The sequence below is a fragment of the Catellatospora sp. KI3 genome (assembly GCF_029948125.1).
Taxonomy (GTDB): Bacteria; Actinomycetota; Actinomycetes; order Mycobacteriales; family Micromonosporaceae; genus Catellatospora.
In genome coordinates, this window is sequence record NZ_JASAMB010000011.1 from 56,329 (window position 1) to 112,585 (window position 56,257).

At 72.4% G+C, this 56,257-nt stretch carries 53 protein-coding genes (2 of these 53 running past the window's edge); 22 read left to right on the forward strand and 31 right to left on the reverse strand.

Features of this window, described 5'->3' with window-relative positions; genetic code table 11:
• The 11 genes from QEZ54_RS18945 to QEZ54_RS18995 form a co-directional block, all read right to left on the reverse strand.
• A protein-coding gene (locus QEZ54_RS18945) for an alpha/beta fold hydrolase (protein ID WP_281305978.1) crosses the window boundary here: on the reverse strand, positions 1-486 show its 5' portion. Its footprint begins 189 nt before the window's first position; only the first 486 of its 675 coding nucleotides appear in the window; its start codon is at positions 484-486; its stop codon lies off the left edge, out of view.
• A 316-nt stretch (positions 487-802) separates the two neighbouring features.
• Complete coding sequence (locus tag QEZ54_RS18950) at positions 803-1,456, reverse strand: hypothetical protein (protein ID WP_281305979.1); 654 nt, start codon at positions 1,454-1,456, stop codon at positions 803-805.
• Positions 1,457-1,604: 148 nt separating this feature from the next.
• Positions 1,605-2,348 carry an arylmalonate decarboxylase gene (locus QEZ54_RS18955; RefSeq protein ID WP_281305980.1) on the reverse strand — a complete coding sequence of 248 codons (744 nt, stop codon included), beginning with the start codon at positions 2,346-2,348 and terminating at the stop codon, positions 1,605-1,607.
• Complete coding sequence (locus tag QEZ54_RS18960) at positions 2,345-3,004, reverse strand: hypothetical protein (RefSeq protein ID WP_281305981.1); 660 nt, start codon at positions 3,002-3,004, stop codon at positions 2,345-2,347. The genes QEZ54_RS18955 and QEZ54_RS18960 overlap by 4 nt, the downstream gene beginning before the upstream one ends.
• Entirely contained in the window at positions 3,001-3,774 is a 774-nt protein-coding gene (locus tag QEZ54_RS18965) for an SDR family oxidoreductase (RefSeq protein WP_281305982.1), read from the reverse strand. Before QEZ54_RS18965 ends, QEZ54_RS18960 begins: the two co-directional genes overlap by 4 nt.
• On the reverse strand, positions 3,771-4,715 hold the full coding sequence (locus QEZ54_RS18970) for a hypothetical protein (protein ID WP_281305983.1): 945 nt from the start codon (positions 4,713-4,715) through the stop codon (positions 3,771-3,773). Before QEZ54_RS18970 ends, QEZ54_RS18965 begins: the two co-directional genes overlap by 4 nt.
• On the reverse strand, positions 4,708-5,430 hold the full coding sequence (locus QEZ54_RS18975; protein WP_281305984.1) for a hypothetical protein: 723 nt from the start codon (positions 5,428-5,430) through the stop codon (positions 4,708-4,710). Before QEZ54_RS18975 ends, QEZ54_RS18970 begins: the two co-directional genes overlap by 8 nt.
• Positions 5,427-6,629, reverse strand: coding sequence for an aromatic ring-hydroxylating dioxygenase subunit alpha (locus QEZ54_RS18980; protein WP_281305985.1), 1,203 nt, complete (start codon positions 6,627-6,629; stop codon positions 5,427-5,429). The genes QEZ54_RS18975 and QEZ54_RS18980 overlap by 4 nt, the downstream gene beginning before the upstream one ends.
• Positions 6,630-6,631: 2 nt before the next feature.
• Positions 6,632-7,594 (reverse strand): dienelactone hydrolase family protein, encoded by a 963-nt coding sequence (locus tag QEZ54_RS18985; RefSeq protein WP_281305986.1) that lies wholly within the window; start codon positions 7,592-7,594, stop codon positions 6,632-6,634.
• On the reverse strand, positions 7,591-8,394 hold the full coding sequence (locus tag QEZ54_RS18990) for an oxidoreductase (RefSeq protein WP_281305987.1): 804 nt from the start codon (positions 8,392-8,394) through the stop codon (positions 7,591-7,593). Before QEZ54_RS18990 ends, QEZ54_RS18985 begins: the two co-directional genes overlap by 4 nt.
• A 4-nt stretch (positions 8,395-8,398) precedes the next feature.
• Positions 8,399-9,979, reverse strand: a complete 1,581-nt coding sequence (locus QEZ54_RS18995) for a carbon-nitrogen hydrolase family protein (protein WP_281305988.1) — start codon at positions 9,977-9,979, stop codon at positions 8,399-8,401.
• A gap of 90 nt (positions 9,980-10,069) precedes the next feature.
• Between QEZ54_RS18995 and QEZ54_RS19000 the strand changes: the two genes are divergently transcribed.
• On the forward strand, positions 10,070-10,351 hold the full coding sequence (locus QEZ54_RS19000; RefSeq protein ID WP_281305989.1) for a Dabb family protein: 282 nt from the start codon (positions 10,070-10,072) through the stop codon (positions 10,349-10,351).
• A 56-nt stretch (positions 10,352-10,407) separates the two neighbouring features.
• On the opposite strand, the gene QEZ54_RS19005 is transcribed toward QEZ54_RS19000, so the two are convergent.
• The 7 genes from QEZ54_RS19005 to QEZ54_RS19035 all read right to left on the reverse strand — a co-directional run bounded on the left by QEZ54_RS19005 (position 10,408) and on the right by QEZ54_RS19035 (position 19,173).
• Positions 10,408-11,697: a choice-of-anchor A family protein gene (locus QEZ54_RS19005; protein WP_281305990.1), complete on the reverse strand. Its 1,290-nt coding sequence runs from the start codon at positions 11,695-11,697 to the stop codon at positions 10,408-10,410.
• 130 nt (positions 11,698-11,827) lie between these two features.
• The gene (locus QEZ54_RS19010; protein ID WP_281305991.1) at positions 11,828-13,270 is read right to left on the reverse strand and encodes an aldehyde dehydrogenase family protein; all 1,443 of its coding nucleotides are present in this window, start codon (positions 13,268-13,270) and stop codon (positions 11,828-11,830) included.
• A gap of 145 nt (positions 13,271-13,415) precedes the next feature.
• Positions 13,416-14,570, reverse strand: coding sequence for an NAD(P)/FAD-dependent oxidoreductase (locus QEZ54_RS19015; protein WP_281305992.1), 1,155 nt, complete (start codon positions 14,568-14,570; stop codon positions 13,416-13,418).
• A complete protein-coding gene (locus QEZ54_RS19020; protein WP_281305993.1) occupies positions 14,567-15,424 on the reverse strand; it encodes an isocitrate lyase/PEP mutase family protein in 858 nt (285 codons plus the stop codon). The genes QEZ54_RS19015 and QEZ54_RS19020 overlap by 4 nt, the downstream gene beginning before the upstream one ends.
• On the reverse strand, positions 15,421-16,899 hold the full coding sequence (locus QEZ54_RS19025) for an aldehyde dehydrogenase family protein (RefSeq protein ID WP_281305994.1): 1,479 nt from the start codon (positions 16,897-16,899) through the stop codon (positions 15,421-15,423). The genes QEZ54_RS19020 and QEZ54_RS19025 overlap by 4 nt, the downstream gene beginning before the upstream one ends.
• Positions 16,896-18,182 carry an acyl-CoA dehydrogenase family protein gene (locus QEZ54_RS19030; protein WP_281305995.1) on the reverse strand — a complete coding sequence of 429 codons (1,287 nt, stop codon included), beginning with the start codon at positions 18,180-18,182 and terminating at the stop codon, positions 16,896-16,898. Before QEZ54_RS19030 ends, QEZ54_RS19025 begins: the two co-directional genes overlap by 4 nt.
• Before the next feature lie 22 nt (positions 18,183-18,204).
• Positions 18,205-19,173 carry a flavin reductase gene (locus QEZ54_RS19035; protein ID WP_281305996.1) on the reverse strand — a complete coding sequence of 323 codons (969 nt, stop codon included), beginning with the start codon at positions 19,171-19,173 and terminating at the stop codon, positions 18,205-18,207.
• Between the two features lie 150 nt (positions 19,174-19,323).
• Here QEZ54_RS19035 and QEZ54_RS19040 point away from each other — a divergent pair, with 150 nt between their 5' ends.
• Positions 19,324-20,136 (forward strand): IclR family transcriptional regulator, encoded by an 813-nt coding sequence (locus tag QEZ54_RS19040; RefSeq protein WP_281305997.1) that lies wholly within the window; start codon positions 19,324-19,326, stop codon positions 20,134-20,136.
• Positions 20,137-20,143: 7 nt separating this feature from the next.
• On the opposite strand, the gene QEZ54_RS19045 is transcribed toward QEZ54_RS19040, so the two are convergent.
• From QEZ54_RS19045 to QEZ54_RS19055, 3 genes are all read right to left on the reverse strand, one after another.
• A complete protein-coding gene (locus tag QEZ54_RS19045) occupies positions 20,144-20,857 on the reverse strand; it encodes a hypothetical protein (protein WP_281305998.1) in 714 nt (237 codons plus the stop codon).
• A gap of 152 nt (positions 20,858-21,009) precedes the next feature.
• The gene (locus QEZ54_RS19050; RefSeq protein ID WP_281305999.1) at positions 21,010-21,945 is read right to left on the reverse strand and encodes a hypothetical protein; all 936 of its coding nucleotides are present in this window, start codon (positions 21,943-21,945) and stop codon (positions 21,010-21,012) included.
• Between the two features lie 82 nt (positions 21,946-22,027).
• Positions 22,028-22,735, reverse strand: a complete 708-nt coding sequence (locus tag QEZ54_RS19055; protein ID WP_281306000.1) for a hypothetical protein — start codon at positions 22,733-22,735, stop codon at positions 22,028-22,030.
• Between the two features lie 117 nt (positions 22,736-22,852).
• Here QEZ54_RS19055 and QEZ54_RS19060 point away from each other — a divergent pair, with 117 nt between their 5' ends.
• From QEZ54_RS19060 to QEZ54_RS19075, 4 genes are all read left to right on the forward strand, one after another.
• Positions 22,853-23,959 carry a thiolase gene (locus tag QEZ54_RS19060; protein ID WP_281306001.1) on the forward strand — a complete coding sequence of 369 codons (1,107 nt, stop codon included), beginning with the start codon at positions 22,853-22,855 and terminating at the stop codon, positions 23,957-23,959.
• Positions 23,956-24,348, forward strand: a complete 393-nt coding sequence (locus tag QEZ54_RS19065; RefSeq protein WP_281306002.1) for an OB-fold domain-containing protein — start codon at positions 23,956-23,958, stop codon at positions 24,346-24,348. The genes QEZ54_RS19060 and QEZ54_RS19065 overlap by 4 nt, the downstream gene beginning before the upstream one ends.
• 4 nt (positions 24,349-24,352) lie before the next feature.
• Positions 24,353-25,195 carry a CoA ester lyase gene (locus tag QEZ54_RS19070; protein WP_281306003.1) on the forward strand — a complete coding sequence of 281 codons (843 nt, stop codon included), beginning with the start codon at positions 24,353-24,355 and terminating at the stop codon, positions 25,193-25,195.
• A gap of 106 nt (positions 25,196-25,301) precedes the next feature.
• Entirely contained in the window at positions 25,302-26,768 is a 1,467-nt protein-coding gene (locus tag QEZ54_RS19075; RefSeq protein ID WP_281306004.1) for an RICIN domain-containing protein, read from the forward strand.
• Positions 26,769-26,843: 75 nt separating this feature from the next.
• Here QEZ54_RS19075 and QEZ54_RS19080 read toward each other — a convergent pair whose 3' ends face one another.
• Positions 26,844-27,014 carry a hypothetical protein gene (locus QEZ54_RS19080; protein ID WP_281306005.1) on the reverse strand — a complete coding sequence of 57 codons (171 nt, stop codon included), beginning with the start codon at positions 27,012-27,014 and terminating at the stop codon, positions 26,844-26,846.
• 386 nt (positions 27,015-27,400) lie between these two features.
• On the opposite strand from QEZ54_RS19080, the gene QEZ54_RS19085 reads away from it, so the two are divergent.
• Positions 27,401-27,694 (forward strand): hypothetical protein, encoded by a 294-nt coding sequence (locus tag QEZ54_RS19085; protein ID WP_281306006.1) that lies wholly within the window; start codon positions 27,401-27,403, stop codon positions 27,692-27,694.
• Positions 27,695-27,790: 96 nt separating this feature from the next.
• On the opposite strand, the gene QEZ54_RS19090 is transcribed toward QEZ54_RS19085, so the two are convergent.
• The gene (locus QEZ54_RS19090; protein WP_281306007.1) at positions 27,791-29,017 is read right to left on the reverse strand and encodes an SLC13 family permease; all 1,227 of its coding nucleotides are present in this window, start codon (positions 29,015-29,017) and stop codon (positions 27,791-27,793) included.
• A 188-nt stretch (positions 29,018-29,205) separates the two neighbouring features.
• Here QEZ54_RS19090 and QEZ54_RS19095 point away from each other — a divergent pair, with 188 nt between their 5' ends.
• Positions 29,206-33,009: a P-loop NTPase fold protein gene (locus QEZ54_RS19095; protein WP_281306008.1), complete on the forward strand. Its 3,804-nt coding sequence runs from the start codon at positions 29,206-29,208 to the stop codon at positions 33,007-33,009.
• Positions 33,010-33,020: 11 nt separating this feature from the next.
• Here QEZ54_RS19095 and QEZ54_RS19100 read toward each other — a convergent pair whose 3' ends face one another.
• Complete coding sequence (locus tag QEZ54_RS19100) at positions 33,021-34,280, reverse strand: ADP-ribosylation family protein (protein ID WP_281306009.1); 1,260 nt, start codon at positions 34,278-34,280, stop codon at positions 33,021-33,023.
• Between the two features lie 451 nt (positions 34,281-34,731).
• On the opposite strand from QEZ54_RS19100, the gene QEZ54_RS19105 reads away from it, so the two are divergent.
• On the forward strand, positions 34,732-35,355 hold the full coding sequence (locus tag QEZ54_RS19105) for a hypothetical protein (RefSeq protein WP_281306010.1): 624 nt from the start codon (positions 34,732-34,734) through the stop codon (positions 35,353-35,355).
• Position 35,356: 1 nt separating this feature from the next.
• Here the strand turns inward: QEZ54_RS19105 and QEZ54_RS19110 are convergent, their stop codons facing one another.
• Genes QEZ54_RS19110 through QEZ54_RS19120 form a run of 3 tightly spaced genes read right to left on the reverse strand, consistent with a single transcriptional unit; the run spans position 35,357 to position 38,792 of the window.
• Positions 35,357-36,745 carry an MmgE/PrpD family protein gene (locus QEZ54_RS19110; RefSeq protein WP_281306011.1) on the reverse strand — a complete coding sequence of 463 codons (1,389 nt, stop codon included), beginning with the start codon at positions 36,743-36,745 and terminating at the stop codon, positions 35,357-35,359.
• Complete coding sequence (locus tag QEZ54_RS19115) at positions 36,742-37,596, reverse strand: cyclase family protein (RefSeq protein WP_281306012.1); 855 nt, start codon at positions 37,594-37,596, stop codon at positions 36,742-36,744. Before QEZ54_RS19115 ends, QEZ54_RS19110 begins: the two co-directional genes overlap by 4 nt.
• Positions 37,596-38,792: a CoA transferase gene (locus QEZ54_RS19120; protein WP_281306013.1), complete on the reverse strand. Its 1,197-nt coding sequence runs from the start codon at positions 38,790-38,792 to the stop codon at positions 37,596-37,598. The genes QEZ54_RS19115 and QEZ54_RS19120 overlap by 1 nt, the downstream gene beginning before the upstream one ends.
• Positions 38,793-38,871: 79 nt before the next feature.
• Here QEZ54_RS19120 and QEZ54_RS19125 point away from each other — a divergent pair, with 79 nt between their 5' ends.
• The gene (locus QEZ54_RS19125; protein ID WP_281306014.1) at positions 38,872-40,299 is read left to right on the forward strand and encodes a dihydroorotase family protein; all 1,428 of its coding nucleotides are present in this window, start codon (positions 38,872-38,874) and stop codon (positions 40,297-40,299) included.
• 147 nt (positions 40,300-40,446) lie between these two features.
• The gene (locus QEZ54_RS19130; RefSeq protein ID WP_281306015.1) at positions 40,447-41,040 is read left to right on the forward strand and encodes a hypothetical protein; all 594 of its coding nucleotides are present in this window, start codon (positions 40,447-40,449) and stop codon (positions 41,038-41,040) included.
• Between the two features lie 133 nt (positions 41,041-41,173).
• On the opposite strand, the gene QEZ54_RS19135 is transcribed toward QEZ54_RS19130, so the two are convergent.
• Positions 41,174-41,641, reverse strand: a complete 468-nt coding sequence (locus QEZ54_RS19135) for an NUDIX hydrolase (RefSeq protein ID WP_281306016.1) — start codon at positions 41,639-41,641, stop codon at positions 41,174-41,176.
• A gap of 105 nt (positions 41,642-41,746) precedes the next feature.
• Here QEZ54_RS19135 and QEZ54_RS19140 point away from each other — a divergent pair, with 105 nt between their 5' ends.
• Positions 41,747-42,232 (forward strand): hypothetical protein, encoded by a 486-nt coding sequence (locus tag QEZ54_RS19140; protein WP_281306017.1) that lies wholly within the window; start codon positions 41,747-41,749, stop codon positions 42,230-42,232.
• 133 nt (positions 42,233-42,365) lie between these two features.
• Here QEZ54_RS19140 and QEZ54_RS19145 read toward each other — a convergent pair whose 3' ends face one another.
• Positions 42,366-43,259, reverse strand: coding sequence for a hydroxymethylglutaryl-CoA lyase (locus tag QEZ54_RS19145; RefSeq protein ID WP_281306018.1), 894 nt, complete (start codon positions 43,257-43,259; stop codon positions 42,366-42,368).
• Positions 43,260-43,319: 60 nt separating this feature from the next.
• Here QEZ54_RS19145 and QEZ54_RS19150 point away from each other — a divergent pair, with 60 nt between their 5' ends.
• From QEZ54_RS19150 to QEZ54_RS19190, 9 genes are all read left to right on the forward strand, one after another.
• Complete coding sequence (locus tag QEZ54_RS19150) at positions 43,320-44,513, forward strand: CoA transferase (RefSeq protein ID WP_281306019.1); 1,194 nt, start codon at positions 43,320-43,322, stop codon at positions 44,511-44,513.
• Positions 44,513-45,148 (forward strand): isochorismatase family protein, encoded by a 636-nt coding sequence (locus tag QEZ54_RS19155; RefSeq protein ID WP_281306020.1) that lies wholly within the window; start codon positions 44,513-44,515, stop codon positions 45,146-45,148. The genes QEZ54_RS19150 and QEZ54_RS19155 overlap by 1 nt, the downstream gene beginning before the upstream one ends.
• A gap of 68 nt (positions 45,149-45,216) precedes the next feature.
• Positions 45,217-46,116 carry a dienelactone hydrolase family protein gene (locus tag QEZ54_RS19160; protein ID WP_281306021.1) on the forward strand — a complete coding sequence of 300 codons (900 nt, stop codon included), beginning with the start codon at positions 45,217-45,219 and terminating at the stop codon, positions 46,114-46,116.
• Between the two features lie 381 nt (positions 46,117-46,497).
• On the forward strand, positions 46,498-47,697 hold the full coding sequence (locus tag QEZ54_RS19165) for a C39 family peptidase (RefSeq protein WP_281306022.1): 1,200 nt from the start codon (positions 46,498-46,500) through the stop codon (positions 47,695-47,697).
• Positions 47,694-48,719, forward strand: coding sequence for an ABC transporter ATP-binding protein (locus QEZ54_RS19170; RefSeq protein WP_281306023.1), 1,026 nt, complete (start codon positions 47,694-47,696; stop codon positions 48,717-48,719). Before QEZ54_RS19165 ends, QEZ54_RS19170 begins: the two co-directional genes overlap by 4 nt.
• Positions 48,716-49,714 (forward strand): oligopeptide/dipeptide ABC transporter ATP-binding protein, encoded by a 999-nt coding sequence (locus tag QEZ54_RS19175; RefSeq protein WP_281306024.1) that lies wholly within the window; start codon positions 48,716-48,718, stop codon positions 49,712-49,714. Before QEZ54_RS19170 ends, QEZ54_RS19175 begins: the two co-directional genes overlap by 4 nt.
• Positions 49,698-50,699 carry an ABC transporter permease gene (locus QEZ54_RS19180; RefSeq protein ID WP_281306025.1) on the forward strand — a complete coding sequence of 334 codons (1,002 nt, stop codon included), beginning with the start codon at positions 49,698-49,700 and terminating at the stop codon, positions 50,697-50,699. The genes QEZ54_RS19175 and QEZ54_RS19180 overlap by 17 nt, the downstream gene beginning before the upstream one ends.
• A gap of 2 nt (positions 50,700-50,701) precedes the next feature.
• Positions 50,702-51,688, forward strand: a complete 987-nt coding sequence (locus tag QEZ54_RS19185; protein WP_281306026.1) for an ABC transporter permease — start codon at positions 50,702-50,704, stop codon at positions 51,686-51,688.
• 71 nt (positions 51,689-51,759) lie between these two features.
• On the forward strand, positions 51,760-53,493 hold the full coding sequence (locus QEZ54_RS19190) for an ABC transporter substrate-binding protein (protein WP_281306027.1): 1,734 nt from the start codon (positions 51,760-51,762) through the stop codon (positions 53,491-53,493).
• Between the two features lie 130 nt (positions 53,494-53,623).
• Here the strand turns inward: QEZ54_RS19190 and murQ are convergent, their stop codons facing one another.
• Complete coding sequence (murQ, locus tag QEZ54_RS19195; protein WP_281306028.1) at positions 53,624-54,535, reverse strand: N-acetylmuramic acid 6-phosphate etherase; 912 nt, start codon at positions 54,533-54,535, stop codon at positions 53,624-53,626.
• 176 nt (positions 54,536-54,711) lie between these two features.
• The gene (locus QEZ54_RS19200) at positions 54,712-55,599 is read right to left on the reverse strand and encodes a MurR/RpiR family transcriptional regulator (RefSeq protein WP_281306029.1); all 888 of its coding nucleotides are present in this window, start codon (positions 55,597-55,599) and stop codon (positions 54,712-54,714) included.
• A gap of 201 nt (positions 55,600-55,800) precedes the next feature.
• On the opposite strand from QEZ54_RS19200, the gene QEZ54_RS19205 reads away from it, so the two are divergent.
• A protein-coding gene (locus tag QEZ54_RS19205) for an extracellular solute-binding protein (protein ID WP_281306030.1) crosses the window boundary here: on the forward strand, positions 55,801-56,257 show its 5' portion. 824 nt of this gene lie beyond the right edge of the window; 457 of the gene's 1,281 nt are visible here — the first part of the coding sequence; the start codon lies at positions 55,801-55,803; its stop codon lies off the right edge, out of view.

The window sequence follows — 56,257 nt, forward strand, 5'->3', positions numbered from 1 at the left end:
GGCGAGGTCGAGGATGAACAGCGAGCCCGGGTACATCTCGATGCAGGAGACGTTGATCAGGCAGGCGCCCGCGTAGGTGGTGCCGTGGTTGGCCCCGGCGATCGAGGCGACGTGGCTGACGTACGCCGAGCCGCCCAGCTCCTCCAGGTACCAGCGGGTGACCAGGCCGCCCATCGAGTGGTTGACGATCGCGACCTTCGACGCGCCGGTCGAGGCGCGCACCGAGTTGACGTAGTCGCGCAGCCCGGCCGCGCTGACCTTGTTCGACCCGGCCCAGTTGTAGTTGTACGTGTAGAGCTTGCTGAACCCGCCCGCGCGGAACACCGAGAGCGCGGTGGTCCAGTTGGAGCCGCTGCCGGTGTAGCCGTGCACGAAGATCACGGGGGTGCTGGTCGCGGCGTTTGCCGCGGTCGCCGGCGCCAGGAACGTGGCGGTGGCGGCGACCAGGGTTGCGGCGAGTGCGGCGAGACGGTGACGCATACGCATGTGACCCCTCCGGGGACTGTCGGGTTGGGACGTGCTGGAAGCCTCGCAACCGGACGGATGCCCATGCATCGGTAGGATCGCCGGTCGCTTGCCAGCGCGCGGGACGTCAGAGATCGGCGACGGTGACGGCGATGCGGTCGATGCCTGACGTGGTGAACCCTGGGTCCCGCCGCCCGCCCGGGACCGGACCGCGAGCGTGATCGAGCCGGCGGCGTCGGCGCCCGGCTGGGCCGCGATGGTTCGAGATCTTGTGCACTTCGCGTCGCTCCGGCGACGGAAGGTGCACAAGATCTCGGAGCGGGTGGGCGCGGCGGCGCTACGGCCGGGCCGGACCGGGTCGCGCCGCCGCGACCAGGGTCGCCACGATCGTGGCCTGGAGCGCCAGCTCGCCGAGGTTGCCGAGCCAGAAGTGGCGGAACCCGGCCCCGGCCGCGACGAACATGGCCACCGCGCCGAGCAGCAGCCATACCGTCCGGGCCTGGCGCCACAGCAGCGCTCCGATCACGATCAACGCCAGCATCGTGACGATCGCGGGCACCGGCGGTCCGGCCGCGGCGGTGTTGGTGTAGCGCAGCGTGTCGGCGTACGCGGCCGGTTCGAGGTCCAGCCGCACGATGTCGGTGGCGGCGCCCAGGGCGATCAGCACCAGCGCGAGGACCCCGGCGGCGGTGATCACGCCCCGCCGGGCGAGGACGGCCACCCCGAGCCGTGCCCCGATCAGCACCGCCCCGACGAGCAGTAGCGGGGTGAGCAGGGCGTGGACCCAGTAGCGTCCCGCATTCACGGCTTCCAGCGTCGGGCCGTAGCCGAGTGAGGAGCCGACGGCGACCGCGGTGTTGTCATAGGCCAGGCCGGTGCAGAGGACCGCGACGAGGACGGCCGCCGAACCTGTGGTGGCGCGCAACCGCAGCGCGTACACCCCCAGCCCCAGCATGCAGATCGCGACAGCACCCAGCAGAGCAGAAATCATCATGCCACCTATCGGGGAGGGTGGCCGCGCCGTGCCCAGGGTGCAGTTTCGGGGAAAGTGCCGGAATCTTGGCGCTGATTCGTGCACTTTCCCCGAAACTGCTGGAAAACGCCACCGGGGCGGAGGCGGGGCGGGTGGGAGGGGTGGGTCAGTGGTCGCGGAGCAGGGAGCCCGCGCCGTACACCTTGTCGTTGATGCCGTTGTCGCGCAGCGCCATCCACCAGGTGGCGGCGTTGATGGCGATGACCGGCTTGCCCAGCCACCGCTCGGCCTCGTCGGCCAGCCGCACCATCGACAGGTTGGTGCCGCACTGGACGATCGCGTCCACCTCGGGCCCGTCCACGGCGAGGATCGCCTCGCGCAGCCGCTCCTCGCTGACGTGGGCGATGGACACCGCGGTCGGGCACTTGAGCCCTTCGATCGCGGTGACCTCGAAGCCGATCTCGGAGAAGAACTTCACCACGTTCTCGTCGCCCACCGGCTGGTACGGCGTGACCACGCCGATGCGGCGCGCCCCGTACAGCTTCAGCGCGCGCTCGCACGCCTCGGCGCCGGTGGCCACCTCCAGTCCGGTGATCGACTTGATCTGCCGGACGAACTCCCGGTTGCCCTCGACCCCGCCCCAGAACGTCTCCGCCGACATGCCCATGACCATGTAGTCCGGTTCGCAGGTCAGCACCCGCTCGCAGGCGGCGCCGATCTCGTCGCGGATCTGGACCAGCAGGTTCTCGAACTGCGAGTCGTCGGAGAGGTCCTGGTTGCGGATGTGGATGCGGGAGAAGTGCGCGGTCACGCCGGGCACCGTCATCGAATAGAAGTCGGGCTCGACGATGGTGTTGGTCGACGGGGCGATGACGCCGAACTTGCGGCGCCAGCCCAGCGCGTCGGTCATGCGGGCACCTCCGCCAGGGTCGCGGTGCGCGCGGCGGCCCGCACCGTCAGCCAGGCGGCGATCAGGAACAGCGCCTGCGAGGCGGTGTTGATGCCCTGCTCCAGCCACTGGAACGTCAGCGTGTGGTGCTCCGGGTGCGAGCGCAGCGGCACCATCGCGGTGACGCCGACCAGCCCGATCACGAACAGCGCGACCGCGCCGAAGACCCGGCGCCGCCAGGCCAGTACCGCGCCGAGGATGCTGATCGTGGTGACGCCGACGGTGGCGGCGATGAAGGGCGGCTGAAGGCTGGCGGTGCCGACCGCGGCGCCCGCGACGGCGGCCGCGATCAGCGCGTACGGCCACCACGGCGCGGTCCGGCCGCGCAGGCTGGTGTGCAGCGACCACAGCACCAGCAGCGCCCCGGTCGCCATCAGCGGGAACAGCGACTGCTGCAGCCAGGGGTGGTCCTGGTCGGCGGTGGACAGGATCAGCTTCCAGGTCGACTTGGCGACCCCGCCCAGTCCGATCAGGACGGCGCCGATCCGCCCGGCCGTGGCCACGCGGCGGTCGATGTCGCGGGCCGCCCCGCCGAGCAGCCAGAACCCGAACATGGCGAGCAGCGTGGGGACGTAGTCCTCCAGCGCCATGACCACCGGGTAACCGTGTTCGTTCATGCTTCTTCTCCGAAGACGTCGCGCTTGCGGAACGCGGTCAGGAACCTGAAGAACGCCTTGCGCTGGGTCAGCCACGCGACCCGCGCGCCGTTGGGTGCGCCGGCCAGCACCTTCTCGGCCAACCACGGCGTGACCGTCTCTACCCGGTCGGCCAGGATGTTGAAGATCTTCTTTGCCTGGGCCAGTTCCTCGGGGGTGTAATCGTGGGTGAGCAGGTCGGTGACGACCATGCCCGGCGACAGGTGGTGCACGGTCACCCCGGTGCCCTCGACCTCTTTGGCGAGGCTGTCGGTGGTGTACGTGACCGCCCGCTTGGTCGCGCCGTACACGGTGAGGCCCGGTCGGCGCATGCCGTTGGAGCCGAACCCCTCCATGTTCCACACCGCTCCCGCACCCTGGGCGGCCATGGCGCCGAGCACGACGGCGTTGGCGTGCAGCAGGCCGCGCAGGTTGAGGTCCACGGTGGCGTCCAGCTCGGCCGCGGGCAGTTCCCAAAGCCGCTTGCGGGCCGGGGACATGCCCGCGTTGTTGATCCAGATGTCGACCCGGCCGTGCCGCTCGGCGGCCGCGTCCCACAGCCGCTGGACCGCCGCGCGGTCGGTGACGTCGGCGACCACTCCGTACGCCTGCGGCACCTGCTCCTGGGCCCGTCTGACCGAGTCGACCGAGCGGCCGCAGAAGACCACCTGGGCGCCCCGCGCCGACAGCTCGCGGACCAGGCCGAGGCCGATGCCCCGGGTGCCGCCCGTGACGACGACGACCTTGCTCACGAGGCCTCCCAGTGCAGCACCCCGTGCAGGACCGCGTCCAGGACGTTGCCCTGGAACACCTCGTACACGACGGCCAGGCGCCCGTCGGCGGACATGCCCGGCTCGGCGTCGATGGCGAACTCGCGGAACTTCAGCTTGGTCACGTCGGTGAAGTGCAGCGAGCCGAACAGCGCCCGGCCGAAGCCGATGGCGTTGCCCCAGGCCTGCGGGCCCTCGTAGAAGTGGCGGTTGCCGTCGCGGCGGGCGCTGAAGGCCGCGGTCCGGGACAGGGCCCCGGACCAGGTGACGGTGCGGGTGGTGTGCAGCAGGTCGACGGGGTCGAGCGCGATGCGCACGTCCACGGTGCCGCGCGGCTTCTGGTCGGCGCCGAACAGCTCGCAGCTGCCCACGTACGCCCCGGCCTGCTTGGTCGGGGTGATGTACGGGACGGCACCGCGCCGGCTCTCCCCGGCCAGGAAATCCTCGACCCGCTGCGTTGACTCGGGCGAGTCGTCCAGGGTGCGGGTGTAGACGCCGTTGAAGCAGCCCACCACCGACCAGCCCTGGTACAGCACCGACGAGTAGACCTGCGTCTCGCCGTCGGGCAGCACCTGGTTCCAGGTGTTCAGGTCGACCTGCCAGCCGGGGCCGTAGTAGTGCGAGTCCACGAACCCGCCGTAGGGCTGGCCGGTGCCGTAGAAGTCCGGCCCGGTGTAGACCCGGTTGTCGTCGGCGTCGACCACCCCGAACGCGAACGGCGCCCCCAGCCGGAACTGCCCGGCCAGGGGTCCGCCGCCGATCAGGCCGCCGTTCATGTAGTACGTGGTGACGCCGTTCTCGAACACCGACGACCGGTGGATCTCCTCGAACCCGCACCAGGTCCCGGTGGCGTCGAACAGCGACGGCCGCCCGTGCCACTGCCCGGCGATGCGCTGCTGCCAGACGCTGGGCTGCTCAGCCATTGGCCACCAGCTCGGCCCGGATCGCGTCGGTGGTCTCGTCGCCGAGCAGTCGCGACACCTGCGCCCAGACCGGGTCGACGTCGCGGCTGAAGATGTTGCCGCGCACCGCCGCGTCCCGGGCCGCCAGGTCCACTCCGGCCACGCTCGCGGCCGCCTCGGCGGGCAGGCCGGTCTCGACCAGCCCCGACCAGTGGTCGGCGTAGGCGTCGACGTACCCGTTGATGCTGGCGAAGGCGTCCTCGGTGGCCCGGTTGACCAGCATCCACGGCGACATGATGGCCCGCTGGCGCGGCCCGATCGCGGCCGGGGACAGGCCCTCGGTCGCCGAGGCGGCGTCGAAGGTCTCGGTCAGCGGGCGGAAGGCCGCGTCCAGGTAGGGCAGGTGCGCGGCGAGGTCGGCGCGCGGGATCAGGTCGAGGTGGAAGGCGTGGTACGAGCCGCCGTACACCGAGTCGAGGGTGAAGTGCGGGACGGCCGAGTCCTCCGGTGTGAACGCGAAGATCATGTGGCTGTCCAGGTGGATCATCGGCACGACCAGGCCGACGTAGACCAGCTTGGCGACCGACGTACCCCGGAAGATCCGCACGCTGCCCACCGGCGCGGGCGACATCGGGCTGCGCAGCTCGGCCAGCGGCGTCTCGACCGGCTTGAGGTCGGGGTGGCGGGCCAGGATGCGCTGCAGGGTGGCCTCGCACAGGTCGGCGGGCAGGCTCACGACGGCTCCTCGGGGGTTCGGGCGTCCGCCTCGGCGGCGTCCCAGGCGGCCTGGACGGTGGGGTGCTCGCCGCGCGCCTTGTGCACCCAGGCACGGGCCAGTTCGGGGTTCTCGCGGCGGGCGGGGGAGGCGATGACGGTCGCGGTACGCCGGGGCACGTCACCGGTGATGGTGTCCTCGTCGGACAGCAGCCAGCCCTTCTCGGCCAGCTCCTGGCGGCGGCGCCGGTAGTGCACCGCGATCAGGTCGCTCTTGATGTGCAGCTCCGCGCCCAGGTCGAAGGGCAGCAGCTCGGGCCGCACCTTGTTCACGACCTCGGCGTCCTCGTAGAAGATCTTCAAGGTGCGCTGCACGGCGTTCTTGTCGGCCCACTTGCCGGTGAAGAAGGTGCGCAGCGCCACCCACTTGACCAGGGTGGTCGTCTCGTCGATCGGGATGTTCGTGTCGTAGATGATCAGCTCGCCGATCGGCAGCCGCACGTGCAGCTTGATCATGTTCGGCAGCATCCAGCCCGCCGAGGTGCGCACCGGCGGCCGGTTGTTCAGGTCGCCCTTGTTCCGGTTGAGCATCGACCAGATGCCCTTGGGGCGCGGCGGGAACAGGTCGACGGTGGCGAACGCCGACCACTCGTCCGGCACCTCCAGCTCGTACTCCTGCACCTCCGGGCGCTCCGGGTTGCCGAACGCGCCCGCGTGCACGAACGGGGCGTGCGCGATGTCGCAGCCGTTCTCCAGGATCCGCTCGTAGTTGGAGTGCCACAGGAACTCGCCGGTCACCGCCCGGAAGCGGCCGCCGTTCTCCTTGAGGTCGTCGAACTCCGGCCACACCGGCAGCGGCGGGCGCTCGGCCTCGGGCAGGTCGCCGAGGAACACCCACACGAAGCCGTACTTCTCCTGCACCGGGTACGAGTCGACGCGCGCCTTCTTCGGGATGGCGCGCCCCGGCAGGTTCGCCGGGATCTTGGTGCACTGCCCGTCCGCGTCGTACTCCCAGCCGTGGTACGGGCAGACGATGCAGCCGTCCTTGGTCCAGCCGCCCGACAGCGCCGCACCCCGGTGCACGCACAGGTCCGACAGCGCCACCGGGCGGCCCTTCGGGGTGCGGTACAGCGCCAGGTGCTGGCCCAGCACGGTCACCCGCATCGGCTTGGTGGTGACCCGGTCGGCGAACTCGACCGCGTACCAGAAGTTCTTCAGCATCTCTACCTCCGCTGGATCGATGCGACGCCGTGGTGGGCGGTGAGCTTGTCCCACTCGGTGAACGACGCCGGGTCACCGCTCAGGTGCATCCGGCAGAAGACGGCCAGCAGGTCGGCGAGCAGCGCCCGGTGCGCGGCCGGGTCGCCGTCGGGGGCCTGGTCCAGGAACGCCCGCGCGGCGGTGTGGTCGACCGGGTCCACGATCGCGAAGTGGTTGGCCCCGGCCAGGCGGATCAGCGCGTTGGCGCCGTCGCGGTCGGGCAGCGCCTCGTCGAACGTGCGCGTGATCGGGTCGCGCCGGGCGGCCGCGTCCTCGCCGTACCGGTCGGCGGAGCCGTTGATGACCCCGTCGTTGGTGCCGCCGACCAGCAGCACCGGGCAGTCCGCCTGCGCGGGCAGCACCGTACCGGCCGGCCAGCCGAGCATCGTGGCGACCATGTTGTGCGCACCGTACGTCGCGACCGCCTTGACCTCCGGCACGAAGCTCGCCGACTGCAGCGCGACCGTGCCGCCCGCCGAGTGGCCGATCAGGGCCACCCGGTCCAGGTCCAGCAGCCCGGCCACCGGGCCGGTCATCGACGCCAGCGCGTCGAGCACCGGCCGCAGCGACGGGCAGGTCGGCCGCTTGCCGTAGCCGTCGGGCCGGGCCGCGTCCAGGTCCACGCCCGGTGTGATGCCGTGCAGGCCCCCGAACAGGGTGCCGACCCAGTCGTAGGTGACCGCGACGATGCCGCGCTCGGCCAGCCGGGTGGCCAGCCAGCGGTACGCCTCCTGCCCGACGTTCACGCCGGACACGATCACCGCCACCGGGAACGGCGCCCCGGCCGGGTCGGCGGCCATCACGCCCGACAGCCGCTCCCGGTCGCTGCCGTCCGGCGCGGCCGGGTAGTAGACGCGCAGGTGGGCCGTGTCGAACGGGGCCTCGTGGCCGGGGATCGTCGCGGCCCACCACACCGAGCGGATCATCGCGGCCGCTCCAGTTCCCGGTCCCCGCCCCACAGGCCGCGCACCAGGCGGTCGGTGGTCTCCTGGCCGAAGAAGCGCACGCCCATCACGTTGGCCGGGTCGCGCTCGGCGATGTTGCGCCGCATCCGCAGGTCGGTCTCGGCGAGCGCGGCGCGCTCGGACTCCGGCACCGGCGGCGCGTTGTCGACCCAGCCCAGCCAGCGGTCCACGTGCTCGTGGGTCAGCTTGCGGACGACGTCGATGTTGCGCTCGCTGCGCCCGAACGAGTAGCAGTACGCCGTCGGGCTGAGGCTGGCCCGGATGAAGCCCGCCCGCGAGACGAAGTACTCGAACTCGGGGTCCTGCCGGTGGGCCAGCCAGTCCGCGTCCAGCGGCGCGTAGTACTCGTCGTAGTACTCGCCGTCCTCGATCAGGTTCACCCGGGGCACGGAGTCGAGGTAGAACCAGCCTTCGGGCCATACCAGCAGGGCCAGGCCCAGGTGGGGCACCTTGACCTGCGGGCCGAGCCAGACGGTCAGGTGCAGGTTGGCGAAGCTCGCGCTGGGGTTGCCCAGCCACGAGTGCACCATCCAGTCGACCTCGGGGCCGCTGTAGGCGGCCAGCGAGCCGCCGGGGCCGTCGGGATAGGTCCCGTACGACTCCAGGGCCAGCGTCGACGGGTCGCGCTTCAGCTCGAACCGGGCGTCGATCTTCGCCTTGAGCTCGGCGAGCAGCTGCTGCCACTGGTGGAACGTCTCGTGGACGTCGACGACGGGGGAGTTGTCGACCATGTCCTCGACGTGGCGGAGGGTCTCGGCCACCGGCCTACCTTTCTGTTAGTGCTTGGAGCAGCCGCCACGGGCGGCCGTCGACGAGATCGGTGTTGCGCGAGACGAGCCGGTTGGCGGCCTGCGCGGGAGCCACCTCGGCCCGGCCGGACGGCTGCCCGGCGGGGACGGTGGTGACCACGGGGTGGCTGATCCGGCCGGTGAACGGCCCCTGCCAGTTGGTCCACAGCGTGAAGTCGGGCGACATCGCGAAGACCGCGCTGTCCTGGTCCAGCGGTGCGGCGGCGATGACGTTGAGCCGGTTCTCGGCCGCCCGCTCGGGCAGGCCCAGGCTGAGCTCCCAGCTCTCGGCCGCGGTGAACGGCACCGCGACCACGTCGGCGTCGGCCAGCGCGGCCAGCCGGAACACCTCGGGGTAGAACGAGTCGGCCCCGGCGACCAGCGCGAGGCGCCCCCAGGGCAGGTCCACCATGAGCGGGCCCTCGGTGTCGGCGTCCTCGCCGTGCAGCGGCTGCTGCGCGGCGACCGGCCCGGCCGCGTTCACCAGCACCGTCGACCCGTCCGCGGCGCGGGTCACCGCGTGGGCGGCGGTGCCGTCCAGGGCGGCGGCCAGCAGCTGCGGGTCGGCGTCGGCGACCACGACCAGCTGCGCACCGCCGGCCGCGGCCAGGGCGGTCTCGCGGGACACGGTCGCGGCGTCGCCGCGCACCACCGCGACCGGCAGCGTGGCCGCGCCCGCGGGGCGCAGCCGGCCGGTCGGCGGGTACGCGATCGGGGCGTACAGCTCGGGGCGGCGGCTGGCCAGGATGTCGGTCCCGTCCGGACGGCGCTTGTCGTCGGCCAGGTCCGGGTCGATGTCGGCGATCACGACGGCCTCGCCGGTGCGCGGCCCGCGCGCCACCACCGTGCCGTCCGGGGCGACGATCTGGCTCTCCCCGGCCCCGTGCAGCCACTGCGCGGGCACGCCCAGCGCGGCGCTCAGCCGCGGCAGGTGCTCCTCGGGCAGCAGCGGGCCGATCTTGTTCGCGGCGACGACCCACACCTTGTTCTCGGCGGCGCGCACCGGGATGTGCAGGCTCGCCTCGTCGGTGGCGAACGAGTTGAGGCTGTTGAGCAGCACCTGCGCGCCGCGCAGGGCCAGGCCCCGGGCCACCTCGTTGAGCACGCCCTCCATGCAGGCGTACATGCCCAGCCGCCCCAGCGGGGTGTCGATGATCGGGCCGACCTCGGTGGCCGTATCCAGGTGGTCGTTCTCGGCACCCATCAGGGTCTGCTTGTCGCACTGGCCGAGCAGTCCGCCGTCGGGGCCGAACAGGAAGTTGGTGCCGCCGGTGCGGCCGTCGGCGTGGGCGTGCGTGACGTTTATCTTCACGTGTACGCCGTGCTGCCGGGCCCGGTCGGCGACCGCGGTCAGGAACGGGTCGCCGGGCCGGGTGGCGAGGCGGTGCGCCTGCGCGCGGTCGGCGTAGTAGGAAAGGTGGTTGCAGAACTCGGGCAGGACGATCAGTTGCGCACCCTGCGCGGCCGCGTCGTCGATCAGGCGCAGACAGGCGGCCAGGTTGGCCTCGACGTCCTGGCCTGCGGCGAGCTGCACCGCGGCGACCCGTACTGGAGCCATATGTGGTGTCTCCGGTTCCCCTAGCGAAACGCTGTTTCCCGAAACTACACTCGCGGAGGCGTTTGCAACAGTGGTTGACCGGAGGTCGTGATGCTGACCCACGTGGTGCTGATGACGTTCACCGACGCAGCCGATGCTGCCAAGGCCAAGGATCTTTTGGAAGGCCTGGTGGGCGCGGTTCCCGAGATTTCCTCACTGACCGTGCACCTCGACGAGCTGCACACCGCGGTCTCGGCGCACCTGTGCATGGTCAGCACCCATGCCGACGCCGCCGGGCTGGCCGGATACCAGGCGCACCCGGCGCACCTGGAGCTGGCGCAGTGGCTGCGCCCGCGCCTGGCCGCGCGCACGGTGGTCGACTACACCAGCTGAGACGGCCCCGCAGCCCGGCCGGGTGGCCGGGCTGCGGGACCAGACGTTCCTCCAGGTCAGGGACGCGGCGGGTACGGGCGACCGTAGGGCGACCGCGACGGCCGCACGGTCGGCGACGCCGACGGGCTGCGCGAAGGCGACATGCTCGGCGACGGGCTGGTGGAAGGCGACGCGCTCGGCGACGGACTGGTCGAGGGCGACGCGCTCGGCGACGGGCTGGTCGAGGGCGAGGCACTGGGCGACGGGCTCACCGAGGTCGACGGGCTGACCGACGGGGTCGGCGAGGTCGCCACGCAGTTCAGCGTAGCGGTGAACGGGGCGTAGTGGACCTCGCCGCCGTTGGCGTTCGGACCGCCCATGGTGATGCTCTCGGTGATGACCTGGCCCTCGATGTTGTTCGGGGACAGGTCGATCAGGTCGGCGTTGGGCGCGTAGAGAGTGCCCTCCAGGGTGGCCGCGGTCGACGGCATGGTGATCGACGAGGCCGTGGGGAAGTTCCACAGGATGAACGGCGCCTGGCCGATGCCGATGCCCGCCTGGTTCGGCACGTCGAAGACGTAGGTGTTGTCCGCCGAGGTGTCCACGTTGACCAGCAGCGGCTGGGTGGCCGTCGGGCTGTTGTTGAACGTCAGCGAGACGAGGTTGTCCAGCTCCACCCCGGTCAGGTTGAGCACGTTCGTGGTGTTCGGGGCGAGGGTGATGTAGGCCTGGGTGAGCGGCGCGATCGGCCGCGACAGCGGCACGCCGTTGGCGTTGGTCAGGATGACGTTGTTGGTGCACCCCGCCAGCGCGGTCGAGCTGTTGCGGAAGTCGGTGAAGGCGGCGGCGAAGTCGATGACCGACTGGAGCACCGAGGTGACCGGCTGGGTCAGCCGCAGCTCGACCCGCGGCGTGCCCTCGTAGGGGGTGTTCACGGGCACGATGTGGGTGTTGCCGGGGGCGTTGTTGGAGTCGACGTTGAGGACCTGGGAGCCGGTGACGTCGCCGAGCTTGGCGTAGGCGTTGTTGTTGTTCACCGCCAGGATCGCGCCGGGTGCGCTGGTGAGCCAGTTGATGGCCCCGCCGATGACCAGCGCGCTGGGGTGCGTACCGTCGCCCGGGGCGATGAAGGTGCCCGGACTGCTGCCCGCGACCTGGAACGGTCCGCCGATGCGCAGGTTGCCGCCCAGGGCCAGCGGGCCCTCGATCTCGTTGCTGGTGAGGTCGGCGTTCTCGTCGACGAACACGTTGAAGCCGAGGGCCGCGGCGGTCGGGTTGGTGGGGCTGGCCAGCGCCGCCCCGCCTGGGCCGAGCATGACGACCGCCGCCATGGTGCTGACCCCGATGGAGACTGATGCGGCAATCATGCCGCGAAGTACTGGTTTCCGCATTGCTCGACCGTATAGCCAACTTGATGGCGATTAGGGCGATTTCCAAATCATCCGTTCAGCCACATACGGGCAGTTCAGGGCACGTATTCTGCGGGAATGTCCACGGTCACGCGGTCGGGTATGCCGTCGCGCTCGCGCCCTGCCCGCCCGGCCGGAACGCCGCCGGCGCGTGCACCGAGCACAGCTGGGCGTACTCGGCGATGCCGGCCTCGCCGTACTCGCGGCCGTGGCCGGAGCGCTTCACCCCGCCGAACGGCGCCCGCAGCGCCATGCCGGTGCGGTTGTGCGTGTTCACGAAGACGAACCCGGCCTCGAGCCGTTTCGCCACGCGGAACGCCCGCTCCTCGTCCGCCGACCATACCGAGGCGCCCAGCCCCAGCTCGTCGGCGTTGGCGCGGGCGACCAGGTCGTCCTCACCGTCGTGCACCAGCAGCGGCACCGTCGGCCCGAACTGCTCGGACACCACGACCGGATCGTCGTCGCCCACCCCGACCAGCAGCGTCGGCGCCACGAAGTGGCCGCCCGAAAGCTCCGTGCCCGGATGCACCCGGCCCAGCGCGAGCGCTGTCCCGCCCCGGGCCACGGCCCCGTCCACCAGCGCGGTCACCCGGGCGGCGGCCTCGGCGGTGATCACCGGACCCATGCTGACCCCCTCGGCCAGCGGATCGCCCAGGCACAGCACCTCCTCGGCGGCGCGCAGGTACGCGTCCACGAACTCGTCGTACCGCGCGCGCGGCACGTACAGCCGCTTGGCGGCCATGCACACCTGCCCGCTGGTGGCGAACGAGGCCATGACCAGGCGCCGCATCGGTTCCGGCGACAGGTCCGCGTCGTCGAGCAGCAGCACCGGATCGTTGCCGCCCAGCTCCAGCACGGTCGGGGTGGTGCCCGCCGCCGCCGCGACCGCCCGCGCGGTCTGCTCGCCGCCGGTGAACGCCACCTTGCGCACCAGCGGGTGCCCGACCAGGGCCGCGCCCGCCGCCGCGTCGCCGTGCACGACGTGAAGCACGTCGGTGGGCAGCGCGCCCGCCAGCAGCCGTACCACCCGGTCGACGGCCAGCGGTGCCAGCGGCGACGGCTTCACCACGACGGTGTTGCCCGCCGCCAGCGCCGGCGCGATCTTCAGCAGCGACAGGATGATCGGGGCGTTCCACGGGGTGATCGCGGCGACCACGCCGTACGGGCGGCGGGTCAGCAGCAGCCGGCCCGCCGCGTCGTCGGTCTCGGTGTCGGCGAGCACCGCCGGGGCCCGGTCGGCGACCCAGCGCAGGTACGTCAGCGCGAACCCGAGCTCGCCCCGGCAGTCGCCCCGCACCTTGCCCGACTCGCGCGCCAGCAGCTCCGCGAGCGTGTCCAGCTGCGGTTCGACCGCCTCGGCGGCGGTACGCAGCAGCGCCGCCCGTTCGAGTGGACCGGTGCCAGCCCAGCCGTGTCGGGCGGCGTCGGCGGCCCCTACCACCGCGTCGACCTGCTCCGCCCCACTGACCGGCACCGACCCGACCAGCTCCCGCACCCTGGCCGGGTTGTACCGGCTGACCCGCTCGCTCATCCCGCCCTCCCCGTCCGCCACGCGCGCCGCGCCCCGTCAAGATCGCTCAAGTTGCCGGGCAACTGGGCGTATCTTGGCCCCCGATCGGCCCGATTGCCCGGCAACTTGAACCGATCTTGAAGCGCGGGCGCGGGCGGGGGCGGGGTCATGGGGTCACCGGGCGGAGGGACTCGATCATGCAGGCGCGCAGCAGGTAGGCACGGGTGCGGGCGGGGTCGGCGGCGGTGGCGCGGAGCTGGTCCAGGTGGGCGGCGCGGGCGGCCGGGTCGGTGGCGCTGAGGCGCTCGTAGTTGCGGTGCGACACGGCCTGGGTGAACTCCAGCGCGACACGTCGCCGCCGGTCGGCCGCCTGCGCGGTGGCGGTGTCAGGATCGCCGGCGGCCAGGGCGTCGGCGTACGCGATCGCGTCGTGGATGCCGGAGTTCATGCCGAGCCCGCCGAGCGGGTTGTTGACGTGCGCGGCGTCCCCGGCCAGCAGCACCCGCCCCACCCGGAACGACGCGGCGACCCGCTGGTGCACCCGGTAGATGCTGGCGTGCGCCACCTGCCAGGGGCGGCCCGGGTCGTGGATCTGCCGCAGGCGGCCGTCCAGCCGGGCCAGCTCGGCCTCGTCGGGGGAGTCGTCCGGGGTCGGCAGCAGCACCCGCCAGTGGTCGGGCGTACGCAGCAGCACCGACCAGTCGACCGGGTCGAACACGTAGTTGACCGCCGCCAGCCCGTCCAGCCAGCCGGTCAGCTCCTCCGAAGTGGACGCCACCAGGAACCGCTCCGGGTAGGTGATGCCCTCGAAGGGCGTCTGGAGCGCGCGCCGCACCGCCGAGTGCGCCCCGTCGGCGGCGACCAGCCAGTCACCGCGTACGGCGGAGCCGTCGGCGACGTGCACGCCCACCCCGGTCTCGTCGCTGCTCGCGCCGGTGACCCGGCTGTCGAACCGGATCTGGACCCCGCGCCGGGCCAGGTGCTCGCGCAGGATCGGGGTCAGCTTCGACTGCTCCAGCTGCACCCGGTACGGGTAGGCCGTGTCCTGTGCCAGGACGGCCAGGTTCAGGGTCGCGATGTGCCCGGCGGCGCGGTCGCGGTAGGCGAACGTCGGCGCGGTCAGCCCGCGTGCCAGCACCTCGTCGACCACGCCCAGCTCGGCCAGCATCTCCAGGGTGGGCGGGTGGAACGTGGAGGCGCGCGACTCGGCGGCCAGGTCGGGCCCGGCCTCCAGGACGGTGACGTCCAGGCCGTGCCGGGACAGGGCCAGGGCGGCGGTCAGCCCGACCGGCCCGGCACCGGCGACGATCACGCGGGTCATGCTGCATACCTCGCATCCAGTTCGAGGGCTTCGTCCTGTCCGACCAGCTTGGTGAAGTCGGCCCACGCCATCCGGTCGACGCCGTCGGCGCGGCCGTGCGCGCCGATGGCGGCGTAGGCGCGGGCGGCGGCGTCCAGCGCGGCGAGCAGCGGCGCGACCGGGTGCAGCACCAGCCGCACCCCGACGGCGGCCAGCTCGTCGTCGCCGGGCCAGCCGCTCGTGGATCCGGCCTCGGAACGGTTGACCACCATGGGGACGCCCGGCAGGGCCGCGTGCGCGCGGGCCAGTTCGTCTAGGTCGGTGACGCCCTCCAGGAAGACGGCGTCGGCTCCGGCGGCGGCGTAGCGGGCCGCGCGGTCGACCGCGTCATCCAGGCCGGTCACCGTGTACGCGTCGGTGCGCGCCACCACGACGATGCCGCCGCCCTCGGCCGCGACGGCGCGTACCTTGCGGGCGGCGGTGTCGGCGGGGACCAGTTCCTTGCCCGCGAGGTGGCCGCAGCGCTTCGGCTGGAGCTGGTCCTCCAGGTGCAGCCCGGCGACCCCGGCGGCGGTGTAGGCGCGGGCGGTCCACACCGCCTGCAGCGCGTCGCCGTAGCCGGTGTCGGCGTCGGCCAGCAGCGGTGCCCCGCGCAGCGCCGGGACCAGGCGCGCGGCCCGTGCGGCCAGGTGCGTGCCGTGGACGTAGCCGAGGTCGGGCAGGCCCAGGTCCAGGGCGGCGCAGGCCGCCCCGGACAGGTGCGCGGCCCGGTGGCCGGCCCGCACGGCCAGGGCGGCGGTGGGGGCGTCGTATACGCCGGGCAGGTGCGTGACCTGCCCGGCGGCGAGCAGGGCCCGCAGCGCGGCGGCGGTCACGGGCGGCCGTGCAGCGCGAAGCCGCCCTCGACGCCGACGACGCGCGGATTGGTGAAGAACCGCAGCGTCTCGGCGGTGCCCTCCTCGGAGTAGCCGGACAGGCCCCAGGCCGGGCGCGGGGTGAACAGGTGCAGGCTCATGATGCTGGAGCCGTTGACCTTCACCTCGCCCGCGCGCAGCCGGCGCGCCACGGCCAGTGCCGTGTCCTCGTCCGCGCCGCACACGTACGCCTCCAGCCCGTACGGCGTGCCGTTGGCCAGCGCGACCGCCTCGTCGGTGGTGCGGTAGGTGTGCACCGCCGCGACCGGGCCGAAGATCTCGTGCGTGGTGTGCGCCGGGTCGACGCCGGTGACCAGGGTCGGGCTGAGGAAGTTGCCCCCGTCCGGGACCGGCAGCGCGGTGTGCGCGCGGCCGCCGTGGGCGACCAGGGTGTCGCGGGCGGCGGTGACCCGGGCCAGGTGGCCGGAGTGCACCAGCGGGCCGTAGTCGGTCGCCGGGTCGAGCGGGTCGCCGACGCGCAGGTCGCCCAGGCGGGCCAGGACCGCCGCGACGATCTCGTCGGCGCGGTCGGCGGGCACGATGAGGCGGCCCAGCGCCCGGCACCACTGGCCGTTGAGGGTGGTCAGCAGGTCGGCGGCGGCGCGGGCGGCCGACTCGGTGTCCGCGTCGGGCAGCACGACCAGGGGGTTGTTGCCGCCGAGTTCGAGTTGCACGGGCTTGATGTCGTACGCGCAGGCCGCCGCGACGGCCCGGCCGCCGGACAGCCCGCCGGTGAACGACACCGCCCGGATGCGCGGATCGCCGACCAGGCGCGCCCCGGTGGCCGCGTCGCCTTGCACGAGCTGGAGCACCCCGCCGGGTACGTCGGCCGCGGCCAGCGCCCGCTCGACCGCCGCCACCAGCAGCTGCGTGCCGTACGGGGCGTACTCGCTGGGCTTGACGACCACCGGGCAGCCCGCCGCCAGCGCGTTCGCGATCTTGTGCGCCGCCATCGGTGCGGGCGCGTTCCACGGCACCAGGCAGGCGGCCGGTCCCCAGGGCAGCCGCTCCACGTACGCGATACGCCCGTCCTCGCGCGGCACCGCGCTGGTCAGCCAGCCCTCGCGCAGCTGCGCGGCGGCCAGCCGGAACGCCCCGGACAGGATCACCCCGAGCATCGCGGTCTGCCGGACCGGCACGCCGGTCGCGTACGACTCCACCGCGCTGATCGCCTCGGCGTCGTGCCCGATCTGATCGGCGGCCGAGTCCAGCAGCCGGGCCCGCGACTCGGCCGACAGGCCCGACCACGCCCCGGACTCGTGCACCGCGGCGGCCGCCGCGATCGCCGCGTCGACCCGGTCGGCGGCGGTGCCGGTCGCGGTACCGAGCACCCGCCCGGTCGCCGGCTCCTCCAGCGCGAAGCCGAGCTGCTCGGTGCAGGTCCGCCACTCGCCGTCGACCAGGTCCGACACGGGCTGCGGGGTCACCGCGCTCACTTGGGCACGCTCGCGAACAGCTCGTTGGACCGGTCGGCGGTGACCATCGAGGCCGCCTCCAGCCGCCCGCGCTCCGGCGGGAACGTCATGACCAGGCCCATGGCCAGGTCGCGCAGGGCCCGGCCCATGGTGCCGTGCAGGGTCGCCCCGGAGGTGCCCGACGCCTTGAACGCGCCGACCGCCACCGCGAACGCGGCCTCGCAGATCGACCCCTTGGCCAGCCGCCACTGCCGGTAGACGTCGGACTTGCTCGCCAGCGGGGGCTCGGAGGTCTCCAGCAGCAGCTGGCGGCGCAGCCACAGGTACGCCGTCTCCAGGTTCTCGGTCATGTCACCGATGATCACCTGGTGCATCGGGGACTCGGCGATGGGGCGGCCGGTGTCGGCGAACGTCTTGGCGGTCAGCCGGGACAGGGTCTCGTCGTAGACGCCCTGGGCGCAGCCGACGTACACGGCGGTGATGGCCAGCTGGTTGCCGACGAAGCTGCCCCGGCTGCACTGCAGCATCTTCACGAACGCGCCCGGCACGGTCAGCGCCTCGGTCGCGGGCACCCACACGTCGGTGAGCACGATGCCGTGGTTGGCCGAGCCGCGCATGCCCAGCCCGTCCCAGGACGGGCGCGACGCCACGCCCTCAGCCGTGCGCGGCACCAGGAACAGGGCCAGCCCGGCGGCCGTGTCGGTGCCGTCCACCCGCGCGGTGACCAGGTACGTGTCCGCGACGCCGGTGGCGCAGCCGAACGACTTCTCACCGCTGATCAGCCAGCCGTCGACGCCGTCGCGCTGGGCGGGCCGGGCGGTGGTGGAGATCGCGATGTTGGCGCTGGCGCTCTTGACCGACTCGCTGGCGAAGTTGGCCAGCCAGGTGCCGCCGGCCATGCGGCGCAGCACCAGCTCGGCGAAGGCGCGCACGGTCGGCACGTCGGCCTCGTCGAACAGGCCCGCCTCGACCGCCTCCAGCGGCAGCAGGCCGCGCGAGGCGCTGGTGTTGTGGAAGAAGAACGCCAGCGCGGTCGACGGGCAGGCGGTGCCCATGGCGAAGGTGGCCGCGGCCAGGTCGCGCAGGCCGCCGCCGAGGCCGCCGTACTCCGTGGGCACGACCAGGCCGAGCAGGCCCGCCTCGCGCAGCAGGTCCACGTGCCCGGCGGGGAACTCCCCGGCCGCGTCGGCCTTGGCGGCCGCGGCGCGCAGTGCGGGCAGCACCGCCTCCACCCGCTGGGCGCGGTCGCGCTCGGCCTCGGTCATGTCGTCGACGAGGCGTTCGCCGGTGAGCGGGTCAGCCATGCTCTTTCTCCCTTGTGGATGTTCAGGCCGGTTCGGCGCAGGCCACGCCGAGTTGGCGGGCCAGCAGCAGCAGGTCGTCGGCGGGCAGGCCGCCGGAGGCCGGATCGCGTACGGCGTCGAAGCGGCGTACGCCGCTCTTCATCGCCACCAGCGCGTTGACCAGTCCCAGTCCGTGGTGGGCGCGCAGCCGTACGTGCAGGGCGGCCGGGCGCACCCGCACGACCGCGTCCTGCAGCACCCGGCGCACCTGCAGCGGCGAGGCGGCCGCGTCCTCGGCGCAGCCGACCGCCACATCGGGCAGCCCGGCCAGCGCGTCGAGGGTGGCCAGCACCACGGCCTCCCGGTCGGGGGCGAAGGCGTCGGCGACGTAGGCGCGCACCGGCACGGCGGCGGACAGGTCCCGCACGGCGGCCAGGTCGCCCGGGTCGCGGACGATCACCTGCGCCCCGATGCCGTCGGCGCCGTCCAGGACGGTGATGGTGATCTCGTCGGGCAGCGGGTCGGCCAGCTGGCCCCAGCTGCGCGAGTGGAACAGCAGCGGGGCGGTGACCCGGTCGACGGCGGCCTCGCGCACCCGGCCCACGAAGATGGTGTGGTCGCCGCCGGGGTAGGCGTGCTCGACGGTGCAGTCGAGCCGGCCGGTGGCGTGGGCGAGCATCGGGGAGCCGGTCGGGCCGGTGACCCACTCGGCTCCGGCGAAGCGGTCGGCCAGCCCGGGGACCTGTCCGGCGAAGCGGCGGCCGATCTCGGCCTGGTCCTTGCCCAGGAAGCTGAGCGCGAAGACGCCCGATGATGCGATCATGGCCCGGGTGGGCAGGTGGTTGCCCAGGCAGACGGAGACCAGTGGCGGATCGAGGCTGACCGAGGAGAATGAGCTCGCGGTCATGCCGTGCGGCCGCAGCGATCCGTCGGCGTCCGCGGTCACGGTGGTCACGATGGCCACGCCGCTCGGCCACTGGCTGAGCACGGAACGCAGCTGCGCACTGTCCACCACTGCACCTGCCCTTGTTTCGCATCAGGAAACGCCGTTGCCGTGAAGGTAACGACTTGGCAGGTGTCGTGTCAACGGCCGAGCCGGTGTCTGTGTGGTGGCGGTGATCGGCTCTAGACTGGCGCACGTCCACGCCGAACAGGAGGGCCCGTGTCGACCAGCGCCGCAGCGAAGGCGAATCACGCCACCGACGACGACAGCCAGTCACGCTCCATCGCCGCCGTCGAGCGGGCCATGGACGTGCTGCTGTACTTCGGCCGCAGCGGCCAACCCGACCTCGGCGTGACCGAGATCGCGACCGCGCTGAACCTGACCAAGGCGGCGGTGCACCGCATCCTTACCGCGCTGCGCAGCCGCGACCTCATCACCGTCGACCCGGTCACCCGCCGGTACGCCCTCGGCCACGCCGCCGTGGCGCTGGGCCGCGCCTACCTCGCCCGCACCGACCTGCGCGCGATGGCCGCACCTGAGCTGCGGCAGCTGGCCGAGCAGACCGGCGAGACGGCCACGCTGTCGCTGCGCCGCGGCGACACCCGCCTCTACGTCGACCAGGTCGTGCCCGATCAGGAGCTGCGGATGGAGGTCACCCTCGGCATCCCGTACCCGCTGCACGCGGGCGGCTCGTCCAAGGCGTTCCTGGCCTTCCTGCCCGAGGTCGAGATCGACTCCTACCTGGACCGGCACCCGCTGCAGCAGCTGACCGACAAGACCCTCACCGAGCCGGCCAAGCTGCGCAAGGAGCTGACCGCGATCCGCAAGCGCGGCTACGCCACCTCGCTGGGTGAGCGCCAGGCCGGGGCGGCCTCGATCGCGGCGCCGATCTTCGACCACGACGGCCACGTGGTGGCGGTGCTGAGCGTCGCCGGGCCGTCGGCCCGGTTCAAGCCCGAGCAGGGCGAGACGGTCCAGTCGCTGCTGGACGCCGCCGGGCGGATCTCGGCGCAGCTGGGCTACGCGGGCTGAGCCTGACTCAGCGCGTGCGGTGGCGCGCGGTGGTGCGCTCCGGCATGCCCCAGGCGGGCTGGTCGCCCTGGTGCGCGGCCGGGAAGTCGCCGCCACCGCGGCGCACCGCCCGGAAGGTGAGCAGGCCCGCCACGAAGAAGATCAGCTGGGCCATGGTGTTCACGCCCTGCTGCACCCACTGGAACGCCAGTGCGTCGCTGGCCGGGTGGTTGCGCAGCGGCACCAGTGCCAGCACCGCCAGCACGCTGATCGGGAACAGCGCGGCCGCCAGCGCCTCGCCGTTGCGCCAGGCCCAGACCGCGCCGACGACGCTGATCCAGATGACGAACGCGGTGGCCGCGATGAACGCGGGCTGCACCGACTGCTGCTTGACCGCCAGCCCGGCGGCGGCCAGCCCGGCGACCGCCAGCGGCCACCAGGACCAGCGCAGCGCCCGGTGCAGCGAGATCGCCAGCAGCACCCCGCCCGCGGCCAGCAGCGGGAACAGCAGGTCGGCCAGGACCGGGATGTCGATCGAGTAGCCGGCGTGCAGCAGCTTCCAGGTGGACTTGGCCAGGCCGCCCGCGCCCATCAGCACCGCCCCGATCCGCCCCAGCGTCGACGGGGCGACGAAGAGGTAGCCGAGGAAGGCCAGCAGGGTGGGGACGAAGTCCTCCACTGCCAGGGCCATGCTCAGGTCGGGGGTTTCTGCGGCGAGGCTCGCCAGGCCATCCACGAACATGAGCGGGAGCGTAGCCCGGTCCATCGACGGCGTTCCAGTCGATCGGCCGGACAACTAGCTGCCGATCATCCACATTGGGTTGACCGGATGGGGGAGGGTCGATGCGGGTGTTCCCGGCCCGATAGCGCCGGGCCGGGAACCGGGGTGGCGCGTCAGTGCACGGACTCGGCCGTGGCGTTGGCGTCGAAGAAGTCGCCCACGCTGTAGACCCAGGCCTGGCCGACAGGGTCGCCGAGCTGGGCCCGCAGCCACAGCGCGCTCCAGCGCGCCGCGGTCTCGACACTCGTCGCCTGGTCCAGGGTCTGCGCCGAGGTCTCGGGGCGGGCTCCGGCCGGGTTCTGCGCGTCGGTGATGCCGTAGTGGTTGGCGCCGAGCAGGCTCACGTACAGCTTCGGCGGGGTGGTGACGACCTGGTACGTGGCGTACCCGTTGGCGGGGCTGCCGATGCCGTCGAGGCTGCCCTGCACCAGGGCGATCGGCACCGTGTTCGCGACCGGCGGGGTCTGCCCGGTCTGCGGCACGGTGTTGTTGGTGCCGTAGAACGCCGCCGCCTTGAGCTGCGGCGGCGTCGGCAGCGGCGCCATGCAGAACGGCGGGGTGCACAACCCGGTGCTCAGGTTGAGCCCCGCCGCGCCGCCGAACGAGTGCCCGAGCAGCACCAGGGTCTGCGGGTCGATCGCGCCGAGCAGCGGCGAGGCCGCGTTGGCGTTCTCGGCCGCGGCCCAGCCGACGGTCCAGGTGGCCTGGGCGCCGGTGGCGTACAGGCCGGGCTGGCCGAACAGCACCTGGTAGTGGTTCGGGACCACGACCACGAAGCCGTACGAGGCGACCTTGGTGGCGAAGCCGCGGTAGGCGGACTTGTCCACGTTGGCGCCCTGCAGCAGCAGCGCCACCGGCCACGGGCTGTGCGCGGACCCGGTGACCGGGTGGTACACGTCAGCGGCGTCGCCGTTGACGCTGGTCGTGTAGCTGCTGACGGTCGAGTACGCCGCCTGGGCCGGGGCGGGGACCGCCATGGCCGCCAGGGCCGCGGCGGCCGCGACCGCCGCGGCCCGCAGCAGTCCGCGGCGGTGGAGACGAGGTGTCACAGGAACCTCCGTTTCTCTCAGCGAAACAACGTTTCGCATTGAGAGACATAGTGGAGTCCATAGACCGCCCTCGTCAACGCCGTCACAACTGCGCGAACGGCTTCAGCACCCCCAGGGCCGCCGCCAGCAGCACACTTCCCCAGATTCCCCACACGTACGGCAGGCAGCCGTCGATGCTGCGCTTGAGCGCCTTCTCCACCTCGGGCGTCGAGCCCGTCTTCATCAGCGCTCCGAACGCGGCCCCGAACGGGCGCAGGGTCAGCCGGATGCCCAGCCCGCACGCGATCGCGACGGTGTAGAGCAGCAGCTTGGCGCCCAGCCAGCGGGGGTTGGTGTCCACGCCGAACGGCTTGTCGGCGAACAGCGTGTAGAGCGCGATCGCGGCCAGGGCCGTGATCAGCGTCAGCCGGATGGTCCAGTCGGCCCGGCGTACCCACGGGCGGCGGCCGGGGTGGTGGTGGTCGGTGATGGTCGCGGCCAGCCAGCCCGCCGCCAGCAGCCACACCGCGACCACGGCGGGCCAGGGGAACGGGTTCATGCCGAAGACCTGCGCGCCGTGCGGCTCCAGCGCCATCAGCGTCACGCCGCTGGGCAGGAACAGGACGAGGCAGATCTTCGGGCCGAGGTCCAGCCCGCCCATGATCTTCAGGGCGGTGGCGCGGGCGGCCGGGGGCAGGTCCGGGCGGAGCACGAACCGGCTCGACCAGAAGACCCCCAGGTCGCCGCCGAGCCAGAAGACGAAGAGGACGAGGTGGAGCACGATCCACCAGCCGTGCGTATGCGGTCCCATCGCGATATGGAAACACTGGTTCGCTGTGAGAAACAAGCTCTTGACGGGCTGGTTCGCGCCTGGCTAGCGTCGCCCCATGCTCGGCCGATACTACGAGGACCCCGCCCGGGTGCGGCGATGACCGTCGCCGTGGTCGGCGCCGCCGAGTGCGACCTCGGGCACACCGGCCGGTCGGCGCAGCACCTGCTCGCCCAGGCCGTCCGCCGCGCGCTCGACGACGCCGGGCTGCGCCTGTGCGACGTCGACGGCCTGGCCACCACCAGCCGCCTCCCGGCCACCCAGCTGGCCGACCAGCTCGGCCTGTGCCCGTCCTGGACCGACTCGGCCGACGCCGGAGCCGCCGTGTTCGAACGGTACGTCGCCCGCGCCGTCCAGGCGATCGAGGCCGGGCAGTGCGCCGTGGCCGTCCTCGCGTACGCCTCCGACCAGCGCAGCGCCCGCTCGCGCCGGCTCGGCGGCGGCTACGACCGGGGCACCCCCGAGGCCCAGTTCGAGCAGCCCTACCTGCCGCTGTGGCCGCTGTCGTACTACGCCATGACCGCCCGGCGCTACCTGCACACGTACGGGCTGGACCGCGGTGACCTGGCCCGGGTCGCCGTCGCCGCCCGCGCCCGGGCGCTGGCCAACCCGGCCGCGTTCCGCCACGGCGCCGGACCGCTGACCGTCGACGACGTGCTGGCCGCGCCCCTGGTCTCCAGCCCGCTGGGCACCCTCGACTGCTGCCTGGTCACCGACGGCGGCGGCGCGATCGTGCTGACCTCCCTCGACCGCGCCCGGCACCTGCCGCACCCGCCCGTGGCCGTGCTCGGCTACGGCGAAGCCGTCACCCACGCCGCCATGGCCACCCCCGAGGACCTGCTCACCACCGGCGTCGCCGCCTCCGGGGCGCGCGCGTTCGCCCACGCCCGGCGCGAGCCCGCCGACGTGGACCTCATCCAGCTGAACGACTCGTTCACCGTCAGCGTCCCGCTCGGGCTGGAGCAGCTCGGCTTCTGCCCGCCCGGCAGCGGCGCGGCCTGGGCCGGGACGCCGGTCAACACCACCGGCGGCGGGCTGTCCTACGGCCACCCCGGGCAGCTCGGGGTGCTGCTGGTGATCGAGGCGGTACGCCAGCTGCGCGGCGGGTGCGGGCCGCGGCAGATCCCCGGCGCCCGCACGGCGCTGGTGCACGGCACCGGCGGCATCGGGTCCAGCCATGCGACCGTCATCCTGGAGGCTGCGTGAGCATCGATACCGAGATCCCCGTCGACGAGGTCACCGAACCCTGGTGGGAGCTGACCCGGCAGCGGCGGCTGGCCGTGCAGCGCTGCGGCGTCTGCGGGCTGGCGCAGCTGCCGCCCCGGCTGCTCTGCACCGGCTGCGGCGGCGACGAGCTGGAGCTGGGCGCGGCGGGGCGGCGCGGGATCGTCGACTCGTACACGGTGGTCCATCGCGCGCCCGCGCCCGACGTCGCCGTGCCCTACACCCTCGCCCGGGTACGCCTGGTCGACGGGCCGATCCTGCTGACCCGGCTGGTCGGCGACTTCGAACCGCGGTGCGACCAGCCGGTCGTGCTGACCTGGCTGCCACTGCCCGACGGCCGGGCGCTGCCCGCCTTCACCAGGGAGCTGTGAGGACTTGCGGTCCTACCTGTACGTGCCGGGCGACAGCCCGGCCAAGCTGGCCAAGGCGCGCACCACCGGCGCGGACGCGCTGATCGTGGACCTGGAGGACGCCGTACCCCCGGCGGGCAAGGACGCCGCCCGCGCCGGCGTCGCCGAGTTCCTCGCGGCAGGCTCGGCGCAGCCCCGGATCTGGGTCCGGATCAACCCCGGCGCGCTCGGCCACACCGACGCCGCCGCCGTGGTCGGGCCGCACCTGGCCGGGCTCTGCGTCGCCAAGACCGAGTCGGCCGCCGAGCTGCTCGAACTCGACCGGCTGCTGAGCGCGGTGGAGGCGGAGCGCGGTCTGGCCGAGGGCGCGGTCCGGATCGTACCGCTGCTGGAGTCGGCCGCGGCCGTGCTGGCCGCACCGGCGATCGCCCGCGCCCCGCGCGTGGCCCGGCTCCAGCTCGGGGAGGCCGATCTCGCCGCCGACCTCGGCGTCACCCCCGGCCCGGACGGGCGCGAGCTGCTGTGGGTCCGCTCGCACGCCGTGCTGGCCTGCGCCGCCGCCGGGATCGCCCCGCCCGTCGCCCCGGTCAGCACCGACTTCCGCGACCTGGACGCGCTGCGCGAATCCACCCTCGCCCTCAAGCGGCTCGGCTTCCGGGGCCGGGCCTGCATCCATCCGGCGCAGCTGCCCGTGGTGCACGAGGTGTTCACCCCGACCGAGGCGGAACTTGACGCCGCCCGCGACCTCGTCAGCCGCCACGACCAGGCGCTGCGCGAGGGCAGCGGCGTCTGCCTGGACGCGCGCGGGCGCCTGGTCGACGAGGCCGTGGTCCGGTCCGCGCGGCGCCTGCTCGACCCCGAGGGCTGACGTCGACCCCGGAGGGGACGCCTTCAAGTATCGAAAACTGTCGACTGTGTCGGAAGTGGATGGATAGCTTGCGGATTCCATCCACTCCCGAGAGGAGCCAACGCCCATGGCTCTGTCGACACCCGCCCGCGCCCGGTGGCTGCTGCCCGCGGCCGCCGCCGCGCTGCTGCTGTCCACGGCCCTGTCCGGTTCGGCCACGGCCCGTCCCGCCGCGCCCGAACCCGAGTTCCACGCCTTCGGCGCCGACGCCCGCGCGATCTCCATGCCCGCCGACGACCCCGCCCGCGGCCTGGTCCACCAGGGCCTGGCCGCCGACAAGTCCGGCGTCTGCGTCGGCGGCTTCCGCGTCACGGCGGTGCTGCCCGTCATGTGCAGCCACGGCCCCGACGCCCCGCCCGCGCAGCTGTCGGTCAAGCGCAGCATCGCCCCGACCACCGCGCTCGCGGCACCGGCCGCGCTCGCGGTCTGCGAGGGCGACGGCGTCTCCGGCCGCCGCGTCGAGGTGCTGTACGTGCACGGCGACACCAGCCGCTACGGCCAGTACCTGGAGACGTTCCGGACCCTGGCCGAGGGCATGGACGTCATCTACAACGAGAGCGCCCGCGAGACCGGCGGCGAGCGGCACATCCGCTTCGTCACCGAGAACGTCAACGGCGCCTGCCGCCCCGTCGTCCGCGACGTCCGGGTCGCGCAGTCGTCGCTGGGCGAGTTCGGGGCCAGCGTCAACGCAGTGAAGGCGGCGGGCTACAACCGCACCGACCGCAAGTACGTGATGCTGACCGAGGCCAACGTGTACTGCGGCATCGGCGGCTTCGCCGGGGACACCCGCAAGACCGACGACAACCGCTCCAACTTCGGCCCCGAGTACGGCCGGTCCGACAACGGCTGCTGGACCTCGGCCGTGGCCAGCCACGAACTCGGCCACAACCTGGGCGCGGTCAACAACAACGCGCCCAATGCCTCCGGCGGCGCCCACTGCACCGACGAGTACGACGTCATGTGCTACTCCGACGACCCGTACCACCCGCCGATGCGGTACGTGTGCGGCAACCAGTCGCACGAGCAGCGGCTGGACTGCAACCACGACGACTACTACAGCACCAACCCGGCGTCGGGGTCGTACCTGGCGAACAACTTCAACGTCGCCGACAACCTGTTCCTGATCAGGGGAGGCAGCAGCGGCGCCCGGCCGATCGTCAACCCGGTGTCGGGGCGGTGCCTGGACGTGTCCGGCGGGCGTACCGCCGACGGCACCAAGACCCAGCTGTGGGACTGCCTGAACAACCCGGCGCAGCTGTGGCAGCGGGTCGGCAACACCCTGGTCAACCCGAACTCCGGCAAGTGCCTCGACGTCGCGGGTGCCAGCACCGCCGACGGGGCCGAGGTCCGCCTGTGGACCTGCCTCAACAACTCCGCCCAGCAGTGGATCTTCCAGGCGAACGGCAACCTGGTGAACCCGGCCTCGGGCAAGTGCCTGGACGCCGACGCGTGGGGCACGGTCAACGGCACCCGCACCATCCTGTGGGCCTGCGGCGCCGGCCCCCAGTCCAACCAGGTCTGGCTCTGGCGCTGACCGGGTTGTAGATCATCTGAGTTGCCGGGCGATCGGGGGTATGGCGGTTCAAGGTACGCCCGACTGCCCGGCAACTCACCCGCTCTCGGCCGGACCAGGCTCAGAGGGTGGGAAGACGATCTCGAAGAAGGCGGTCAGGGTCATCGCCCAGATCAGCGAGCCGACCAGCGCGGTCACCCGCGGGCGGTCGCTCTTGACCAGCAGGAACGGCGCGTGCGGCAGCAACGCGAACACCCGCCCCAGCACGCCGGTCTCCTTATGACCGACAGCAGCTGGTCGGAGACGTTGTCCAGATGGGTGTCCGGCAGCTTCGCCGCCATCCGCTGCGCCACCAGGCCGTAGTAGCCAGGCTTCGCGGCGTCGGCGGGGTTGGCGCGGTCGGCGGTGGCGAAGATCGCCGTTCGCGGTCTGAAGGCGGTGTTCTAGCCCGGGTTATGACCTGGACCGGCGATCTCGAGGGCGGAGGGCGGCTGTGATCAGCTGTTTCGGGCAGAAAGTCGGCTGGAACGGGGTGCCAGGGTGACTAGATCACTGCCTGGCGCCGGTCACGGTGCATCACGGATCGTCGATGTGGCGCTCAGAGTGTGGCGCGGTGGCTTACGGGGCGGGGAAGCAGTGCGATACTGCCGCGCGTGACGATCGACGACGTGGAAATGTTCCTGGTGGCCGTGGTGGAGATGGCCGCAGGCCACTTCGACGCCGGGCGGGAGTACGAGGACGCGGTGCTGGGCCTGCTGCACCGCCACGGCGGCAGCGTCGACCAGCGCCTCTACAGCACCGACGGGGCCACCGAGGTGCACACGATCCGGTTCGCCTCCCGGGCCGGATACGAGGCCGCCCTGGCCGACCCGGACCGCCTCGCACTGCGCGCCGAACTCGGCACCGCCGCGCCCACGACCCGCGTCATCGAGATGCGCGGGTTCTGACCTGACGTGTTAAGAAGGGCCCCTTCTTCTACGTAAAGCGATAAGAAGGGGCCCTTCCTTGTGCTCGGGGCGGGTGGGTGGGGCTTTCGCGCGCGGTCAGTGGGCGGTGAGGAGGAGGCCGCCGACGCTCGCGACCAGGGTGAGGATCGCGGCGACGGTGCTGGCCAGGATGAACGGGCGCCACTGGATGCGCAGCCCGTTGGCGGCGCAGCGTTCGGCCCAGATCATGGTCGCCAGCGACGCCCACGGCACGATCAGCGGCCCGACGTTGGTGCCGATCAGCAGGCCGATGAGCTGGTCGTGGTTGGCGACCGGGATCACCGACTCGCCCGCGACGTAGCTGGGCAGGTTGTTCAGCAGGTTCGCCGAGCCCGCGCCGACGGAGGCGGCCCGGATCACGCCTTCGGTGCCGGGGTCGGTGCCGATCAGCGCGGACATGACCGTGGACAGGCCGTGCCGGCTGATCGTGTCGACGACCAGGAACAGCCCGGTGACGAAGACCAGCAGGCGCCAGGGCAGCAGGCTCCAGGACAGGTCCGCGCGCCGCCAGAGCAGGAAGGCCGCCAGCAGCACCACGGCGCCCGCGATGGAGGCGATCTCGATGGTGACGCCGGTCAGGATGCAGACGATGAACCCGGCGACGCAGACGGCCGCGATGCGGAACAGGCGCGGGTCGGCGGGCCGGTGCGGCGCGGGGACGTCGTACCGGGGCGGGTTCTTGCGCCAGTAGAACAGCCACAGGCACAGGCCGATCGACAGCAGCGCGCCGAGCTGCGGCAGGGCCATCTTCGCGGCGAAGTCCAGCGGCTCCAGGTCGATGCGGTCGGCGGCGAGCAGGTTGGTGAGGTTCGACACCGGCAGCAGCAGGCTGGCCGTGTTGGCCAGCCAGACGGTGGTCACGGCCAGCGGCAGGGCGGCCGTGTTGGCCCGGCGGGCGGTGGCCAGCAGCACCGGGGTCAGCAGGACCGCGGTGGTGTCGAGGTTGAGGAAGATCGTGTTGAGTGCGGCGAAGGCGAAGCACAGCAGGAACAGCGCGACGTTGCGGCCGCGGCCGAGCGCGGTGACCTTGACGGCGATCACGTCGAACAGCTCGGCGCGGGCGGCGAGCTCCGCCAGGATGATCACCGAGCCGAGGAAGACCAGCAGGGGCAGGATGCGCGAGACCGTGGCCCTGGCGTCGCCGTACGGCAGCAGCCCGGTCGCCACGGCGATCCCGCCGCCGAGCAGCAGCCCGATCGCGATCCAGTCCATCGCCTCCAGGCGCCACCGCGACGGTGCGGGCGTGAGTTCGGCCTGTTCCTGCGGTTGGCGCGTGGTGGTCACCGGGCCGACTCCTGTCGCGTCCGTGATCTTCACTTTCATCTGCACCCGGTCGTCGTGGCTCGGTCGTAATCGTGGCCTACTGTACGTGAGGTCATCCACCTATGCTGATGTCGCCACGGTGATGGGGGAATTGCGTGACGCAGGCAACGGGTCTGATGCTCAGTGGCCAGATCGACCATATGGCCTTTGTGCGCGTTGATCAAGATTTGATCCTCGCCGCCGGACGAAGCCAGGGTGTCGATCTGATCGAGGCCAGGTCGCGGCAGCTTATCCGGATCGTGGCGGCCGGGGTGCCGGTGACCGCGCTCGCGGCGCTGCCTGGCGGCACGCACGGTGACCGGCTGCTGGTCGGCGGCCCCAACGGCGAGATCCGGGAGATCAACCCCGGCAACGGGCATGAGATCCGTCGGCTGGCCCACGGCCGGGGCGAGATCCGGGACTTCGCCGTGGGCAGGGGCGCCGGCGGCGGCGACGTCGTGGTGGTCGCGCGGGAGACCGGGGTGTCCCTGTGGGATCCGCACGCGGCGAAGGACCCGTTCACGGAGCTGGTCGCCGACGTGTCCGCGCTGAGCGCCCGCCCGTTCAAGGTGTGCCTGTACCGGCACGGCGGCCGGCCGTACGCGGCCTGCGCGCTGACCGACGGCGCGATCCTCACCTGGAACCTGGACGATCCGGGCGCCGAACCGGTGGTGACCAGCGGCCACAACGGCCCGATCTGGACCGTCGTCGCGCTGCCCGCCGGACCCGACGGCGACCAGCTGATCGCCTCCGGCAGCTCCGACCAGGTGCTCAAGGTCTGGCAGCCGACCGGCGAGGGGCGGCTGCGGCAGCTGCGCGAATATCACACCGGCGGCACCATCCGGCGGCTCGGCCACGTGGTGGACGCCGGAGTGTCGATGCTGGTCACGGCCTCGGCGCGGGGCCCGGTGTCGCTGTGGCGCTACGACGGCCCGACCGAGCGCCCGGCGGCCGAGGTGGCGCTGCACAGCGGCGAGGTGTACGCGGTGGCCTGCGAGACCCTGCCCGACGGCATCCTGGTCGCCTCCGGCGACTTCAACGGCGACATCAAGATCAACCGGTTGACCTCGAGCGTCCTGCTGGACCAGCAGAAGCGCGACGTCACCCGGATCCCGAACACCATCTGGGCGGTCACCGGCGGCACCACCGAGTCCGGCGACTTCTACGCCTGTGCCGGCGTCAACCGCGTCATCTACGTCGTCGACCCGGCCACCCAGCAGCACCGCCACAAGCTGGAAGGGCACGACAGCACCGTGCGCGCCCTGGCCTTCGGCGGCACGCCCGACAACCCGCACCTGCTCAGCGGCGGCGCCGACCACCGGGTGTACGACTGGCACCCGGAGACCGGCTGGCGCGAAGAGCTGCGCATGGGCCACGAGGCCGAGGTGTGGGCCCTGGCCACCGCCGAGCACCAGGGCCGGTGGTACGCCATCAGCGGCGGCCCCGACGGCACCGTCCGCACCTGCCCGCTCGACGACCCCAACGACATGCGGATCCTGGCTGAGGAGGTCGGCGAGGTCTCCTCGCTGGCGGTCAGCTACGCCGACGACGAGGTCCGGGTGGTCATCGGCTCCACCCAGGGCCTGTTCCGCATCCCGCTGCTCGGCGGCGAGCAGCGCACCATCGAGACCGACTCCATCGCCGACGTGGCGACCCTGCGCGGCGCGCCCCGCCAGGCCGGGCGGCCTGACACCACCAACCTGGTGGTCGTCGCGCGCACCGACGGCAACGTCGAGCTGTACGACATCAAGATCGGTGTCCTGGTCAAGCGGTTCGCGATGCCGGTGACGCCGGAGACCCGCTCCAACCGCCAGGTGCGCGCCGTGTCCATGCACCGCACCGCCCAGGACGACGTGCTCGTCTTCGGCGGCTGCGACAACGGCGAGCTGCTCAAGTGGGACCTGGACGGCCAGCTGATCGGGCAGGCGTCCAAGCCCGCGGGCAGTGACACCTCCGTGCGCGACCTGCACGTCATGCACCCCAGCGCGACTGAGGACGTGACCTCGGGCCTGCTCAGCGGCGGCCACGACGGCGTGCTGCGGCTCTGGCCGATCTCCAAGGACAAGCCGCTGTCCTCCGGCGGGGTGCTGGAGTCTCCCGTCGAGGCCAACTCCATCCTGCTGCAGGACCAGCCCGCCGACTCGGACCTGCTCGCCCGCGCCGCGTTGACCAAGACACTGGTCAGCGCCCTGCGCTCGGCCGAGCCCATCGCGCCGGTGGTGGTCGGCGTGCACGCGCCCTGGGGCCAGGGCAAGTCCAGCATCCTGCGCCAGATCCGGGCGGCCGTCGACGCGCCCGGCAGCCGGGAGAAGCCCTCGCCGCAGGAGCTGCAGACGCACCGGCTGGTCATGACCGAGACCGGTAGGCCGGTCACCACGAACGTGACGCCGACCTGGGCCTGGAAGCGGCTGCAGGAGCGCGCCGCCGAGAACGAGCTGCCGTACCGGATGCGCCCCGCCGACGGCAAGCCCACCCCGATCACGGCCTGGTTCAACCCGTGGATGTACGAGGAGCGCAACCAGATCTGGGCCGGTCTCACGAACGAGATCCTCACCGCGATCACGCGGCGGCTGCCCCAGGCCGAGCGGCGGCGCCTGTTCATCGACCTCAACCTCAAGCGCACCAACTCGGCCGAGGTGCGCAAGCAGATCCTCGACAGCTACCGTCCGCACACCCTGCGCGGCATCGTCGGCCTCGGTGCGGCGGCGCTGGCGCTGGTGGCGGCGGTGGTCGCCACGATGGTGGCGATCGTCAACACCGGCGAGCTGGACAAGATCCTGGGCAGTGCCGCGCTCATCTTCCTGGCCGCGCTCGGCATCGTCATCCGGCTGGTCGCCACCAGCGTCAAAGGCTTCAACGTCTGGTACGACCCGCTGGCCGACAGCGGCCCGCGCATGGGCGGGGTCAGCGCCAACGGCGCCTCGGGCGACCCGCTGGAGACGCCCGACCGGGGCTACCTGTACCTGCTGCGCCACGACGTACGCGAGGTCATCGACCTGATCGCCGACTCGCCGCTGTACATCTTCATCGACGACATGGACCGGTGCAGCCCCGGCATCGTCGCCGACACCATCGAGGCGATCAACCTGTTCCTCACCAAGGCGTTCGGCCCGTGCATCTTCGTGATGGGCCTGGACCCGGCCACGGTCGCCGCGCACCTGGAGTCGCACCTGCCCGCGATCGACCAGCGGGCCAAGGAGGACCCGGTCACCTACCGGCACCTGCGCCACACCGGCTGGCGGTTCATGGAGAAGATCGTCGACCTGCCGGTGCGGCTGCCCCGGGTCACCGACATCGCCATGCGCAGCTACCTGGACCAGCTGCTGCTGTCCAACCGGGTGCAGTCCCGGGTCGTCGTACCGCAGGAGCAGGCCCCGCCCGCCGACCGCAGGCGCGGCTTCCGCAAGCCGAAACCCCAGGCCGCGCCCGCCGCGCCCCCGGCGCCGCCGGTCGTGGCGGCGGCGATCCCCGCCCAGCGCGCGGCTGCGACGACCACGGCGCCCGCGACGCAGAACGCCGAGAGCGTGCTGGACCGGCTGGAGGACATCCCGGTCGTACGCGACGCGCTGCACGAGGCGGTGCAGAACCTGCCCGGCCGCAACCCGCGCCAGATCAAGGCCTTCGTCAACCTGTGGCGCTTCTACATGGCGCTGGAGCACGAACTCGGCGCCACCACCAGCAGCCTCAGCGGCACCCAGGTGCACAGCGCCGAGATGGCCCGCCTGGTCGAGATCATGGTGCGCTGGCCGTGGCTGCTCGACCCGCTCGGGTTCCGGCGCGTCGTGAAGGGCAAGACGGTCATCCTGCTGGAGCTGCTGCTCAAGGCCGCGCCGGACCGGTCGGAGTGGGAGCGGGTGGTAAAGGAGGAGGGCATGGACGCCGACGACGAGGACCTGCGCGGCCTGCGCGAACTGCTCACCCGCCGCGGCGCCGACGGCCCGGAGCTGGTGTCCATCGCCCGCCGCTACCTCTGACGGAGGACCGGTCAGCCCGCGACGAGGACGTCGACCGTGCGCAGGTCGCGGTGGGCGAAGTGCACCTCGGCTATGTCGGCCAGCGCGCCGCGTCCCAGTGCCCGGTACGCCCCGACCTGCAGTTCCAGCGCCTCCTGCCGGAACTCGTCCGCGTCCAGCCAGTGCAGCTCAGTCCCCAGCGCCAGGGCGAACGCCGGTTCGCCCGCGGCCAGCTCCGCCCGCGCCTGCCCGATCCAGCCCCGCACCGCCGCATGGTCCCCGCGGTACGCGTCGAAGCGCGCCCGGTGCTCGCCCCCGCGCGGATCGCCGCTGCCCGGGGGCAGGGCCGCGCCGATCGACACCGTGTCCTGTGCACGCGGGGCGTCTGCCCACACCCGTTCCCCGTCAGCCCGCAGCGCCTCCGCGTCAGCCTCGGCGAACCAGTCGAGCGCGCGCCGCAGCGGGTGCAGCCGCCAGCGCTTGTCACCCTCCTCGCCGTAGCTGTCGTCCAGGGACTTCTCCAGCCAGGCGCTGATCTCGCCGAGCAGCGTCGGGCGGCCCGACGTCCAGGTCTCGGCCGAATCGCGAGCCCAGTTGTGGGCGATGAAGGACGGCAGCTGGGCCGGGTCGTCGTACCAGAGTCCGAAGTGCAGGCCGTCGGAGTCGCCGCCGAGCACGGTCACGAACTCGGCCGGATCGCGGCGGAACCGGCAGTGCAGCCGCTCGTCGAGCCCGTCCCGGCCGACCAGCGCCAGTCCATCGGTCTTGAAGTAGTCGCTGACACCCCAGGGGTGCAGCCCGGCGACGTCGCCGATGGCGTCGCGCTCGCGCCGGTCGAGGCTGTCCCAGAATGCGGCGAAGACGGCGAGGTGCCGGGGCAGGCGCAGGCCGTAGACGCGGCTGAAGCGCTCGGCGACGGCGGGGAAGCGGTCGGACATGGCGGCCAGTGCGGCGGTGCGGCGCTGCACGTCCTCGGGCGTCGGGTCGAACAGGTTCTCGTCGAACACCGCCTCGGGCAGTCCGAACGTCTCGGCCAGCGGCCGGTCCAGCGCGGCGGCCGCGGCGCCCGGCTCCCGCAGCCCGCGCAGCACGTCCGCGACGTGCGCGGCAGCGGCGTCCGCATCGGCGGGCAGCACCAGGTGGGCCACCGGTCCGCTGTAGTTGCGCAGGCTGTACATGCGCACCTCGACCACCCAGCCCTGGCCGTCGACCAGGATCGGCTCGCCGTCCACGGTCACGGCCACACCGTCGAGCTGACACAGGTTGATCTGCCGCACCACGTCACCCAGCATCGGCGGAGCCTACCGAACTACATCCGTTGCGCCACAATCCCGCCGTGCCATTACCATACGGCATGATCACTCCTTACCGACACCGTCCCGAGCCGCCCTACTACGCCGTGATCATCACCACTGCGCCCAGCGGGGTGGACCCGGAGGGCTACGCCGCGACCGCCGATCTTGGCGAGTGAAGCCGCTGATGATCGCGGTCTCTGGTCATCCGACCGAGTTCGAGCCCAGCTTCCGACCAGAGACCGCGATCATCGCGCCCGGCCCCGCCGGGCCCGGCCCCGCCGGGCCCCGCCCGGCCGACCCGCTCCGCCGCCGCGTGGCGTCCTGCCCGCGGCCGCGAGGAACGGAACGGTCCGGATGGGCCATCGACCCATCCTCCTAGGACGCAGTAGCGGAGGTGACTCGGTTACGCTCGCCGGACACCAGCCCGCCGACGGCAAGGGAGACGCTGATGAGTGGCCGTTCGTTCATGCTCGCGACCCGCGTGCCGATGTCCCGGACCGGGTTCGAGGCCTGGCTGGACACGCCACCGCCGAGCCTCGACGTGATCGAGAACCCGGCTGCCATGTGGACCGGCTGGGCCGCAGCGGGCGATGCCGCGGACTGGGACCTGACCGCGTTCGCCGACTCCCCGCACATCGTCGCCGCGATGCGCGCCGACCAGCGCAAAACCCCTCGCGAGCTGCTGACCGACCGCGTGAAGACGGGCGGCTGCGTGGCCCGGCACCGCGACGAGGCGCTGGAGCTCTACCTCTACGACTACCACGCCGACTTCTACCGGACCCGCACCGAGCTGCTGATGCTCGCCGGAGCCGGCCGCTACGCCGACGTCGGCGCGCACCCCGTCCTGTTCTGGGGCGGCAACGTCTACGCCGACCTGCCGATCGCCGGTGACCCGCCGCTGTCGGTGCTGGTCGTGTCGCGTGCCGGGGCGCACTTCGTCGACCGATACCCGATCGACGCCCTGGTCGAGTCGCTGCGCCCCATCGAGGCGGCTTTCCTCGCCCGGTACGAGGGCGACGGCTCGGCCGAACCGGACCTCACCGACGCCGTCGACCCCGACCTGCGGCCCTGACTCAGGCGGCCGCGCCGACCGTGCAGGTCGCCAGCAGCCGCGCCGCCGGGGACTGCCGGTAGGCGCGGTCGGTGAGCAGCGCCGCCTGCACCGGCGGCAGCACCCCGGCCGTGTTCACCTTGAACTTCAACGCCAGCTCCGCCTCGGTCAGCGGGTGCGCGGAGCTGCCCCGCGACGAGTCCACCCGGTGCTCCAGCAGCTCACCCGAGGTGGTGCGGACGCGCAGCACCGCCGCGAACGCCTCCGGGAACAGCTCGGTCGCCCGCGCGTCGGCCACGCAGGTGACCTTCGCCGCCAGCGCCAGGCAGTCCGGGCGCAGCTCGGTGAAGTCGCTCATGCTCAGCCCCAGCCCGCCGCCGCCGAGCAGGGCCGCCGCCACCGTGTACGGCCCGGAGAACTTCCCGTGGTACGCCGTCTGCGGCCGGGCCTTCTCGGCGGCCGGTTCGGCGATGGTCCGCAGCACCGGTGCCGCCACGCCCAGCTCGACCGACTCGACCGCAGCCGGGTCCAGCCCCCGCGCGCGCAGGGCCAGCGCGCAGTCGATGCCCGGGTGGGTGAAGTGGTTGGTCGGGTAGGGCTTGTACACGGTCCGCGACAGCTCCCAGCGCGTGCCGAGCTCGCCGAGCAGCGCGTCGGCGTCGAACTTCCCGTCGGTGTACGCGGCGAAGAACCCGAACCGCCCCTCCAGCACCGTCGGCGGGCCGGTCAGCCCGTCGGCGGCGAACACGGCCGCGCTGACCGCGGCGTGCGCGGCCCAGCCGCAGTGCGTCTTCTTGACCGTGCCGCCGGTGCGGTTGGCCTCGATCAGCCCGGCGCCCATGCTGGCCGCGATGCCCATCGCGTGGGCGACTCCGGCCGGGTCCAGGCCGTGCAGCAGCGCGGCGGCGGCCGCCCCGCCGATGGTGCCGCAGATCGAGGTGGCGTGCAGGCCGCGCTCGAAGAAGACGGAGTTGCGCAGCCGGCGGTCGTACGCGGCCATGCCGAGCCGGTTGCAGATCTCGATGCCGGCGGCGACCGCGCGCACGAGGGCCGGGCCGTCGGCGCCGGTCGCCTCGGCGGCGGCCAGCGCGGCGGGCACGATGCTGGCGCTGGGGTGCAGCACCGACGGAAGGTGGGTGTCGTCGAAGTCGAGCGCGTGCGCCATCACGCCGTTGACCAGCGCGGCGGCGGGTGCGGGCAGCCGGTCGCCGGTGCCGATGACGGTCGCCTCGGCGGTGCCGCCCCAGCGGCGTACGGAGGTGAGGACGGCGGTCACGGCGGGGTCGTCCTGGGCGGCCAGGGCCAGGCCGAGGATGTCGAGGACGCGGCCGGGCACGCCGTCGGGGACGGCGCCGTCGCGGCAGCTCACGGCGAAGTCGGCGAGGGTGTGTACCGCGCGGTCGGTGTTCATGCCAGCACCGCCAGGGGGCGGACCGGGGAGCCGGTGGCGCCGACGATGGGCAGCGGGTTGAGCACCAGCAGGATCTCGCGGGCGCCGGTGCGCAGCAGTGCGTCGAGGTTCATCGTCTCGACGATGTGGACGCCGTGCTCGACCAGCAGCACCCGGTGCGCGGGCAGTACGGCGTGGCCGCGACCGGCCGGGATGTGCTCGAACGCGATGGTCTCGCCGCCGACGGCGACGGGCCGGTGCGCGGCCAGCCACCGGGCGGCGGCCTCGCCGGGTCCGGGGGTGCCGTCGCGGCCGCCGATGAACGCGTCGTGCTCGTGCCAACGCCGCGACCAGCCGGTGCCGATGAGGATGGTCTCACCGTGGTTCAGTTCCAGCCCGTCGGCGGCGGCGGCCAGGTCCTCGGGGGTGATCTCGTACCCGGCGGGCAGCACGTCGACGCCGTGCACCCGGGCCACGTCCAGCACCACGGCCCGGCCGAGGTAGGGCGGGAAGGTGTCGATGCCGAGGTCGCTGAAGCCCAGGTGGGACTGGAGTCCGGCGGCCTCGACGGCGCCGTGCAGGCGCCCGTCCTGGGACACGTGGGCCAGGGCGTCGACGTGGGTGCCGACGTGGCCGCCGGTGACGATGAGCTCGTTGGCGGCCGAGCCGCCGTCGGGGCGGACCATGTCGCCGTGGCGGCGCTCCAGGGCCATCCGGAACGGCGGGTGGTTGGGCGACTGGGGCATGCCGCGGCGCATGGGCTGGGCCAGGTCGAGCACCTGCCGTCCGCGTACGGCGTCCCAGGGTGCGGTGGTGCTGCGGCCGCTGGGGGAGGGCATCAGCTCGTGGGAGTCCAGGTCGAGGCTCTGCATCAGATCACTCCGCTCTCGCGCAGGGCGGCCAGCTCGTCGGCGTCGAGGCCGAGGCGGTCGCGGTAGACGGCGTCGTTGTCGGCGCCGCGCGGGCGGCCGGTCCAGCCGATGCGGCCGGGGGTCTCGGACATGCGGTAGAGCACGTTGGGCATGCGTACCGGTCCGAGCACGGGGTCCTCGACGGTGGTGATCGAGTCGAGGGCGGTGTACTGGGGGTCGGCGAAGATGTCGGCGATGTCGTAGATCGGGGCGACGGCGGCCTGGGCCTGGTCGAATGCCTCGCTGACCTCGGCGAGGTCGCGTTGCGCGACCCAGGCGGCGACGTGGGAGTCGAGCAGGTCGGCGTGCGCGGCGCGGCCGACGCCGCTGGCGAACCACGGCTCGTCGATGACCTCGGGGTGCCCGACCAGGCGCATGACCCGTTCGGCGATGGCCTGGGCGCTGGTGGAGACCGCGACCCAGCGGCCGTCGCGGGTGCGGTAGGTGTTGCGCGGGGCGTTGTTGACCGAGCGGTTGCCGGTGCGGGGCTGGACGAGCCCGAGCTGGTCGTACGCCATGGCCTGCATGCCCAGGACGGTGAGCAGCGGTTCGATGATGGCCAGGTCGACGACCTGGCCGGTGCCGCCGTTGTGGTCGCGGTGGTAGAGCGCGGTGAGCACGGCCTGCGCGCAGGTCAGCGCGGACACTCCGTCGGCGAGCCCGAACGGGGGCAGGGTGGGGGGTCCGTCGGGCTGGCCGGTGATCGCGGCGAAGCCGCTCATCGCCTCGGCGAGGGTGCCGAAGCCGGGGCGGTGGGCGTACGGGCCGGACTGGCCGAACGCGGTGACCCGGGCGATGATCAGCCGGGGGTTGAGCTCGTACAGCACCTCGGGTCCCAGGCCCCAGCGTTCGAGGGTGCCGGGCCGGAAGTTCTCGATCAGCACGTCGGCGTCGGCGAGCAGCCGCTTGGCCAGCTCGGCGCCTTCCGGGCGGCCCAGGTCGAGGGTGACGGCGTGCTTGTTGCGGCCGAGCATGGTCCACCACAGCGGCACGCCGTCGCGGGACGGTCCGTGGCCGCGCGACGGGTCGCCCTTGGCCGGGTGTTCGATCTTGATGACGTCCGCCCCGTAGTCGCCGAGGATCGTCGCGGCGAGCGGGCCGGCGAACAGGGTCGCGGCGTCGATGACGGTGACACCGGACAGGGCTGGGGGCGGCATGGCGCAACGGTAGCGGCTCTACCCGGAAAATGGAAACCTCGTTACAGTGTGCGAAACGCAGCTCTGGGAGGTAATCGCCGTGGACCGCTACGACCTGCTGGTCAAGAACGGGACGCTCGTCCTGCCGTATGTCGGCACCGTACGCGCTGATCTGGGTGTGCGCGACGGGCGGATCGCCGCGATCGCCGACGACATCCCCGCCGCGCAGGCCGACCAGGTCCTCGACGCGAACGGGAAGCTCGTCTTCCCGGCCGCCGTCGACGCCCACTACCACCTGGGCATCTACCGTGACCTGGCCCTGGACGCCGCGGAGGAGACCCGCTCGTCGCTGGTCGGCGGAGTGGGCACGGTCCTGTCCTACTTCCGGACCGGCCAGCACTACCTCAACCGCACCGGGCCGTACGCGGAGATCTTCCCGCAGGTCCTCGACGCCGTCGCCGGGCACGCCTGGACCGACTACGGCTTCCACCTCGCGCCCATGGACACCGCGCAGGTCGGCGAGGTCCCGTCGCTGGTCGACGAGCACGGCGTCAGCTCGTTCAAGTACTACATGTTCTACAAGGGCTTCAACCTCTCCGCCGACTCGCGCGACGCCAAGTCCTTCACCATGAGCGACGAGTACGACCTCGGCCACCTGTACCAGATCATGGAGGCCGTCGCCGCCAACCAGCGCGCGGGCCGCCGCGTCTCGCTGTCGCTGCACTGCGAGCAGGCCGAGCTCATGCGCCTGTTCATCGACCGGGTACGCGCCGCCGGCGACCCGCAGACGCTGAAGGCCTACTCCGACGCCCGGCCGCCGCTGACCGAGCAGGTGGCCATCGGCGAGGCCACCACCCTGGCCCGCGCCACCGGCTGCCCCGTAAACCTGCTGCACCTGTCCAGCGCCGACGCGATCGCCGCGGCCGCCGCCGCCAAGGCCGACAAGTCGCTGGACCTGCGCTGCGAGGTCACCCTGCACCACCTGTGCCTGGACCACGAGAGCCTGGACCGCAAGGGCGGCCTGGGCGCGAAGGTGAACCCGCCGATCCGCGCCGTCTCCGACACCGAGGCGCTGTGGGCGGCCGTGCTCGACGGCACCGTCGACTGGGTCGCCTCCGACCACGCCTGCTGCATGGAGGAGCACAAGGGCGACGCGCTGTGGCCGGCGCTGCCCGGCTTCGGCGGCACCGCGCTGCTGTACCCGATCCTGCTCAGCGAGGGCATGCACAAGCGCGGCCTGTCGCCGCAGCGGGTCGCCGAGCTCGCCTCGGGCAACCCCGCGCGGGCGTACGGCCTGGGCGGGCGCAAGGGCAGCCTGATGGTCGGCGCGGACGCGGACTTCACCATCGTCGACCCGGAGCTGGAGCAGGAGGTCACCACCGACCTGCTGCTGTCGGGCCAGGACCACTGCCCGTTCGAGGGCCACAAGGTCAAGGGCTGGCCGGTGACGACCGTGGTCGGCGGCCGCGTCGCCTACACCGGCGGCGCCGTCGTCGGCACCCCGTCGGGCCGCTTCGTCGCCCGCTGACCTGCGCGATCGCCGCGTATCGGCTGTTTCGGGAAAGTGCAGGAATCGGAGCCAGTGTTCGTGCACTTTCCTTGAAACCGCACCCAAAGCCGCACGCGCCCGGGGGCGCGGTGGGGAGGTTGCGGGCGGGGGATAGCCTCCCGGACCGTGAGTGATCTTCGAGTACGTCCGTCGCGCGTCGTCATCTCCGTCGTGGCCATGGCGGCCGCCGTCGCCGCCGCCGTGTGGCTGAGCGACGAGGCATATTCGGCGGAGTGGCTGTACCAGGCGCAGCGGGGGCTGCGCGACGACGGCTTCGGGATCATCGCCTGCTACGCCGCCGGGATCGTGCTCGGCACCGCGCTGCACAGCCTCCTGTCGCTGCGGCGCGGGCGGGCGCTGGCCGCCGCGTGGGGCGCGGCCGGGCTGCTGCTGGCGTACGGTGCCGCGGTGACCGGCGTGGCGTGGCTGCTGGCCGAGGTCGCCCCGGCCATGTCGGCGAGCCGCCACCGGCACGACCCCGGCGCCCTGTACACCACCTGGCTGGTCTGCGTACTGCTGCCGGTGGCGGGGGCGGTCTGCGCCGGCGGCCTGTTTCCGCGCCGCCGTACCCCGCAGCCAGCGGGCAGGCCCGAGCCGGACGGCCCGGTCGCCGTCCTGAAATCCAGCATGGTCGTCGTCAGCGCCTCGATCGGCTGGGCGATCGGCGGGATCGTGCTGATCCTGCTGCTGATCGCCATCGTGATCAGATTGTTCGTCTGATCATGACGACCCGTCCTCGCGACGTGCGCGCCCCGGCCCAGCCGGGCGTGCAGTTTCGGGGAGAGTGCACGAATCTTGGCACCCATTCCCGCACTTTCCCCGAAACTGCACGAAAGACAAAGCGCGGAGGTCGCTAAGGGAGGGTGCCGTGCTCGATGTAGAGGAAGCGGTGCTGGTCGCGGGCCTGTAGGGCGAGGCGGAGCCGGTCGGCCAGGCGGCGGGGGACGTAGTCGTCGAGGGCAGCCGCGTCGATGAAACGGGCCTCGACGATCTCGCCGTCGGCGAAGACGAATGCGGCCAGGTCGTCTTCGGACAGGACACCGCCGTCGAAGATGAACAGCACCTTGTCGTCCGCGCCCAGCGGTGCCCAGTCGACGACCAGCGGCTGCGGATCCACAGGGAGGTCCCGGCCGAGTTCTTCCAGCAGCTCCCGGCGGCACGCGGCCAGCGGTGACTCGCCGGAGTCGACGTAGCCGCCCGGGATCTCCCACCCGTGCTTGTACCCCGGCTTCACCAGCAGCACCCGCCCGGCGGCGTCGGTGAACAGCGCCCCCGCCGCCAGCGCCGCTGCGGCGAAGCGCTCGCCCCCGTGCGCTGTCACGCAGGCAGCCTACCGTTGCGGCAAGGGCGACGGCCCCGCCGGCAGTCAGCCGTGGGTGGCGATCATCTGTGATTATGTTGCGGATCGTGCGGATGAGGGGTGCCCATGACCGTGGTGGAGGGCCGGATGGCCGGCCCGGACATGCTGCGGACGCTGCAAGGCGTCGTTCATGTCTCGAATGTGATGACAGAGCTGCGGCGCTGGCTGCTGACCCGGCCTGAGGTGCTGGAGGTGAACTCGTCGTGCCAGATGGCATCGATCGAGTTCCGTGAGGACGGCTGGGCCTACACCCTCCACAAGGGTGACGGGGTCGATCTCGACTGGTGGCTGGACGCGGACCTGTGGGGCGGCCTGCGCCTGCTCGCGTCGGTGGGGTGTCGTCACACCCGGCGGCTGGGCTGGGAGGTGGGGATCAAGGCGTGGGCCGAGGACGCTGACGGCGAAGACCACACGTTGTACGACGTGGAGGTGCTCGGACTGGAGTCGGATGAGCAGACGCTGACCCAGCTACGCGCCGGTGCCGACGACCTGTTCGCCGCCCGCGACCGACTGATGTCCGACCTGTCCGATCTCGCCGCCCGCTCCCGCTGACCCCGGGCTGCAGTTTCGGGGAAAGTGCACGAATCCACTCCAAGATTCCTGCACTTTCCCCGAAACTGCACCCACCGCGCGGCGCCCCGCGCACCCGGGCCCCCGCGCGGCGGGCGGGGGCGCGGGGTGGGGGTCAGGGGGTGGGGAAGGCGCCCGCGCGGCCGAGTAGGGCCGGGGCGGTGATGGCGAGCTGGTCGGCGATCCAGGTGCCGGTGGCGGCCAGCAGGGCCGGGTCGGTGCCGGTGTCGACGCCGGAGCGCTCAAGCAGCCAGGCGAGGTCCTCGGTGGCGATGTTGCCGGTCGCGGCGGGTGCGAAGGGGCAGCCGCCGATGCCGCCGGTGCTGGCGTCCAGGGCGCCGAACCCGTGCTCCAGCGCCGCCACCGCGTTGGCGTAGCCGGTGTTGCGGGTGTTGTGGAAGTGCGCCCGCAGCGCCACATCGGGTGCGAGCGGGCGGACCGCCGACGCCAGCGCCGCGACCTGGCGGGGTACGCCGACGCCGATGGTGTCGGCGAGGCAGATCTCGTCGGGCTGCCCGGCCAGGCCGAGTTCGGCGATCTCGCGTACCCGCTCGGTGCTGACCTCGCCGGTGAAGGGGCAGCCGAACGCGGCGGCGATGGTCAGCGTGGTGCGCAGCCCGGCCTGCCGGGCGGCGGCGCCGACCTCGGCCCACTGGGCGAGCGAGGCGCGGGTGTCCATGCCCTGGTTGCGCTGGGAGAACTCGTCGGTGGCGACGACCACGTAGTTGACCTCGTCGACGCCGGCGCTGGCCAGGGCGCGGTCGAGGCCGCGCCGGTTGAGGACCAGGCCGATGTAGGAGACTCCGGCGGGTCGGGGTACGGCGGCGAGCACGGCCTCGGCGTCGGCCATCTGCGGTACGCGGGCGGGGTGGGCGAATGCGACCGCCTCGATGCGGCGTACGCCCGCGGCGACGGCGCGGGTGATGTACTCGACCTTCACGGCGGTGGGCAGCAGCGTCTTCTCGTTCTGCAGCCCGTCGCGGGGCCCGACCTCTACGATCTGCGACACGGGTGCTCCTCCGGCTGGTTCCTCTAGCGAAACGGTGTTTCCAAAGCATAGGATGCGGCCGTGACAGGCGCACTATCCGACATCAGGGTCATCGAGACCGGCACTCTGCTGGCAGGACCGTTCTGCGGTCAACTGCTGGGCGACTTCGGCGCAGAAGTCATCAAACTGGAGGACCCGGGCAAGGGCGATCCGATGCGCCAGTGGGGGCGCGAGAAACCGCACGGGCAGTCGCTGTGGTGGCCGGTGGTCGCCCGCAACAAGAAGTCGGTCACCTGCAACCTGCGCACGCAGGCCGGGCAGGACCTGCTGCGGCGGCTGGTCGCGCAGTCCGACGTGCTGCTGGAGAACTTCCGGCCCGGCACCCTCGAACGCTGGGGGCTGGGCTACGAGCAGCTGTCGGAGATCAACCCGCGGCTGATCCTGGTGCGCGTCACCGGCTACGGCCAGACCGGGCCGTACTCGCCCCGGGCCGGGTTCGGCTCCATCGGCGAGGCCATGGGCGGCATCCGGTACGTCACCGGCGAGGCCGACCGGCCGCCGTCGCGCTCGGGCATCTCGCTGGGCGACTCCCTCGCGGCCACCTACGCCGCGTACGGGACCCTCGCCGCGCTGCACGCCCGCACCCGCACCGGGCGGGGCCAGGTCGTCGACTCGGCGATCTACGAGGCGGTGCTGGCGATGATGGAGTCGCTGGTCACCGAGTGGGCCGTGGCCGGGTACCAGCGCGAGCGCACCGGGGCGATCCTGCCCAACGTCGCCCCGAGCAACGCCTACCCGACCGCCGACGGCAGCGAGGTGCTGATCGCGGCGAACCAGGACACCGTCTTCGGGCGGCTGTGCGAGGTCATGGGCACCCCGGAGCTGGCCGCCGACGTCCGCTACGCCACGCACGGGGCGCGGGGGGCGCACCAGGCCGAGCTCGACGAGCTGATCAGCGCGTGGACGCGTACCCGGCAGTCGGACAAGCTGCTGGCGGCGCTGCATGAGGCGGGCGTGCCCGCCGGCGGCGTGTACACGGCCAAGGACATGCTGGCCGACCCGCACTTCGCCGCCCGCGAGGCGATCGTGAAGGTGCCGCACCCGGACTTCGGCGAGCTGCCCATGCAGAACGTCGCACCCCGGCTGTCGGCCGACCCCGGTTCGGTCCGCTGGGCGGGGCCGACGCTGGGCAGCCACAACGACGAGGTCTACGGGCAGCTGCTCGGGCTGTCCGAGGCCGAGCGTGGCGACCTGCGCGAGCAGGGGGTCATCTGATGGAGCTGGACGCCGACTACGCCGCCGCCGGGTTCGCCCGGCGGCTGGGCTGGGGGCGGCGGCCGGCGCTGCTGCTGGTCGACCCGGTGGTCGCGTACACGGTCGAGGGTTCGCCCTTGTTCCTGGACACCGGGGCGGCCGCGGTCGGCGCGATGTCCGCGCTGCTGGCGGCCGCGCGCGTGGCGGGCGTCCCGGTGGTGCTGACCGGTGTGCGGTACGCCGACAGCAGCTGCGCCGAGGCGCCGCTGTTCGCCGCGAAGGTGCCGGTCCTGTCGGTGTTCGCGGCAGGCGGCCCGCTGGGGGAGTTCCCAGCCGAGCTGGCGCCCGCGCTCGGTGAGCACGTGGTGCTCAAGCACTACGCCAGCGCCTTCGCGGGCACGGCGCTGGCGGCGTGGCTGACGGCCAACGGCGTGGACACGGTCGTGGTCGGCGGCTTCTCCACCAGCGGGTGCGTCCGGGCCACGGCCGTGGACGCGCTGCAGCACGGATTCCGGCCGATGGTGGTACGCCAGGCGTGCGCCGACCGGGACTCCGGCCCGCACGAGGCGAACCTGTTCGACCTGGACGCCAAGTACGCCGACGTGGTGGACCTGGCCGACGCGCTGGCGCGGCTCGCCGCGACGGTTGGCACATAGACCCTCTTGTTTCTCTTAGGGAAACGGTGTTCCACTATGGGAACCCGTTCCCTAATAGAGGAGCATCTATGTTCAGGCGAGCGATCCTCGTCCTCACGCTGCTCACCGGCGCTCTCGTCGGCACGGCGTCCCCCGCCGCGGCGGCCGACACGTCCGTGCCCGGCTCGTACGCGGTCGGCTACGTCGACGCGTCGGTGAGCGCGTCGGGGCGTTCCTTCAGCGCCCGCATCTACTACCCGGCCACGACCGCCGGGCAGAACGCCGCCGTCGCGGCGGGCCGCTTCCCGGCCGTCGCGTTCGGCCACGGCTTCCTGCAGACGGTCGGCAAGTACTACGGCACCATGTCCCACCTGGCCTCCTGGGGCTTCGTGGTGGCCGCGCCGACCTCGCAGGGCGGCCTGTTCCCCAGCCACGGCTCCTTCGCCGACGACCTCAACGCCCAGCTGGCCTGGCTGGTCGCCCAGGACACCACCGCGGGCTCGCGGTTCAACGCGCACATCAACACCGCCAAGCTCGGCCTGTCCGGGCACTCGATGGGCGGCGGGGCCAGCGTGCTGGCCGCCTCGCGCAACCCGGCCGTCACCACCGTGGCCAACCTGGCCGCCGCCGAGACCAACCCGTCCGCGGCGACCGCCGCCGCCTCGGTGCGCGTGCCGATGATGCTGGTCGCGGGCTCGTCGGACACCATCGCGCCGATCGCCGACCACCAGCGCAAGATCTACAACGGCAAGGGCGCGCCCAAGCAGCTGCGCACCATCACCGGCGGGTTCCACTGCGGCTTCATGGACGCCAACGGGACCTTCTGCGACAGCGGCACGATCACCCGCGCCGCGCAGCTGACGCTGGCCCGGCGGCTGCTGACCGACTGGTTCCGCTACTACCTGGCCGGCGACACCGGCTCGTACGACGCCGTGTGGGGCACCGCCGCGCACAACGACACCCAGGTGGTGTTCGAGGGCGTGGCCTGACCGGCCGCGCACCGTCCAGGGCCGCCGTCCCGCCGGGCGGCGGCCCGCCTCGCCGGACAGGGCTGCGGGACCGGAACCGTTGCGGTACGGTCGGCGCGGGGCAGGCATCGACCGCTGACACTGAGTGTGCGTGAACGGACAGATCGGCTACCGGCGACTGCTTCGGACAGACCCGGCAGCACCGCCGCACACCTGTGACCGAGCCGTGTCCATACGGCGCGATCTGGCTCTTGTAAAGAATCTCCGCCTGTGCCAGGCTTCCTGACCATATTCCTTCATCAACCTGTCGGGGATGGAGCCGGGAGTATGGATCGACGCACCGTAGTGCGCGCCGCGATGATCGCGGCAGGCGCGGCGGCGCTCCCACTGGGGGAGGAAGCCATGGCAGCGGCCAAACCGCAGCCGAACAACCGCGACATCAGGCTGCACCGCTGGTCCGGTGCGGCGGCGTTCGCCACGGGCACCGGCGCGGGCACCGTCGCCAGCGGCGACACCCTCGTCGTCGGCACCGCGGCGGGGCGGCTGTCCTACCAGGACCCGCACACCGGCGCGGCGGCCGACTACGACTACGCCACCTGGACCTCGCCCTGGGCCGCGCCCGGGTTCGCCGCGACCGAGGCGATCCCGTCCTGGAACGCGAGCGCCCCGGCCGGGACCTGGGTCCAGATCGAACTGCGCGGCACCACCGAGGCGGGCACCACCACCAAGTGGTACGTGCTGGGCCGCTGGGCCGACGCCGACTCCGGCATCCGGCGCACCTCCGTGCCCGGCCAGGCCGACGCCGACGGCAACGTCTCGGTCGACACCTTCATCGCGGCCGCCGGCCGCGGCTGGACCTCCTGGCAGCTGCGGATCACGCTGCTGCGCCCGGCGGGCGGCACGCTCACCCCGGCGCTGCGCTCGGCCGGGGCGGCGGTCTCGCGGCTGCCCGCGCCCGGCAAGCTCACCGCCAGCACCCCCGCGCAGGCCCGGGGCACCGTCCTGGCCGTCCCGCAGTACTCCCAGAACGTCCACGACGGGCACTACCCGGAGTACAACGGCGGCGGCGAGGCCTGGTGCAGCCCCACCTCCACCTCGATGGTCCTGGCCTGGTGGAACGCGCTGCCCGGCCCGGCCGACTACGCCTGGGTCGACGACGCCGACCCGGCGCCGTGGGTCGACCACGCCGCCCGGCAGACCTTCGACTACGCCTACGACGGCACCGGCAACTGGCCGTTCAACCCCGCCTACGCGGCCACCCGCGGCCTGGACGGGTTCATCACCCGGCTGCGCAGCCTCAACGAGGCCGAGGCGTTCATCGCCGCGGGCATCCCGCTGGTGCTGTCGCTGTCGTTCAAGAAGGGCGAGATCCCGGGCCTGGACTACGGCACCAACGGGCACCTGCTGGTGCTGGCCGGGTTCAGCGCCGGCGGCGACCCGGTCCTCAACGACCCGCACGCCGCCACCGACGCCGGGGTCCGCAAGACCGCCGGGCGGGCCGCGTTCGAGGCGGCCTGGCTCAACAGCAGCCGGGGCGTGGCCTACGTGATGCGCCCGGCCACCGCCCCGCTGCCCCCGGCACCGGCCCAGGCGAACTGGTGAGCGTGCCGTACCTGCGGGTCGAGAACCTGACCGTGCGCCTGCGCAGCTCCGACGGAGTGGTGCGCGCGGTCAACGACCTGTCGTTCTCCGTGGCGCGCGGCCGCACCCTCGGCATCGTCGGCGAGTCCGGCTCCGGCAAGACCGTGACCGGGCTGGCCGTGATGGGCCTGCACGACCCCCGCCGCAGCGAGATCGGCGGCCGGATCCTGGTCGACGGCGTCGACCTGCAGGCGCTGCCCGAACCCGAGCGGCGCAGGCTGCGCGGCGGCGACCTCGCGATGATCTTCCAGGATCCGCTGTCGGCGCTGCACCCGTACTACACCGTGGGGCGCCAGATCACCGAGGCGCACCGGGTGCACCAGAAGGGCGTCGGCCGGGCCGCCGCGCGCAGGCATGCGATCGACCTGCTCGGCCGGGTCGGCATCCCGCAGCCGCAGCGCCGGGTCGACCAGTACCCGCACGAGTTCTCCGGCGGCATGCGCCAACGGGCGATGATCGCGATGGCGCTGGTCAACAACCCCAAGGTGCTCATCGCCGACGAGCCGACCACCGCGCTCGACGTCACCGTGCAGGCGCAGATCCTCGACCTGCTGGCCGACCTGCAGCGGGAGTACCAGTCCGCGATCATCATGATCACCCATGACCTGGGCGTGGTCCGGCAGGTCGCCCACGACGTGCTCGTCATGTACGGCGGCCGCGCCGTCGAGCAGGGCAGCGCCGCGCAGGTGCTCGGCGACCCGCAGCACCCGTACACCTGGGGCCTGCTGGCCAGCGTGCCCACCCTGCGCGGTCCGGTCGCCGGCGACCTGGTGCCGATCCCCGGCAACCCGCCCAGCCTGGTCCACCTGCCCGGCGGCTGCGCGTTCCATCCGCGCTGCCGGTTCGCCGACCGCACCGGCGGCGCCAGCCGCGAGCGCGTGCCGGAGCTGCTGCCCTCCGGCCAGGCCGGGCACCTGGCCGCCTGCCACCTGCCCGCCGCCGACCGGCGCGCGGCCCGCACCGAGACCGGGGTTTCGGCATGACCTCCCCATTGCTGAAGGTGGAAGGGCTGACCAAGGAGTTCGCCGTGCGCGGCGGGCCGCCGGTGCAGGCGGTGTCCGGGGTGGACCTGTCGGTGGCGCCCGGGGAGGCGGTGGGCCTGGTCGGGGAGTCCGGCTGCGGCAAGACCACCACCGGCCGGATGCTGGTACGGCTGCTGGAGCCGACCGCCGGGTCGATCACCTTCGACGGCCGCGACATCACCCACCTGCGCGGACGGGCCCTGCGGCCGCTGCGCCGCGACATCCAGATCGTGTTCCAGGACCCGTACGGCTCGCTGAACCCGCGCCACACCGTGGGCTCGATCGTGGCGATGCCGCTGGAGGTCAACGGGATCAAGCCGCCCGGCGGCACCCGGCGCCGCGTGCAGGAGCTGCTGGAGCTGGTCGGGCTCAACCCCGAGCACTACAACCGCTACCCGCACGAGTTCTCCGGCGGCCAGCGCCAGCGCATCGGCATCGCCCGCGCGCTCGCGCTCAACCCGCGCCTGATCGTGGCCGACGAACCGGTCAGCGCCCTGGACGTGTCGGTGCAGGCGCAGGTGGTCAACCTGCTGCGCGGGCTGCAGCGCGACCTGGGGCTGACGTTCGTGCTGATCGCGCACGACCTGGCCGTGGTGCGGCACTTCTGCCAGCGCGTCGCGGTGATGTACCTGGGCAAGGTCGTCGAGTCCGGCGACCGCGAGGACATCTACGCCGCCCCGCGCCACCCGTACACCCGGGCCCTGCTGTCGGCCGTGCCGGAGCTCGGCGAGGGCGGCCAGGGGCGCATCCGGCTCACCGGCGAGGTGCCCGCGCCCACCGACCCGCCGTCGGGCTGCCGGTTCCGCACCCGGTGCTGGAAGGCGCAGGAGATCTGCGCCAGCGCCGAGCCGGAGCTGGTCCCGCGCGGAGGCAGCCGCCAGGCGGTGGCCTGCCACTTCCCCGAACCCGAGTCCGCACACGCAGAAGGCGAGGCCGCCCATGGCGCTGCCGGCTGAGGTCGACCTCAACCCCGCCCCGCCCCCGGCCGAGCCCGCCGCGCCGGTCGCGCCCGAGGTGGCCGGGCGCTCGCCCAGCCGGCTCGCCTGGGCACGGCTGAAGAAGGACAGGGTCGCCGTGGTCAGCGCCGCGGTGATCGTGCTGATGCTGGTCATCGCACTGGGGGCGCCGCTGATCGAGTGGGCGTACGGGATCGGTCCGTACGACGACTTCAAGGCCCGGCTCGACCGGTTCGGCATGCCGCTGGGCTACGCGGGCGGAATCGATGGTGATCACTGGTTCGGGGTGGAGCCGCACCTCGGCCGCGACATCTTCATCCGACTGGTCTACGGCATGCGCACCTCGCTGCTGATCGCGACCGCCGCCGCCACGCTGACCAGCGTCATCGGCGTGCTCGTCGGCCTGGCGGCGGGCTTCCTCGGCCGGTGGGTCGACGCGATCCTGGGCTGGGTCATGGACTTCGCGCTGGCGATGCCGTTCATGGTGTTCGCGCTGGCGGTGGTGCCGACCGTGGCGCTGCGCTTCTACGGGCCCCGCGACGACATCCCGCCGCTGTTCCGGGGCGTGGTGCTGGTCGGGATCTTCGCTGTGTTCGGCTGGACCGGCACCGCCCGGCTGGTGCGCGGGCAGGTCATCTCGCTGCGGGAGCGCGAGTTCATCGAGGCGGCCCGCGCCGCCGGGGCGGGCCTGGGGCACATGCTGTTCAAGCAGCTGCTGCCCAACCTGTGGGCGCCGATCCTGATCTCCTTCTCGCTGGCGCTGCCCAGCTACGTGACCGCCGAGGCGGCGCTGTCGTTCCTGGACGTCGGCATGGTCGAGCCCGTCCCCGACTTCGGTCGGATGATCAACAAGAGCATCAACTACCTGCAGTCCGACCCTGCGTACGTCTTCTTCCCCGGCATCACCATCTTCGTGATGGTGCTGGCCTTCAACCTGTTCGGTGACGCGCTGCGCGACGCGCTCGACCCCCGATCGTCGAGGTAGCCATGTTCCGTTTCGTGGTCAAGCGACTGCTGTCGGCGGTGCTGGTCCTGTTCGCGGTCACCATGCTCAGCTTCCTGATGTTCTTCGCGCTGCCGGGCGACCCGGTCAGCGGCATGTGCCCGAAGAACTGCACGGCCGAGCGCCTGGAGCGGGTGCGGGTCGAGCTGGGCCTGCGCGAACCGAAGCTGGTGCAGTACGCCGGCTACGTGAAGGGCATCTTCGTCGGCCGGGACCTGGGCACCGCCCAGGGCGGCCACTGCGACGCCCCCTGCCTGGGCTTCTCCTACGTCCGCAGCGAGGCGGTCACCGACACCTTCAAGCGGGTGCTGCCGGTGACGCTGAGCATCGTGATCCCGGCGGCGGTGCTGTGGCTGGTGCTCGGCGTCGGCCTCGGCATGATCTCGGCGTTGCGCCGGGGGACGCTGCTGGACCGGCTGGCGGTCGGGTTCGCGCTGACCGGGGCGTCGCTGCAGCTGTACTTCGTCGGCGCGGTGCTGCTGCTGGTGTTCACGTACACGCTGCGCTGGATACCGGTGCCGCACTACACGCCGCTGCTGGAGGATCCGCTGGACTGGGCCTCGGGGCTGGTGCTGGCCTGGATGGCGCTGGCGTTCCTGTTCTCGGCCATCTACGCGCGGCTGTCGCGGGCGCAGATGCTGGAGACGCTGTCGGAGGACTTCGTGCGTACCGCGCGCGCCAAGGGCCTGTCGTCCTGGCAGGTCCACGGCAGGCACGCGCTGCGGGCCGCGATCACGCCGCTGGTGACCATCGCGGGCCTGGACGTCGGCTCCGCGCTGGGCGGCACCTTCATCACCGAGACCACTTTCGGCCTGCAGGGCCTGGGCCGCACCACGGTCGACGCCGTGCACGGCGGGGACCTGCCGACCGTGATGGGCACCGTGATCCTGGCCTCGGTGTTCGTGGTGGTCGCCAACATCGTCGTCGACCTGCTGTACGCGGTCATCGATCCACGCGTACGGCTGCGTTGACGATCCGGGCGGCCCGGTCTGCGACACCGGGCCGCCCGTCACCTCTCATGCACACCGAAGGGGAACTTCTGATGAGGACACGAGCGGCATCCGCCGCGGGCGCAGCGCTGGCGCTGCTCCTGCTCGCGGCGTGCACCGAGAATAAGGGCGAGGGCCCGTCGGTCGACGTCAACCGGCAGAGCACCGGCGTCATCGCCACCGACCCGGCCCAGTCGAGGGGCCCGGCGGCGGAGGTCGCCGGGGCCGCCAAGGGCGGCACCTTCCACATCCTGCGCCAGTCGGCCATCTCGCACCTGGACCCGCAGCGCATCTACTCGTTCGTCGGCCTGATGACCGCCCCGCTGTACTCGCGGTTCCTGACCACGTGGAAGGACGACGGCAAGGGCCACCTGACGCTGGTCGGCGACCTGGCCGAGACGCCGGGCACCGACGTCAACAAGGACTGCAAGACCTGGGAATTCAAGATCAAGGACGGGGTGAAGTACGAGGACGGCAGCGCGATCACCGCCAAGGACATCGCGTACGGCATCTCCCGCGCCTTCAGCCCCGACTACAGCGGCGGCCCGACCTACGTCCAGGAGTGGCTGGCCGACTCGCCGCAGTTCGACAAGGCCTGGGACTTCAAGGCCAACAAGGGCTCCTTCCCGCCCGGCCTGACCGCCCCCGACGACAAGACGCTGCGGTTCACCTTCGCCAAGGGCCACTGCGACCTGCCGTTCGCCGTGTCGCTGCCCTACACCGCGCCGGTGCCGCAGGCCAAGGACACCGGGCTGGGGCTGGACACGCAGCCGTTCTCGTCCGGGCCGTACAAGGTCACCAAGAACACCGTCGGCACCGAGATCGTGCTGGAGCGCAACACGAACTGGGACCCGGCCACCGACCCGGTGCGCCACCAGTACCCGGACAGGTTCGTGTGGACGTTCGGCGCCGACCCCGACGCCCAGGCCAACCGGATCATCGCCGACAGCGGCGACGACCAGACCGCGCTGGGCTGGGGCGGCGTGCCGGCCTCGCTGGTGGGCACCACGATCAACAACGCGTCGCTGAAGTCGCGCTCGATCCTGTCGCCGACCCCCTCGGCCAACCGCCTCACCATCAACACGCTGCGGGTCACCGACGTGAACATCCGCCGGGCGCTGAACTACGCCATCGACCGCGACGGCCTGATCAAGTCGCTGGGCGGTGACACCGTGGCCGCGCCGATGACCACGCTGATGCCGTCCTCGACGCTCGGTTTCGTGAACTACGACGCCTACCCGGCGGGTCCGAGCGGCAACGTCGAGAAGGCCAAGGAGCTGCTGGCGGGCAAGACGCCGGAGCTGGTGCTGGGCGTGCTGGACACCGACGCCGAGACCGGCGCGCAGCTGGAGGCCAACCTGGAGAAGGCGGGCTTCAAGATCACGGTCAAGCTGATCCCGGCCGACGCCAAGCTCGACGAGACCAGCAAGAAGAACAACCCGTGGGACCTCTACATCGACTCCTGGGCCGCCGACTGGCCCAGCGGCGCCTCGATCCTGCCGGTGCTCTTCGACGGCCGCACGATCAAGGACGCGGGCAACAACAACCGGTCATACCTCAACGACGACAAGATCAACGTCGAGTTCGACCGGGTGCTGGCGATGGACCCGGCCGCGCAGGGGCCTGAGTGGGCCAAGCTCGACAAGAAGCTGATGGAGGACGACGCCCCGGCGGTGCCGCTCTACGTCGACGTGGCGTACTACCTGCACGGCTCCAAGGCCGGCGGCATCTTCGTCTCCAGCATCTTCGGATACCCGTCCTTCGTGGACGCGCACGTCAAGTCCTGAGTACGAAATGGCGAGGGGGTGGTCGGCGGCGTCCCGCCGGCCACCCCCTCGCCGCACCCCGCCCCGTGGGGTGGGCCCGGCCGCATGGCTCTGGCATGCGGCCGGGCGGTTCAGCGCGCCGCTGCGGCCCTCACGCCACCGCGCCGAGGGCGTCGCGCAGACTGCCCCCGGCCGCGGCCAGGCGGCGCCTGGCGGCCGCGGCGTCGACACCGAGCTGCAGCACCAGCACGGCCACCGGCACCGAGCCCTGCGCGGTCCGCAGCGCCGTGTCTACCTCCAGCTCGCCCCGGCCGGTGATCAGCTCCACCAGGCGGTGCGCCCGCGCGTAGAGCTTCTGGTTGGTCGCGTTCATGTGCACCATCAGGTTGCCGTAGGTCCGGTTCAGCCGGACCATCACCAGCGTCGACAGCGTGTTGCAGACCAGCTTCTGCGCCGTGCCCGCCTTCAGCCGGGTCGACCCGGCCAGCAGCTCCGGCCCCACCACGACCTCGATGCCGATCTCGGCGGCGGCCGCCAGCGGGGTGCCGGAGTTGCACGCCACGCCCACGGTCAGCGCCCCCAGCGAGCGCGCGTGCCGCACCCCGCCCACCGTGTACGGCGTCGTGCCGCTGGCGGACAGGCCGACCACGCTGTCGAGTTCGGTGAGCTCCACGCCGGTCAGGTCGGCCACGGCCATCTCGACCGAGTCCTCGGCCGCCTCCACGGCCGAGATCAGCGCCCCGGGCCCGCCCGCGATGAGGGCGCGGACCAGGTCCGGGCCGACGCCGAAGGTCGGCGGGATCTCGCTGGCGTCCAGCGTGCCGATCCGGCCGGCGCTGCCGGCGCCCAGGTAGATGAGCCGCCCCCCGCGGCGCATCCGGTCGGAGATGGCGTCCACGGCCGCGGTCATCTCGGCCGCGACCTCGGCCATGGCCTCCGGCACGGTCCGGTCCTGGACCGTCATGAGCCGGACGAGCTCGGCCGTGGACAGCATGTCCAGGTCTTCGGTCCCGGCGAGGCGCCGCTCGGTGACCGGCATCGTCATCGCTTGACCGTCGGTCATCAGTCCCCCAAGTTCATGCACTGGTAGGCGCCGCTGCCGCGCGGCGCCCGGGTTCCGACAGGCATCGTCCCCCGAGGGGGTGGAGAAAAGCAATACAGATGTTTGTATGCGTGAAGAATTCTTTCATTGCAAGGACATGTCAGACCAATGACATGTCGATTTCGCGATGTGAGCGCTCAGCTCCTCGGTCGCGGCCGGTGCTCGGCCATGTAGTCGCTCACGGCCTCCCGGGTCAGCTTCAGCGCCTGCTCGGAGGTGGCGAACGTGCGCTGGGTGATGCCCACGAACAGGCAGTCGACCAGCAGCAGCTGGCTGATGCGCGAGGCCATCGCGCCCGGCCGGAACGAGGTCTCCCGGCCCGCCGACACCAGCGTGTGGTCGGCGGTGCGGGCCAGGTTGGACCACGGGTTGTTGGTGATCGCCACGGTCGTCGCCCCGGCCAGCCCCGCCTGGCGCAGCGGCTCGATGATGTCGGGCGTCTCGCCCGAGGTGGAGATGCCGATCGCCAGGTCGCCCTTGCGCAGCAGCGCGGCACTGGTCAGGGCCAGGTGCACGTCGGTGAAGGCGTGGCCGGACATGCCGATGCGCAGCAGCTTCTGCGCCATGTCGGCGGCGACCAGGCCCGACGCGCTCACGCCGTAGATGTCGATGCGGCGGGCGGCGATCGCCGCGCTGATGACCGTGTCCAGCTGGTCGGGGTTGAGCTGGGCGGCCGTGTCCGACAGCGCCTCGATCTCCGAGCGCGTCACCTTGGCGATCACATCCGACAGCGGGTCGGTCAGCCCGAGGTCGCCGGGGACCAGGCGGTCCGGCTCGGCCCGTGCGGCGGCGGCGGCCAGGGCCAGGCGCAGCGGCGCGTACCCGGAGAAGCCGAGCATGCGCGCGGTCCGCACGATCGTGGCCTCGCTGACACCGGAGTTGGCGGACAGCTCGGTGATGGTGCTGCGCGCCACCGTGGCGGGGTCGTCGAGGATCAGCCTCGCGATGACCTGCGCCGACGGCGTCAGCGAGGGCAGCACCGCGCGCACGCTGGCGACGAGGTGGTCGGGCTGTGTCTCGGTCATGCGTTCATCTCCTCGGCGAACTTCGGCCAGCGCCCCATCTTCGCTGACCGGAGCCCCGGCCACAATCAGCGGCCGAATAATTCCTTCATGGAGATTGACGGATAGGGAGATTCCTGCCATCGTGGCGCTGTCCGCACGGCGGATCCTACGCTGTGCGGCTTGATTCTGATTCGTCTATAGACGCTGTTAGGAGTTGATGAGATGAAGGCACGACTCCTCGCCGCCGCTGCGGCTGCCGCCCTGCTTCTGGGCGTTGCGGCCTGTGGCGACGACGCCGGATCGGACGACCCCAACGCCGGCGGTGAACTGACCGTCTGGCTTCAGGTCGAGGCGCAGAACCTGTGGCCCAAGACCGTCGAGGCCACCAACGCGAAGCTCAAGGAGAAGTACCCCAACGTCAAGGTGACCGTGGCGTACCAGACGTGGCCGGAGCACCTGGCCAAGTTCGACGCCGCGGCCCAGGCGGGCTCCGCCCCGGACGTGATCGAGCTCGGCTCCACCGAGATGGGCCTGTACATGGCCGCCGGGGCGTTCAGCGAACTCACCGCCCACCGCGGCGAGTTCGAGAACAACACCACCTGGGTCAAGGCGCTGGAGGACTCGGCGACCTACCAGGGCAAGCTCTACGGCGTGCCGTACTACGGCGGCGACCGCGCGG

What these genes read in the sequence shown, in the direction of transcription:
- QEZ54_RS19200 (WP_281306029.1), bottom strand. Translation starts at nt 55,599, where the DNA reads ATGACCGAGACACAGCCCGACCACCTCGTCGCCAGCGTGCGCGCGGTG.
- QEZ54_RS19155 (WP_281306020.1), top strand. Translation starts at nt 44,513, where the DNA reads ATGGAGCTGGACGCCGACTACGCCGCCGCCGGGTTCGCCCGGCGGCTG.
- QEZ54_RS18950 (WP_281305979.1), bottom strand. Translation starts at nt 1,456, where the DNA reads ATGATTTCTGCTCTGCTGGGTGCTGTCGCGATCTGCATGCTGGGGCTG.
- QEZ54_RS19000 (WP_281305989.1), top strand. Translation starts at nt 10,070, where the DNA reads ATGCTGACCCACGTGGTGCTGATGACGTTCACCGACGCAGCCGATGCT.
- QEZ54_RS18985 (WP_281305986.1), bottom strand. Translation starts at nt 7,594, where the DNA reads ATGATCCGCTCGGTGTGGTGGGCCGCGACGATCCCCGGCCACGAGGCC.
- QEZ54_RS19015 (WP_281305992.1), bottom strand. Translation starts at nt 14,570, where the DNA reads ATGACCCGCGTGATCGTCGCCGGTGCCGGGCCGGTCGGGCTGACCGCC.
- QEZ54_RS19010 (WP_281305991.1), bottom strand. Translation starts at nt 13,270, where the DNA reads ATGAGCGAGCGGGTCAGCCGGTACAACCCGGCCAGGGTGCGGGAGCTG.
- QEZ54_RS19060 (WP_281306001.1), top strand. Translation starts at nt 22,853, where the DNA reads ATGACCGTCGCCGTGGTCGGCGCCGCCGAGTGCGACCTCGGGCACACC.
- QEZ54_RS19115 (WP_281306012.1), bottom strand. Translation starts at nt 37,596, where the DNA reads ATGCAGAGCCTCGACCTGGACTCCCACGAGCTGATGCCCTCCCCCAGC.
- murQ (WP_281306028.1), bottom strand. Translation starts at nt 54,535, where the DNA reads ATGACCGACGGTCAAGCGATGACGATGCCGGTCACCGAGCGGCGCCTC.
- QEZ54_RS19055 (WP_281306000.1), bottom strand. Translation starts at nt 22,735, where the DNA reads ATGGGACCGCATACGCACGGCTGGTGGATCGTGCTCCACCTCGTCCTC.
- QEZ54_RS19190 (WP_281306027.1), top strand. Translation starts at nt 51,760, where the DNA reads ATGAGGACACGAGCGGCATCCGCCGCGGGCGCAGCGCTGGCGCTGCTC.
- QEZ54_RS19045 (WP_281305998.1), bottom strand. Translation starts at nt 20,857, where the DNA reads ATGTTCGTGGATGGCCTGGCGAGCCTCGCCGCAGAAACCCCCGACCTG.
- QEZ54_RS18955 (WP_281305980.1), bottom strand. Translation starts at nt 2,348, where the DNA reads ATGACCGACGCGCTGGGCTGGCGCCGCAAGTTCGGCGTCATCGCCCCG.
- QEZ54_RS19005 (WP_281305990.1), bottom strand. Translation starts at nt 11,697, where the DNA reads ATGATTGCCGCATCAGTCTCCATCGGGGTCAGCACCATGGCGGCGGTC.
- QEZ54_RS18960 (WP_281305981.1), bottom strand. Translation starts at nt 3,004, where the DNA reads ATGAACGAACACGGTTACCCGGTGGTCATGGCGCTGGAGGACTACGTC.
- QEZ54_RS18995 (WP_281305988.1), bottom strand. Translation starts at nt 9,979, where the DNA reads ATGGCTCCAGTACGGGTCGCCGCGGTGCAGCTCGCCGCAGGCCAGGAC.
- QEZ54_RS19185 (WP_281306026.1), top strand. Translation starts at nt 50,702, where the DNA reads ATGTTCCGTTTCGTGGTCAAGCGACTGCTGTCGGCGGTGCTGGTCCTG.
- QEZ54_RS19120 (WP_281306013.1), bottom strand. Translation starts at nt 38,792, where the DNA reads ATGCCGCCCCCAGCCCTGTCCGGTGTCACCGTCATCGACGCCGCGACC.
- QEZ54_RS18970 (WP_281305983.1), bottom strand. Translation starts at nt 4,715, where the DNA reads ATGGCTGAGCAGCCCAGCGTCTGGCAGCAGCGCATCGCCGGGCAGTGG.
- QEZ54_RS19160 (WP_281306021.1), top strand. Translation starts at nt 45,217, where the DNA reads ATGTTCAGGCGAGCGATCCTCGTCCTCACGCTGCTCACCGGCGCTCTC.
- QEZ54_RS19140 (WP_281306017.1), top strand. Translation starts at nt 41,747, where the DNA reads ATGACCGTGGTGGAGGGCCGGATGGCCGGCCCGGACATGCTGCGGACG.
- QEZ54_RS19180 (WP_281306025.1), top strand. Translation starts at nt 49,698, where the DNA reads ATGGCGCTGCCGGCTGAGGTCGACCTCAACCCCGCCCCGCCCCCGGCC.
- QEZ54_RS19110 (WP_281306011.1), bottom strand. Translation starts at nt 36,745, where the DNA reads ATGAACACCGACCGCGCGGTACACACCCTCGCCGACTTCGCCGTGAGC.
- QEZ54_RS19175 (WP_281306024.1), top strand. Translation starts at nt 48,716, where the DNA reads ATGACCTCCCCATTGCTGAAGGTGGAAGGGCTGACCAAGGAGTTCGCC.
- QEZ54_RS19030 (WP_281305995.1), bottom strand. Translation starts at nt 18,182, where the DNA reads ATGGCTGACCCGCTCACCGGCGAACGCCTCGTCGACGACATGACCGAG.
- QEZ54_RS19075 (WP_281306004.1), top strand. Translation starts at nt 25,302, where the DNA reads ATGGCTCTGTCGACACCCGCCCGCGCCCGGTGGCTGCTGCCCGCGGCC.
- QEZ54_RS19165 (WP_281306022.1), top strand. Translation starts at nt 46,498, where the DNA reads ATGGCAGCGGCCAAACCGCAGCCGAACAACCGCGACATCAGGCTGCAC.
- QEZ54_RS19105 (WP_281306010.1), top strand. Translation starts at nt 34,732, where the DNA reads ATGAGTGGCCGTTCGTTCATGCTCGCGACCCGCGTGCCGATGTCCCGG.
- QEZ54_RS19100 (WP_281306009.1), bottom strand. Translation starts at nt 34,280, where the DNA reads ATGCTGGGTGACGTGGTGCGGCAGATCAACCTGTGTCAGCTCGACGGT.
- QEZ54_RS18980 (WP_281305985.1), bottom strand. Translation starts at nt 6,629, where the DNA reads ATGCTGAAGAACTTCTGGTACGCGGTCGAGTTCGCCGACCGGGTCACC.